Source organism: Microbacterium sp. NPDC087665 (genome assembly GCF_044743285.1).
In the GTDB taxonomy this organism is placed as follows: domain Bacteria; phylum Actinomycetota; class Actinomycetes; order Actinomycetales; family Microbacteriaceae; genus Microbacterium.
Genome location: NZ_JBIUWD010000002.1, coordinates 1 through 55,949, shown reverse-complemented (window position 1 = coordinate 55,949; position 55,949 = coordinate 1). Strand labels below are relative to the sequence as shown.

General features: G+C 67.6%; 54 protein-coding genes, 2 tRNA genes and 1 other RNA gene (1 of these 57 running past the window's edge). 41 read left to right on the top strand and 16 right to left on the bottom strand.

Translation table 11 applies throughout. From position 1 onward, the window contains the following. The 13 genes from ACIOSY_RS03800 to dapF form a co-directional block, all read left to right on the top strand. On the top strand, window positions 1-416 hold the final stretch of the coding sequence (locus ACIOSY_RS03800; protein ID WP_400849268.1) for a ribonuclease J. The gene continues 1,261 nt to the left of window position 1, outside the view; only the last 416 of its 1,677 coding nucleotides appear in the window; its start codon lies off the left edge, out of view; its stop codon occupies window positions 414-416. A 66-nt stretch (window positions 417-482) separates the two neighbouring features. Continuing rightward, entirely contained in the window at window positions 483-3,215 is a 2,733-nt protein-coding gene (locus ACIOSY_RS03795) for a DNA translocase FtsK (protein ID WP_400849265.1), read from the top strand. Then, window positions 3,215-3,790, top strand: a complete 576-nt coding sequence (gene pgsA / locus ACIOSY_RS03790; protein ID WP_400849262.1) for a CDP-diacylglycerol--glycerol-3-phosphate 3-phosphatidyltransferase — start codon at window positions 3,215-3,217, stop codon at window positions 3,788-3,790. Before ACIOSY_RS03795 ends, pgsA begins: the two co-directional genes overlap by 1 nt. Beyond that, window positions 3,787-4,272, top strand: a complete 486-nt coding sequence (locus tag ACIOSY_RS03785) for a CinA family protein (RefSeq protein WP_400849259.1) — start codon at window positions 3,787-3,789, stop codon at window positions 4,270-4,272. Before pgsA ends, ACIOSY_RS03785 begins: the two co-directional genes overlap by 4 nt. Before the next feature lie 141 nt (window positions 4,273-4,413). Further along, entirely contained in the window at window positions 4,414-4,722 is a 309-nt protein-coding gene (locus ACIOSY_RS03780; RefSeq protein ID WP_400849256.1) for a helix-turn-helix domain-containing protein, read from the top strand. Window positions 4,723-4,746: 24 nt separating this feature from the next. Then, window positions 4,747-4,971 carry a DUF3046 domain-containing protein gene (locus tag ACIOSY_RS03775; RefSeq protein ID WP_400849253.1) on the top strand — a complete coding sequence of 75 codons (225 nt, stop codon included), beginning with the start codon at window positions 4,747-4,749 and terminating at the stop codon, window positions 4,969-4,971. Window positions 4,972-5,238: 267 nt separating this feature from the next. Then, the gene (recA, locus tag ACIOSY_RS03770) at window positions 5,239-6,288 is read left to right on the top strand and encodes a recombinase RecA (RefSeq protein WP_400849251.1); all 1,050 of its coding nucleotides are present in this window, start codon (window positions 5,239-5,241) and stop codon (window positions 6,286-6,288) included. 377 nt (window positions 6,289-6,665) lie between these two features. Continuing rightward, window positions 6,666-7,109 carry a regulatory protein RecX gene (locus tag ACIOSY_RS03765; protein ID WP_400849248.1) on the top strand — a complete coding sequence of 148 codons (444 nt, stop codon included), beginning with the start codon at window positions 6,666-6,668 and terminating at the stop codon, window positions 7,107-7,109. A gap of 47 nt (window positions 7,110-7,156) precedes the next feature. Further along, a complete protein-coding gene (miaB, locus tag ACIOSY_RS03760; RefSeq protein ID WP_400849245.1) occupies window positions 7,157-8,704 on the top strand; it encodes a tRNA (N6-isopentenyl adenosine(37)-C2)-methylthiotransferase MiaB in 1,548 nt (515 codons plus the stop codon). Continuing rightward, window positions 8,701-9,633 carry a tRNA (adenosine(37)-N6)-dimethylallyltransferase MiaA gene (miaA, locus tag ACIOSY_RS03755; RefSeq protein WP_400849242.1) on the top strand — a complete coding sequence of 311 codons (933 nt, stop codon included), beginning with the start codon at window positions 8,701-8,703 and terminating at the stop codon, window positions 9,631-9,633. The genes miaB and miaA overlap by 4 nt, the downstream gene beginning before the upstream one ends. A gap of 39 nt (window positions 9,634-9,672) precedes the next feature. Further along, window positions 9,673-10,203 (top strand): dihydrofolate reductase family protein, encoded by a 531-nt coding sequence (locus ACIOSY_RS03750; protein ID WP_400849239.1) that lies wholly within the window; start codon window positions 9,673-9,675, stop codon window positions 10,201-10,203. A gap of 50 nt (window positions 10,204-10,253) precedes the next feature. Continuing rightward, window positions 10,254-10,727, top strand: a complete 474-nt coding sequence (locus tag ACIOSY_RS03745; protein WP_400849236.1) for a GNAT family acetyltransferase — start codon at window positions 10,254-10,256, stop codon at window positions 10,725-10,727. 16 nt (window positions 10,728-10,743) lie between these two features. Further along, window positions 10,744-11,616 carry a diaminopimelate epimerase gene (dapF, locus tag ACIOSY_RS03740; RefSeq protein ID WP_400849233.1) on the top strand — a complete coding sequence of 291 codons (873 nt, stop codon included), beginning with the start codon at window positions 10,744-10,746 and terminating at the stop codon, window positions 11,614-11,616. Between the two features lie 20 nt (window positions 11,617-11,636). On the opposite strand, the gene ACIOSY_RS03735 is transcribed toward dapF, so the two are convergent. Further along, window positions 11,637-12,278: a class I SAM-dependent methyltransferase gene (locus tag ACIOSY_RS03735; RefSeq protein ID WP_400849230.1), complete on the bottom strand. Its 642-nt coding sequence runs from the start codon at window positions 12,276-12,278 to the stop codon at window positions 11,637-11,639. A gap of 68 nt (window positions 12,279-12,346) precedes the next feature. Here ACIOSY_RS03735 and hflX point away from each other — a divergent pair, with 68 nt between their 5' ends. Beyond that, window positions 12,347-13,852, top strand: a complete 1,506-nt coding sequence (gene hflX / locus ACIOSY_RS03730; RefSeq protein WP_400849227.1) for a GTPase HflX — start codon at window positions 12,347-12,349, stop codon at window positions 13,850-13,852. Window positions 13,853-13,870: 18 nt separating this feature from the next. Here the strand turns inward: hflX and ACIOSY_RS03725 are convergent, their stop codons facing one another. Continuing rightward, complete coding sequence (locus tag ACIOSY_RS03725) at window positions 13,871-14,536, bottom strand: SIMPL domain-containing protein (protein WP_400849224.1); 666 nt, start codon at window positions 14,534-14,536, stop codon at window positions 13,871-13,873. A 139-nt stretch (window positions 14,537-14,675) separates the two neighbouring features. Between ACIOSY_RS03725 and ssrA the strand changes: the two genes are divergently transcribed. Beyond that, window positions 14,676-15,045, top strand: a transfer-messenger RNA (tmRNA) gene (gene ssrA, locus ACIOSY_RS03720). A gap of 98 nt (window positions 15,046-15,143) precedes the next feature. Here the strand turns inward: ssrA and ACIOSY_RS03715 are convergent. Then, window positions 15,144-15,419 carry a hypothetical protein gene (locus tag ACIOSY_RS03715; protein WP_400849221.1) on the bottom strand — a complete coding sequence of 92 codons (276 nt, stop codon included), beginning with the start codon at window positions 15,417-15,419 and terminating at the stop codon, window positions 15,144-15,146. 86 nt (window positions 15,420-15,505) lie between these two features. On the opposite strand from ACIOSY_RS03715, the gene ACIOSY_RS03710 reads away from it, so the two are divergent. Next, complete coding sequence (locus ACIOSY_RS03710) at window positions 15,506-16,588, top strand: ATP-binding protein (protein WP_400849218.1); 1,083 nt, start codon at window positions 15,506-15,508, stop codon at window positions 16,586-16,588. Window positions 16,589-16,591: 3 nt separating this feature from the next. Here the strand turns inward: ACIOSY_RS03710 and ACIOSY_RS03705 are convergent, their stop codons facing one another. The 6 genes from ACIOSY_RS03705 to ACIOSY_RS03680 all read right to left on the bottom strand — a co-directional run bounded on the left by ACIOSY_RS03705 (window position 16,592) and on the right by ACIOSY_RS03680 (window position 20,825). After that, window positions 16,592-17,158: a hypothetical protein gene (locus tag ACIOSY_RS03705; protein WP_400849215.1), complete on the bottom strand. Its 567-nt coding sequence runs from the start codon at window positions 17,156-17,158 to the stop codon at window positions 16,592-16,594. 19 nt (window positions 17,159-17,177) lie between these two features. Further along, a complete protein-coding gene (locus ACIOSY_RS03700) occupies window positions 17,178-17,975 on the bottom strand; it encodes an inositol monophosphatase family protein (protein ID WP_400849212.1) in 798 nt (265 codons plus the stop codon). Between the two features lie 156 nt (window positions 17,976-18,131). After that, window positions 18,132-18,204: transfer RNA gene (locus tag ACIOSY_RS03695), tRNA-Lys, on the bottom strand. 122 nt (window positions 18,205-18,326) lie between these two features. Then, window positions 18,327-19,556, bottom strand: a complete 1,230-nt coding sequence (locus ACIOSY_RS03690; RefSeq protein ID WP_400849209.1) for an MFS transporter — start codon at window positions 19,554-19,556, stop codon at window positions 18,327-18,329. After that, window positions 19,553-19,993 carry a MarR family winged helix-turn-helix transcriptional regulator gene (locus ACIOSY_RS03685; RefSeq protein WP_400849206.1) on the bottom strand — a complete coding sequence of 147 codons (441 nt, stop codon included), beginning with the start codon at window positions 19,991-19,993 and terminating at the stop codon, window positions 19,553-19,555. Before ACIOSY_RS03685 ends, ACIOSY_RS03690 begins: the two co-directional genes overlap by 4 nt. A gap of 43 nt (window positions 19,994-20,036) precedes the next feature. Then, window positions 20,037-20,825 carry an IclR family transcriptional regulator gene (locus ACIOSY_RS03680; protein WP_400849203.1) on the bottom strand — a complete coding sequence of 263 codons (789 nt, stop codon included), beginning with the start codon at window positions 20,823-20,825 and terminating at the stop codon, window positions 20,037-20,039. 102 nt (window positions 20,826-20,927) lie between these two features. Between ACIOSY_RS03680 and ACIOSY_RS03675 the strand changes: the two genes are divergently transcribed. From ACIOSY_RS03675 to ACIOSY_RS03665, 3 genes are read left to right on the top strand one after another with little or no spacing between them, the layout of a single operon-like run. Continuing rightward, a complete protein-coding gene (locus tag ACIOSY_RS03675) occupies window positions 20,928-21,701 on the top strand; it encodes a CoA transferase subunit A (protein ID WP_400849200.1) in 774 nt (257 codons plus the stop codon). Between the two features lies 1 nt (window position 21,702). Further along, window positions 21,703-22,350: a 3-oxoacid CoA-transferase subunit B gene (locus ACIOSY_RS03670; protein WP_400849197.1), complete on the top strand. Its 648-nt coding sequence runs from the start codon at window positions 21,703-21,705 to the stop codon at window positions 22,348-22,350. 13 nt (window positions 22,351-22,363) lie between these two features. Further along, window positions 22,364-23,548 (top strand): acetyl-CoA C-acetyltransferase, encoded by a 1,185-nt coding sequence (locus tag ACIOSY_RS03665; protein ID WP_400849194.1) that lies wholly within the window; start codon window positions 22,364-22,366, stop codon window positions 23,546-23,548. On the opposite strand, the gene ACIOSY_RS03660 is transcribed toward ACIOSY_RS03665, so the two are convergent. Next, a complete protein-coding gene (locus ACIOSY_RS03660) occupies window positions 23,549-23,836 on the bottom strand; it encodes a hypothetical protein (RefSeq protein WP_400849191.1) in 288 nt (95 codons plus the stop codon). Window positions 23,837-24,058: 222 nt separating this feature from the next. On the opposite strand from ACIOSY_RS03660, the gene ACIOSY_RS03655 reads away from it, so the two are divergent. From ACIOSY_RS03655 to ilvC, 7 genes are all read left to right on the top strand, one after another. Continuing rightward, complete coding sequence (locus tag ACIOSY_RS03655) at window positions 24,059-25,306, top strand: MFS transporter (RefSeq protein WP_400849188.1); 1,248 nt, start codon at window positions 24,059-24,061, stop codon at window positions 25,304-25,306. A gap of 63 nt (window positions 25,307-25,369) precedes the next feature. Further along, the gene (locus ACIOSY_RS03650; RefSeq protein ID WP_400849185.1) at window positions 25,370-26,779 is read left to right on the top strand and encodes a trehalose-6-phosphate synthase; all 1,410 of its coding nucleotides are present in this window, start codon (window positions 25,370-25,372) and stop codon (window positions 26,777-26,779) included. Window positions 26,780-26,826: 47 nt separating this feature from the next. Next, window positions 26,827-27,624, top strand: a complete 798-nt coding sequence (gene otsB / locus ACIOSY_RS03645; RefSeq protein WP_400849182.1) for a trehalose-phosphatase — start codon at window positions 26,827-26,829, stop codon at window positions 27,622-27,624. A gap of 9 nt (window positions 27,625-27,633) precedes the next feature. Continuing rightward, window positions 27,634-29,352 carry a dihydroxy-acid dehydratase gene (ilvD, locus tag ACIOSY_RS03640; protein ID WP_400849179.1) on the top strand — a complete coding sequence of 573 codons (1,719 nt, stop codon included), beginning with the start codon at window positions 27,634-27,636 and terminating at the stop codon, window positions 29,350-29,352. A gap of 72 nt (window positions 29,353-29,424) precedes the next feature. Then, a complete protein-coding gene (locus ACIOSY_RS03635; RefSeq protein WP_400849176.1) occupies window positions 29,425-31,227 on the top strand; it encodes an acetolactate synthase large subunit in 1,803 nt (600 codons plus the stop codon). A 4-nt stretch (window positions 31,228-31,231) separates the two neighbouring features. Next, window positions 31,232-31,741, top strand: a complete 510-nt coding sequence (gene ilvN, locus ACIOSY_RS03630) for an acetolactate synthase small subunit (RefSeq protein ID WP_400849173.1) — start codon at window positions 31,232-31,234, stop codon at window positions 31,739-31,741. A 54-nt stretch (window positions 31,742-31,795) separates the two neighbouring features. Next, window positions 31,796-32,854, top strand: a complete 1,059-nt coding sequence (gene ilvC, locus ACIOSY_RS03625) for a ketol-acid reductoisomerase (RefSeq protein ID WP_400849170.1) — start codon at window positions 31,796-31,798, stop codon at window positions 32,852-32,854. Window positions 32,855-32,918: 64 nt separating this feature from the next. Here ilvC and ACIOSY_RS03620 read toward each other — a convergent pair whose 3' ends face one another. Then, window positions 32,919-35,753: an FAD-binding and (Fe-S)-binding domain-containing protein gene (locus ACIOSY_RS03620; protein ID WP_400849167.1), complete on the bottom strand. Its 2,835-nt coding sequence runs from the start codon at window positions 35,751-35,753 to the stop codon at window positions 32,919-32,921. A 75-nt stretch (window positions 35,754-35,828) separates the two neighbouring features. Between ACIOSY_RS03620 and ACIOSY_RS03615 the strand changes: the two genes are divergently transcribed. Then, window positions 35,829-36,500: a GntR family transcriptional regulator gene (locus ACIOSY_RS03615; RefSeq protein ID WP_400849164.1), complete on the top strand. Its 672-nt coding sequence runs from the start codon at window positions 35,829-35,831 to the stop codon at window positions 36,498-36,500. 9 nt (window positions 36,501-36,509) lie between these two features. Here ACIOSY_RS03615 and ACIOSY_RS03610 read toward each other — a convergent pair whose 3' ends face one another. After that, on the bottom strand, window positions 36,510-37,424 hold the full coding sequence (locus tag ACIOSY_RS03610) for a hypothetical protein (RefSeq protein WP_400849161.1): 915 nt from the start codon (window positions 37,422-37,424) through the stop codon (window positions 36,510-36,512). Window positions 37,425-37,486: 62 nt separating this feature from the next. Between ACIOSY_RS03610 and ACIOSY_RS03605 the strand changes: the two genes are divergently transcribed. The 3 genes from ACIOSY_RS03605 to serA all read left to right on the top strand — a co-directional run bounded on the left by ACIOSY_RS03605 (window position 37,487) and on the right by serA (window position 40,025). Further along, window positions 37,487-37,963, top strand: a complete 477-nt coding sequence (locus ACIOSY_RS03605; RefSeq protein ID WP_400849158.1) for a hypothetical protein — start codon at window positions 37,487-37,489, stop codon at window positions 37,961-37,963. Further along, on the top strand, window positions 37,960-38,292 hold the full coding sequence (locus tag ACIOSY_RS03600; protein WP_400849154.1) for a hypothetical protein: 333 nt from the start codon (window positions 37,960-37,962) through the stop codon (window positions 38,290-38,292). The genes ACIOSY_RS03605 and ACIOSY_RS03600 overlap by 4 nt, the downstream gene beginning before the upstream one ends. A 128-nt stretch (window positions 38,293-38,420) precedes the next feature. Next, on the top strand, window positions 38,421-40,025 hold the full coding sequence (serA, locus tag ACIOSY_RS03595; RefSeq protein ID WP_400849151.1) for a phosphoglycerate dehydrogenase: 1,605 nt from the start codon (window positions 38,421-38,423) through the stop codon (window positions 40,023-40,025). Between the two features lie 73 nt (window positions 40,026-40,098). On the opposite strand, the gene ACIOSY_RS03590 is transcribed toward serA, so the two are convergent. Further along, on the bottom strand, window positions 40,099-40,644 hold the full coding sequence (locus ACIOSY_RS03590) for a TetR/AcrR family transcriptional regulator (protein ID WP_400849148.1): 546 nt from the start codon (window positions 40,642-40,644) through the stop codon (window positions 40,099-40,101). Between the two features lie 96 nt (window positions 40,645-40,740). Here ACIOSY_RS03590 and ACIOSY_RS03585 point away from each other — a divergent pair, with 96 nt between their 5' ends. From ACIOSY_RS03585 to ACIOSY_RS03550, 8 genes are all read left to right on the top strand, one after another. Beyond that, on the top strand, window positions 40,741-42,276 hold the full coding sequence (locus ACIOSY_RS03585) for an MFS transporter (RefSeq protein WP_400849145.1): 1,536 nt from the start codon (window positions 40,741-40,743) through the stop codon (window positions 42,274-42,276). A 65-nt stretch (window positions 42,277-42,341) separates the two neighbouring features. Next, window positions 42,342-43,385, top strand: coding sequence for a 3-isopropylmalate dehydrogenase (locus tag ACIOSY_RS03580; RefSeq protein WP_400849142.1), 1,044 nt, complete (start codon window positions 42,342-42,344; stop codon window positions 43,383-43,385). A 61-nt stretch (window positions 43,386-43,446) separates the two neighbouring features. Next, window positions 43,447-44,547: a branched-chain amino acid aminotransferase gene (locus ACIOSY_RS03575; RefSeq protein ID WP_400849139.1), complete on the top strand. Its 1,101-nt coding sequence runs from the start codon at window positions 43,447-43,449 to the stop codon at window positions 44,545-44,547. An 81-nt stretch (window positions 44,548-44,628) separates the two neighbouring features. Further along, window positions 44,629-45,405 carry a fumarylacetoacetate hydrolase family protein gene (locus ACIOSY_RS03570; RefSeq protein WP_400849136.1) on the top strand — a complete coding sequence of 259 codons (777 nt, stop codon included), beginning with the start codon at window positions 44,629-44,631 and terminating at the stop codon, window positions 45,403-45,405. Continuing rightward, window positions 45,402-46,661, top strand: coding sequence for an MFS transporter (locus ACIOSY_RS03565; protein WP_400849133.1), 1,260 nt, complete (start codon window positions 45,402-45,404; stop codon window positions 46,659-46,661). Before ACIOSY_RS03570 ends, ACIOSY_RS03565 begins: the two co-directional genes overlap by 4 nt. Further along, window positions 46,658-47,428 carry a class I SAM-dependent methyltransferase gene (locus tag ACIOSY_RS03560; protein WP_400849130.1) on the top strand — a complete coding sequence of 257 codons (771 nt, stop codon included), beginning with the start codon at window positions 46,658-46,660 and terminating at the stop codon, window positions 47,426-47,428. Before ACIOSY_RS03565 ends, ACIOSY_RS03560 begins: the two co-directional genes overlap by 4 nt. A gap of 12 nt (window positions 47,429-47,440) precedes the next feature. Continuing rightward, window positions 47,441-48,946, top strand: coding sequence for a glutamate--tRNA ligase (gene gltX / locus ACIOSY_RS03555; RefSeq protein WP_400849127.1), 1,506 nt, complete (start codon window positions 47,441-47,443; stop codon window positions 48,944-48,946). Between the two features lie 172 nt (window positions 48,947-49,118). Then, a tRNA-Gln gene (locus ACIOSY_RS03550) sits at window positions 49,119-49,190 on the top strand. 83 nt (window positions 49,191-49,273) lie between these two features. Here the strand turns inward: ACIOSY_RS03550 and ACIOSY_RS03545 are convergent. Beyond that, entirely contained in the window at window positions 49,274-50,167 is an 894-nt protein-coding gene (locus ACIOSY_RS03545; protein ID WP_400849124.1) for a hypothetical protein, read from the bottom strand. A gap of 165 nt (window positions 50,168-50,332) precedes the next feature. Between ACIOSY_RS03545 and ACIOSY_RS03540 the strand changes: the two genes are divergently transcribed. Then, window positions 50,333-51,310, top strand: a complete 978-nt coding sequence (locus tag ACIOSY_RS03540) for a DNA topoisomerase IB (RefSeq protein ID WP_400849121.1) — start codon at window positions 50,333-50,335, stop codon at window positions 51,308-51,310. A 60-nt stretch (window positions 51,311-51,370) separates the two neighbouring features. Here ACIOSY_RS03540 and ACIOSY_RS03535 read toward each other — a convergent pair whose 3' ends face one another. After that, complete coding sequence (locus tag ACIOSY_RS03535) at window positions 51,371-52,228, bottom strand: 3-hydroxyacyl-CoA dehydrogenase (protein ID WP_400849118.1); 858 nt, start codon at window positions 52,226-52,228, stop codon at window positions 51,371-51,373. A gap of 56 nt (window positions 52,229-52,284) precedes the next feature. Further along, window positions 52,285-52,722: a MarR family winged helix-turn-helix transcriptional regulator gene (locus tag ACIOSY_RS03530; protein WP_400849115.1), complete on the bottom strand. Its 438-nt coding sequence runs from the start codon at window positions 52,720-52,722 to the stop codon at window positions 52,285-52,287. A 101-nt stretch (window positions 52,723-52,823) separates the two neighbouring features. Between ACIOSY_RS03530 and pepN the strand changes: the two genes are divergently transcribed. Next, window positions 52,824-55,307, top strand: coding sequence for an aminopeptidase N (gene pepN / locus ACIOSY_RS03525; protein ID WP_400849112.1), 2,484 nt, complete (start codon window positions 52,824-52,826; stop codon window positions 55,305-55,307). 83 nt (window positions 55,308-55,390) lie between these two features. Beyond that, window positions 55,391-55,843 (top strand): hypothetical protein, encoded by a 453-nt coding sequence (locus tag ACIOSY_RS03520; RefSeq protein ID WP_400849109.1) that lies wholly within the window; start codon window positions 55,391-55,393, stop codon window positions 55,841-55,843. Window positions 55,844-55,949 lie beyond the last annotated feature (106 nt).

Sequence of the window (55,949 nt, the reverse complement as noted above, 5' to 3'; positions counted from 1 at the left end):
TCGGTTCGAACGGCACCGTGATCGACCTGAAGGACGGCATCGCGAAGGTCGTCGGTCAACTCGACCTCGGTTTCGTCTACGTCGACGGCTCGACCGTCGGCGAGATCACCGATGCGGATCTCAAGGACCGTCGGATCCTCGGCGAAGAGGGGTTCATCTCCGTCATCGTCGTGGTGGATGCCGCGACGGGACGGATCATCTCCGGACCGGAGATCCACGCCCGTGGTGTGGCCGAGGACGACTCCGTCTTCGACGACGTCACGCCGAAGATCGTCGCGGCCCTCAAGGAGGCCGCCGGCAACGGCGTGCGCGACACGCACGCGCTGTCCCAGGTCGTCCGCCGCACGATCGGCCGGTGGGTGAACCAGCGGCTCCGTCGTCGTCCGATGATCGTGCCGCTGGTGATCGAGGCCTGACCACCAGATCGGCGGATTGCCGCGTCATTACGGGGCGATGTCTGTTCCTGCCCGTAACGTGAGGGCATGGCCAGGAGTACCACGAAATCTGCGCGCGCTTCGGAGAGCGCACCGTCACGCCCCAAGCGGCAGACGGCCCCCAAAGCCACGCCTGCGCCCAAGAAGTACATCGATGAGCTCGACAAGCCGCCGGTGATCGTCCGGGCATGGGTGGGCCTCGCCCACGGCGTCGGGGGGATCTTCCGCGCCTTCGGGCCGGAGACTCTCGAGAAGGATGACCGCCGCGACGGTTTCCCGTTCCTGCTGGTGCTGCTGGCGGTTCTCGGCGCGGTCAACGAGTGGTTCTTCATCGGCAACGAGGTCGCCTCGAACATCAGCGCCTACTCGGTGGGGCTGCTCGTCGGGCGCATCGCGTTCTTCATGCCGGTGCTCTTCCTCCTGCTCGCGGGATGGCTCTTCCGCCACCCTTCTTCGGTGCACGACAACGGTCGCATCGGCATCGGCTTCGGCCTGTTCGTGATCGCCCTCGCCGGCATCAGCCATGTCGCTGCCGGTACCTCTGACCGCGCCGGCGTCCTGTCTCGCCCGCACCCGAGCCAGGGTCCTCCCGCAGTGAGCGAAGCCGGAGGGCTGGCCGGCTGGCTGGTGGGGGAGCCGTTGGCTCTCCTGCACCCGCTCGTCGCCTACGTCGTGCTCGGTCTGATCGCCGCGCTCAGCATCCTGATCCTGACCAAGACGCCGCCGAATCGCATCGGCGCCCGTCTCGGCGATCTCTACGCCTGGATGTTCGACGCCGAACGACCGGCCCCGAAGACGGCAGACCCCGTCGTCGACGAGTCCGACAAGACCGACGACGAGAACGTGCTGCCCTGGTGGCGCCGCAACAAGACGGGCCGGGAGGAAGACCCCGACGAGGGGACCCTCGGCTCCGACGACATCACCGCTCTGCTGTCTACCACCGAGGCCACGCCCGCCTACGACCAGGCCGTCGTCGTCGAGAACCCCTACGACGCGGCCACAGAGGTCCTCTCGGAGGTCCGCTCGGTCGCGGATTCGCTCGCCGAGCAGCAGACGACCGCGCTGCTCGACGACGCATCCGACACGGGAGAGATGCCGGAGCTGCCCGGGCTCGACGGATTCGGCACGGAAGGCCCCGGAGACGGCGGCCCTCAGGCTCCGGTCACTCCGTACATCCTTCCGGCCCCCACCCTGCTCGTGGAGGGCCCGCCTCCCGTCATGCGGTCCGAGGCGACCGACAAGGTGATCGAGCAGATCACGAATGTGCTGACGCAGTTCAAGGTCGACGCCAAGGTCACCGGGTTCTCGCGCGGACCGACAGTGACGCAGTACGAGGTCGAGGTCGGCCACGGCGTCAAGGTCGAGAAGATCCTGCAGCTGAGCAACAACTTCGCCTATGCCGTCGCATCGAACGATGTGCGCATCCTCTCGCCCATCCCGGGCAAGAGCGCGATCGGCATCGAGATCCCCAACGCCGACAAGGAGATGGTCGCTCTCGGTGACGTGCTGCGCTCTCCGGCCGCGCAGAAGAGCACGCACCCGATGACCATCGGTGTGGGAAAAGACGTCGGTGGAAACATCGTCATCGCGAACCTCGCGAAGATGCCCCACCTGTTGGTCGCCGGTTCCACGGGTTCGGGAAAGTCCAGCTTCGTCAACTCGATGATCACCAGCCTGCTGATGCGTGCCAAGCCGACGGACGTGCGCATGGTGCTCATCGACCCCAAGCGCGTCGAGCTCACGAGCTACGCGGGTGTTCCTCACCTCATCACCCCCATCATCACGAACCCGAAGAAGGCAGCAGAAGCGCTGCAGTGGGTCGTGAAGGAGATGGACATGCGGTACGACGACCTCGCATCGTTCGGCTACCGTCACATCGACGACTTCAACCGCGCCGTCCGTGCCGGTGAGATCGTTCTGCCGGTCGGCAGCGAACGTGTGCTCAAGCCGTATCCGTACCTGCTGGTCGTCGTCGACGAGCTCGCGGACCTCATGATGGTCGCCCCGCGCGACGTCGAGGATTCGATCGTGCGCATCACCCAGCTCGCGCGAGCATCCGGTATCCACCTCGTGCTCGCGACCCAGCGTCCCAGCGTCGACGTGGTCACCGGCCTCATCAAGGCGAACGTGCCCTCGCGGCTCGCCTTCGCGGTGACCAGCGTCACCGACAGCCGTGTCATCCTCGACAGCCCCGGAGCCGACAAGCTCATCGGTCAGGGCGACGCGCTGTTCTCGCCCATGGGCAGTTCCAAGCCGTTCCGTCTTCAGGGTGCGTGGGTCGATGAGAAAGAGATCGACGCCGTCGTCAAGCACGTCACCCGCCAGGCGCGACCGGAGTACCGCTCCGACGTGCAGGAATCGCTCGAACCGCGCAAGAAAGAGGTCGACGAAGACATCGGCGACGACCTCGAGCTGCTCCTCGCGGCAGCGGAGCTCGTCGTCTCGACGCAGTTCGGTTCGACGTCGATGCTGCAGCGCAAGCTCCGCGTCGGTTTCGCGAAGGCCGGACGACTCATGGATCTGCTGGAATCGCGCGAGATCGTCGGCCCGTCCGAGGGATCGAAGGCCCGTGACGTGCTCGTCACGGCCGAGCAGCTCGCGGGCGTGATGTCGAGGCTCCGCGGCGACGATGCTCCTGCTGCGGCTGCTCCCGCCGCGCCCGCCGCGGCCGCGCCGATGTCGGGCATGGCGTCGGATGCCGTCGAGGCGCAGTTCGACGGGCTGCCCGTCGTCGAGGCGGAGGGCGACGAAGACGCCTGGGGCCTGACGGGACGCGACTGATGGCCATTCCTCGGCAGCTGCCCAACGCGATCACCGTCGCACGCATCCCGCTGGCGGTGGTGTTCTTCGTGCTCCTCTTGATGGGAGGAACATTCGGAATCCCTGATCTCGGTTTGCGCTGGGCCGCGGGGATCCTGTTCATCGTGGCGATCTCGACGGACTGGGTCGATGGCTATCTCGCCCGCCGTTACGACATCGTCAGCGACTTCGGCAAGCTCTGGGATCCGATCGCCGACAAGCTTCTCACCGGCGCCGGGTTCATCGGCCTCGCGATTCTCGGGGAGGTCAACTGGTGGATCGTCGTCATCATCCTCGTGCGCGAGTGGGGCATCACGATCCACCGTCTGATGGTCGTGAAAGAGCATGTGGTCGCCGCGGCATGGATGGGCAAGATCAAGACCGCGGTGCAGGGTGTCGCACTCGGATGGGCGCTCCTCCCGCTGCACGTGGTGATCGGGCTCGAGCCGTGGACGCTGGTGACGGCGATCCTCATGATCATCGTCCTCATCCTCACCGTGGTCAGCGGGATCGATTACATCGTCGCCCAAGTGCGAGGGTCTCGGACTCCGCGGTGAGCGCTTCGGCTCGGGCGGCGATCGAGGCGCTTCGCGAGCGAGGTTGGACGGTCGGTGTGGCCGAGTCGCTCACGGGGGGCGCGGTGAGTTCCGCGCTCGTCTCCGTCGCCGGTGCCTCGTCCGTGTTCGTGGGAGGGGTCGTGGCGTACGCGACGCCGATCAAACACACGCTGCTGGGTGTCGACGCGCGACTTCTCGAGGAGTACGGCCCGGTTCATCCCGAGGTCGCGCTGCAGATGGCCGAGGGAGTGCGTCGGGCACTGGCGGTCGACGGGGCGGATGCGGCCGTGGGCATGTCGACGACGGGAATCGCCGGCCCCGAGTCCACGGACGGGCAACCGGTCGGGACGGTGCACATCGGCGTCGTCACGCCGGAGCGCGCGGAGACGCAGGCGTTTCTGTTCGATGGGGACCGGGCGCGGATCAGAGAGCAGGCCGTCGATGCCGCTCTCTCCATGCTGGTGAGTGCATTGAGGGAATAGCGGAGTGAGGACGGCTGTTGTGACCATCGTGCTCACATCGAAACCACAGCGTGCGAAGGTAGATTGTGTGAACGTCGATACGACTAGACTGGCTGTCCCGTCGGGGGATACCCCGGGACACCGATTGGGGAGGAGGTTCCGATGATTCTTGTACGACAGGAAATCGGCGATGTGCTGAGGGACTTCCGCCTGCAGAAGGGCCGCACCCTTCGACAGGTCGCAAGCAAGGCTTCCGTTGCTCTCGGTTACCTCAGTGAGGTCGAGCGCGGTCAGAAAGAGGCATCGAGCGAGATCCTCGCCTCGGTGGCCGATGCGCTCGACGTTCCCATCTCGACCATCATGCGCGAGGTCGGCGATCGTATCTCGGTGCTCGAAGGCATCCAGGTGTTCCCGGACGTCGTTCCTGACGACCTGGTCGCTTCGATCGAGCCCGAACTCACTCTGCACTGAGTTCCGCACCACCGTTCTTTCGCAATGCGACGCAGTGAATTTCTTCGTGCCGTCGAGGACGAGTTCCCGGGGCGGTCGTCGTCGCTGTTGAACGACCTCGTTCTGAGTCCTCTGTCCGGCCGCACCGCCAAGGAGGCGCTGGCGGCCGGACTGCCTCCGCGCGATATCTGGCTCGCTCTGTGCACGGAGATGGAAGTGCCGGAGTCGCGACGGTACGGCGTGGGAAGGCTGGAACCCCGCAAGCGGTGACGCGCGCCATGTTCGAGTGATCCGGGATAACGATCGCCTCTGACGGCGTGTCGTCGAATATCTGTTCGAAGCGAGCGTAGTCTTCTGCACAGTGGCTCGCAGAAGCTTGTTGTCCACCGATGCAGAAGGACCGTCGACGGAATGTCGGAGGCCCCTCGTACGGTGATGACATGGCCGATGAGCCATACGCCTTGTCGGAGAGTTGTTCCCAACCGGGAACGCCGCGACAGCCTACAGGCGGCACCACGCGAGCAGTAGGAGCATGACATGCCATCACCCGCAGACCGCGAGAAGTCCCTCGAGACCGCACTCGCCCAGATCGACCGCCAGTTCGGAAAGGGCTCGGTCATGCGGCTGGGCAGTGATGATCGGGCTCCTGTCGCCGTCATCCCGACAGGATCCATCGCACTCGATGTCGCTCTCGGAGTGGGTGGTCTGCCGCGCGGCCGCATCGTCGAGATCTACGGACCGGAGTCCTCGGGTAAGACGACCCTGACGCTCCACGCGATCGCCAACGCGCAGCGTGCCGGTGGCATCGCAGCGTTCATCGATGCCGAGCACGCACTCGACCCCGACTACGCCGCCAAGCTCGGTGTCGATATCGACGCCCTCCTGGTGTCCCAGCCCGACACGGGTGAGCAGGCGCTCGAGATCGCCGACATGCTCGTTCGTTCCGGTGCCATCGACCTGATCGTTATCGACTCGGTCGCCGCACTCGTGCCTCGCGCCGAGATCGAAGGCGAGATGGGCGACTCCCACGTGGGTCTCCAGGCTCGTCTCATGTCGCAGGCACTGCGCAAGCTCACCGGTGGGCTGAACCAGACCAACACGACGATGATCTTCATCAACCAGTTGCGCGAGAAGATCGGTGTCTTCTTCGGCTCGCCCGAGACGACCGCCGGCGGTAAGGCACTGAAGTTCTACGCCTCCGTCCGCCTCGACATCCGTCGTATCGAGACGCTGAAAGATGGCACCGACGCAGTGGGTAACCGCACGCGCGTCAAGGTGGTCAAGAACAAGATGGCTCCGCCGTTCAAGCAGGCAGAGTTCGACATCCTCTACGGTGTGGGGATCTCGCGAGAGGGCAGCCTGATCGATTTCGGCGTCGAGCACGCCATCGTGAAGAAGTCGGGCTCTTGGTACACCTATGACGGTGACCAGCTCGGCCAGGGTAAGGAGAACGCGCGCACGTTCCTCCTCAACAACCCCGACGTCGCACTGGCGATCGAGACGCAGATCAAGCAGAAGCTCGGTATCGGAGGCGCAGTCGCCGCTGCGGAGCCGGCTGATGAGCTCGCCGAGCGTCGCCCGGCCTGATCATGAACAGTGACAATGGGGGCGGGCCGGACGGATCCTCCGAGCGGCTCGCCCCCGTCATCCCGCTTTTCGATCGCGGTGCGAGCGCGCGTGGTGTCGAAAAAGCAGATTCGATGCCAGCGACCGTGGTCGCAGCCGATTTGCGGTCGGACGTGCCTGCGCGGCCGACCCCGTCCGCGAGTCGTGAGGGAACGCCGAGCGATCGTCCCCCGGCTCATGGTGGGCGTGATCGTGTGGTCGCACCCCAGCTCCGCGGACTCCAGTCTCAGAATGACGGCCCGTCTGACGAGGCCGATGACCAGGCACCCGATCCTGAGCAGGTGCGCGTGGCGGCGGAAGAGGCCCTCGTCCGGAAGCTGCGATCACGATCGCTCTCCGTGTCGGAAGCTCGCCAGGTGCTGCGCGGACACGGCCTCGATGCAGCACAGATCGACGATGTGATCGACGACTTCTTGCGCCGCAACTATCTCGATGACGCGACTCTCGCGCAGTCGCTCGTCACCTCGGGCGCGGAGCGAAAGGGTCAGGGACGCGTCGCACTGTCGCGGTCTTTGGCTCAGCGGGGCATTCCTCGTGATGTGATCGCCGTGGCTCTCGACGAGCTCCCCGACGATGACGCAGAACGTGCGCTCGACTTCGCCCGCACCAAAGCGCGGTCCCTCTCCCGCCTCGACAACGACACCGCACTCCGCCGCCTGGTGGGGCAGCTCTCCCGCCGCGGGTACAACGGAGCAGTGGCGATGCGTGCGGCGAAGACCGCGCTCGGTGAAGCCTCGTTCGGCGGTCGTCCCTCCGGGGTGCACTTCGTCGAATCCGACTAGGGGGCAGCGGTGGTGAGGCGAGTTCTCGCTCGTACAATGGATCCATCATGACTATCCCGCGCAGTGAACCGACGATCATCTCCTCGTCGTCAGCAGCATTCGATGCCGACGGTCGCCAGCGATCGTACGAAGTGCGCACCTTCGGGTGCCAGATGAACGTGCATGACTCCGAGAGGCTCTCCGGATCGCTGGAGAGCGCCGGCTACGTACGCGCCGTCGAGGGCACGGAAGCCGATGTCGTGATCATCAACACGTGCGCGGTGCGCGACAACGCGGCAGGAAAGCTGTACGGAACACTCGGCCAGCTCGCCGGTGTGAAGCGCCGGAAAGACGGCATGCAGATCGCAGTGGGCGGATGCCTCGCGCAGATGGACAAGCAGACCGTGATCGACAAGGCTCCCTGGGTCGACGTCGTGTTCGGCACGCACAACATGGGATCGCTTCCCGGTCTGCTCGAGCGTGCTCGTCACAACGGCGACGCCGAGCTCGAGATCCTCGAGTCGCTCGAAGTGTTCCCCTCCACGCTTCCGACGAAGCGCGACGCGGCGCACAGCGGATGGGTGTCGATCTCCGTCGGTTGCAACAACACCTGCACCTTCTGCATCGTGCCCAGCCTCCGCGGCAAGGAGAAGGACCGCCGTCCCGGAGACATCCTCAACGAGATCCGGCTGCTCGTCGACGACGGCGCGATCGAGGTCACCCTGCTCGGACAGAACGTCAACTCGTACGGTGTGGAGTTCGGTGATCGGCATGCCTTCGGCAAGTTGCTTCGTGCCGCCGGTGAGATCGATGGGCTGGAGCGCATCCGATTCACCAGCCCGCATCCCGCGGCCTTCACCGACGACGTCATCGATGCGATGGCCGAGACGACGAGCGTGATGCCCCAGTTGCACATGCCGCTCCAGTCCGGTAGCGACCGCATCCTCAAGGCGATGCGCCGGTCGTACCGCAGCGAGAAGTTCCTCGGCATTCTCGACCGGGTGCGCGAACGCATGCCGAACGCGTCGATCACGACCGACATCATCGTCGGCTTCCCCGGAGAGACCGAGGAGGACTTCGAAGACACGATGCGCGTGGTGGAAGCCTCGCGGTTCTCCGGAGCGTTCACCTTCCAATACTCGATTCGCGAAGGTACACCTGCGGCGACCATGGAGGACCAGATCCCCAAGGCGGTCGTTCAGGAACGGTACAACCGTCTCATCGCCCTCCAGGAGCGCATCTCCCTCGAAGAGAACCAGAAACAGGTGGGGCGCGAAGTCGAAGTCCTCGTATCGATGGGCGAGGGCAAGAAAGACGCCGAGACGCATCGCCTCACAGGGCGAGCAGAAGACAATCGCCTGGTCCACTTCGAGGTCACGCCGGGCTCGGAGCTGCCGCGCCCGGGCGATATGGTCACCGTCACGATCACGCGCGCGGCGCCCTTCCATCTGCTCGCCGACGACCCGACGGGGCAGCCGCTCCGCATTCGCCGCACGCGCGGCGGTGACGCCTGGGATCGTTCGCAGTCCGAGTCGTGCGCCGTGCCCGCTCCGGTGGGCGACGGCGGGCCCCGTGCCGTCTCGCTCGGTCTGCCCACGCTCCGCGTCGGCGTGTGAGTACGATCTCCCTCCACGAGCACGCTGCGCCGCGCCTCTGGGCCATCGTCGGAGCGACGGGAACAGGCAAGAGCGACCTCGCTCTCGACCTCGCGGAGTTGCTGCGATCGGGCGGTAACGCCGCCGAGGTCGTCAATGCCGACGCGATGCAGCTCTACCGGGGAATGGACATCGGCACCGCGAAGCTTCCGGTCGCCGAGCGCCGCGGCATCCCGCACCACCTGTTCGACGTGCGCGACGTCGATCAAGAGGCCGCGGTGGCTTGGTATCAGCCGCACGCGCGCGCAGTCGTCGCAGACATCCAGGAACGCGGCGGCGACGCGATCCTCGTCGGCGGTTCGGGGCTCTACGTCTCGAGCGTCGTCTTCGACTTCCAGTTCCCTCCGCGCGACCCCGCTATTCGCGAGAGGATCGAGCAGGAGCTGGCCGAACGAGGAGCAGCGCATCTGCTGACGCGGCTGAAGGATGCTGATCCGGGGGCCGCCGCGCGCATCGACCCCCATAACACCCGGCGCGTTGTCCGCGCTCTGGAGGTGCTCGAGCAGGGGAGCGCGACACATGGCGCAGCGCTTCCCGACGCTCCGACGCTCTGGCAGCCGCGCACACGGCTCATCGGTCTCCACGTCGAGCGATCCGAACTGGTCGCCCGGTTGGACGCGCGCGTCGAACGCATGTGGGATGCGGGATTGGTCGGCGAGGTCGAGGCGCTGCGCGACGGGCTCGAACGCGGCGTCACCGCGGGGCGTGCGATCGGCTACGCGCAGGCGCTCGGACAACTCGAAGGTCGCCTCAGTGAACATGACGCCATCGCCGAGACGCAGGCTCTGACCCGACGTTATGCACGGCGTCAGGTGTCGTGGTTCAAACGCTACCCGGGTCTCGAATGGCACGATGCGCCGGTGATTGCGAGCACGCTGCTCTCGCCGTGAGCTGAACTCGATGTCGGTGGCCGGTGCCAGACTCCTCAGATGACCACGCACTTCTACACGGCGTCGAGCCTCGACGGGTTCATCGCGACGAACGAGCACTCTCTCGACTGGCTCCTCAAGCAGGACATCGATCAAGACGGACCGATGGCGTATTCGGCCTTCGAGAAGCGCATCGGTGCTCTCGCGATGGGCGCGTCGACGTACGAATGGCTGCTCCGGAATCAGGGCGACGATCCGTGGCCCTATGAACAGCCGACCTGGGTCTTCACCCACCGTGACCTCCCCGGTCCGGTGGGTGCCGATATCCGTTTCGCATCCGGTGATGTCGCCCGGGTTCACGACGAGATGCGCGCCGCGGCGGGGGAGAAAGACCTCTGGATCGTCGGAGGGGGGGAACTCGCCGGGCAGTTCGCCGACCTCAGGCTGCTCGATGAGGTCTGGATCCAGTACGCGCCCGTCACCCTCGGATCCGGTGCTCCGTTGTTGCCGCGGGAGCTCGACCTCGAACTGCTCGAGGTCGCGCAAAACCGCAGCTTCCTCTGCGGGCGCTACCGCGTCGTCACGTCATGATCCTGGCCCGATAAGCTCGTCACCTCTGTCGTCGTAAGAGAGGTGAATCGGTGACCTGGAACGTGCGTGCATTCGATCGGAGCGACACCGACGAGGTGATCGCGTTGTGGACCGAGGCGGGCCTGACACGCCCCTGGAACGACCCGCGGCTCGACATCGAACGCAAGCTCGGCGTGCAACCGGAAATGTTCCTCGTGGCGGTGGAATCCCCGAGTGATGCGCAGTCGCTGCAGGAAGAGCAGCACGGAGACGTGTCAGCTCGGGTCGTCGGCTCGGTGATGGCCGGGTACGACGGCCACCGCGGGTGGCTGTATTACCTGGCCACCGCAGCGTCGCACCGTGGGCAGGGCATCGCTCGCGCGCTCGTCGGCGAGGCGGAACGGATGCTCCGAGATAGAGGATGCCCGAAGGTGCAGCTCATGGTGCGCGAGGGCAACGACGAAGTGCTCGGCTTCTACGACGCTCTGGGATATGAGCGGTTCTCGGTGGCGAACACCGGCAAGCGCCTGATCGCCGATGTCTGATCTCTAGACTGGTGTGATGGTCGCATTCACCAAGGGGCATGGCACGGGCAACGATTTCGTCATCATCGCCGACCCGGAGGGAGCACTCGATCTCACGGATCAGCAGGTGGCGGCCCTCTGCGATCGACACTTCGGCATCGGTGCAGACGGTGTGCTCCGGGTCGTCCGTTCGTCGGCTCTCGATGCCGGGGCGGCCTCACTCGCCGAAGAGCCCGACGCCGAGTGGTTCATGGACTACCGCAACGCCGACGGCTCGATCGCCGAGATGTGCGGCAACGGCATCCGCGTCTTCGCGCACTACCTCGTGTGGTCGGGACTGGCGTCGATCGAGCCGGGAACGACGCTTCCCATCGGCACACGCGCCGGAGTGCGCGACGTCACTCGCAGCGAGAACGGGTACCAGGTCGATCTGGGGCGTTGGCGGCTGTCCGGCGACGACCCGCTCGTGACCGCCAGCGGACTCTCGGTCACCCGCCCCGGCCTCGGTATCGACGTCGGCAATCCTCACGTGGTCGTCGCCGTGGCATCGGAAGCGGAACTCGCGTCATTGGATCTTCATCGCATTCCACTGCTCGAGCCGGCTCTTCCGGCCGGAGCGAACGTGGAGTTCGTCGTTCCCAGTGAGCCCCTCGTGCGCGATGGCATCGGACATGTGACGATGCGAGTCTTCGAGCGCGGAGTGGGCGAGACCCTCAGCTGCGGTACCGGCGTGGCCGCCACGGCTCTCGCGGTTCGATATTGGGCGGGGGAGCAGGCTCCGCACAACTGGCGCGTAGAAGTGCCCGGTGGCACGCTCGGAGTTCGCATGTTCCCGGCGGAAGACGGCGAGCATGTCGCACTCGCCGGTCCCGCACAGCTGTCGTTCCACGGCGAGGTGGAACTCGCCTGACCTGCGGTGAACCGGATCGTTCAGGCGATCTGGATCGGCTGCGTCGGCGGGGTGCCATGTTTGCGCACCTTGAGCACGCGATAGCCCTTGCTCGTCGTGGTGCGGAAGACGCTGAATCCCGGGTGGAACGTCGATCCGATCCAGCGCTGGAGCGAGTCCGCGCCGAGGTTGCGCTGCACGACGAGCCACGCATCGCTGCGCTCATCCAGCCGGGGAATCCACCGCTCCAGGAGATCGTGGAGCACGTCCTTGCCGACGCGGATCGGAGGGTTCGAGCGGATGGTGCGGAACGTCACGTCGGCGGGAACATCCTCGGGCAACGATGCGTTGACATTGGTGAGGCCGAGGGACGCGGCGTTGCGGCGGACCAGATCGAGCGCACGTTCATTCACGTCGACTGCCCAGACGGTCGCGTGCGGAGAGGCGAGCGCCATCGACAACGAGATGGGCCCCCATCCGCTGCCGAGGTCGAGAAGATGGCCTCCCGGCGGCACCGGGGGCATGTTGGCGAGAAGCACTGACGTACCGGCATCCAGGCGATCCGGGCTGAAGACACCACCAGCGGTGGTCAACTCCAACTCCCGGCCTGCGAGCGTCACACGGATGGTACGCAGGTTTTCAGGACTTGCCGGGGCCGCAGTGAAGTAGTGGTCTGACCCCATACGGTGAGCGTACCGGAGACCCGGGGCTAAGGTTAAGACTCGAAACGAAAGCAAGAGATCAGGGACGGATGACGGAGACCACCACACAGCACGACGAAGGCGACGCGCTCGATCGCGTGCTCGCGACGGCGGAGAGCCACTCGGAAGTCCGCGTCTTCGGCGCCGCACAGGCTCTGCAGGATCGTTCGACAGCCGCGCATGGCGCGTCGGACGGCGATCAGTGGGATCTGGAGGATCGTCACGCCCTGCGTCGTGTCGCCGGGCTCTCGACCGAACTCGAAGACGTCACCGAGGTCGAATATCGACAGCTTCGGCTCGAGAACGTCGTCTTGGCCGGGGTCTACCCGCAGGGTGCGCAGACGGATGCCGAGAACTCGCTGCGCGAGCTCGCCGCACTGGCCGAAACAGCCGGAGCGGTCGTGCTCGACGGTGTGCTGCAGCGTCGACCTCACCCGGACGCTGCGACCTACCTCGGCCGCGGCAAGGCCCAGGAGCTCAAGGACATCGTCGCGGCCGTCGGTGCCGACACCGTGATCGCCGACACCGAACTCGCCCCGAGCCAGCGACGCGCGCTCGAAGACGTCGTCAAGGTGAAGGTGATCGATCGGACGACCGTCATCCTCGACATCTTCAGCCAGCACGCCAAGAGCCGCGAGGGCAAGGCGCAGGTCGAACTCGCCCAGCTGGAGTATCTGCTTCCCCGCCTTCGCGGCTGGGGTGACTCCATGAGCCGTCAGGCCGGTGGACAGGTCGGTGCCGGTGGCGCGGGCATGGGCTCGCGTGGTCCTGGTGAGACGAAGATCGAACTCGACCGCCGTCGCATCCGCACGAAGATGGCGCTGCTGCGCCGCCAGATCCGCGACTTCGGTCCGGCACGCGAAGCCAAGCGCGCGGAGCGGAAGCGCAACACCATTCCCTCCGTCGCGATCGCCGGATACACCAACGCCGGCAAGTCGAGTCTGCTCAACGCTCTGACCAGCGCCGGGGTTCTCGTCGAGAACGCCCTGTTCGCGACACTCGACGCCACGGTGCGCCGGTCGGAGACGGCCGACGGACGCGTGTACACGATCACGGACACCGTCGGATTCGTCCGCAATCTGCCGCCCCAGCTCGTGGAGGCTTTCCGTTCGACACTCGAAGAGGTCGGCGAGGCCGATGTCGTGCTCCACGTCGTCGACGGCTCTCACCCCGACCCTGCGGGTCAGCTGCAGACCGTTCGTGATGTGCTCGGCGATGTGGGTGTGCGTGACATGCCCGAGATCGTGGTGTTCAACAAGGCCGATCTGATCGATGACGACGAGCGCCTGATTCTTCGAGGGCTACAGCCTCACGCGCACTTCGTCTCGTCGCGTTCGGGTGAGGGCATCGCGGAGCTGCGTGCCGTCATCGAAGACGCCTTGCCGAAGCCCGCAGTCGAGGTTCACGCGGTCGTTCCGTACGATCGCGGAGACCTCGTGGCGGCCATCCACGAGACGGGGATGCTCCTGTCGGTCGAGCACCAGGAAGACGGCACCGCCGTGCATGCCCGCGTGTCGGAACGCCTGGCGGCGGACCTCGCGCCGTTCTTGCGCTGAACCTCTCGCCCGCTCCGCTCAGCGTGCGATGAAGCGGCCCTCCACGGTCGCTGAGACGACGATCTCCTCCGGCTCGTACTCCATGCCGGGGGAGGAATCGGCGGACGCGAACGCCGCTCCCCGTGCCTTCAGCATCGGTGCGGCGCCGGCGGAGTCGTGGCTGGAGATCAGTCCGACGTCGGCGATCTCGACGGGGGTGACGGAAGACCGACCGAGAGCCTCCGCATACGTCTCGGCGCGGGTCACCGCGACGCCCACTGCGGCGGCCGCGACCTCCCTCTCGACGCGTGCGCGCGTCGCGGGCGTGAGGTGCCAGTCGACCCATCCCACCTCGACGCCGTCCCAGGCGGAGATGTCGGAGACCCAGATCGAGAGCTCGGATGCCTCCGTGAACGTCGCGGTGACGTCGATGCTCGCGTAGTACACGGGTGCCAGGCGCTTGCCCTCGTTGTTCCAGGGGCGTTCCGCACGCACGGAGAGGCGCTTGCTCGACCATTCGACGACCGTGCCCGCGTCTTTGCGGTCGGTGATGCTCGTCCGCAACGGTTCCGCGAGACGCATCGCCATGTCGACGACTGCGGCTCGCTCGGGGCCCTCTGCGCGCACGGTGGCACGGATGGTGGCACGCTCGGGCGCGACCCGCGCTTCGGACTCGCCGCGGACGGTGACGGTGACATCGCTCATGCGCCGACTCTACGCCAGCGGACGCGGCGGGGAATGGCGCGGCGCCCGCGATCGTTGTATCCTGTGATGCTGGGGTGCTTTCGCACCCGAGGATGAAAACTACACAGTGCGACAGCGGCTCCTTCGCAAGAAGGACCACGGGGCTGATCGGTTTCGACAGCGCCTGTGAATCCACGAGAAGCGGGCCGAGGATGCAGAGTTATCTCGTAAACGCTCTCTGCAAAAACATAGTTGCCGAAACCAAGCGCAACGACTTCGCCCTCGCTGCATAAGCGAGCCCGATAGTCCGTCAGGCCGTGTGTGATTCCGACACGGATCCTGGCGTCATTTAGGAATCTTGCTGTGTGATGGCGTTTGGACGTCACACGGGACTCTTCCCAGGCTGGGCTTGTCGACTTAGGTGTCTGTGACAAAGGTCGGAGCCGAGTAGAACGTCTTCACAGACTGCGCCCGGAGAAGGCGTGGAGACTCAGCGTTGGACGGGGGTTCGATTCCCCCCAGCTCCACCAGGTCGCTGTCGCGAACAATGAGGCCTGCCTCCCTAGTTACCACTAGGGAGGCGGGCCTTTTTGCGTGTGCTGACCGAGCGCCGGCTCGTGGGACGGCGCTATTTCTTCCATACGGAGAGCATCTGCCATCCGTCGGGCACCATCTGCTCGAGCGCTGACATGTCGTCTGCTTCGATCTCGCGCACGTCGTCTCGGCGATCGAACCTCGCGGTGGCCTTGATGCCCTGCGCCCCTGCGAGCATCCGCACCGGCGCGGATACGAGGTCGAATCCCTCGGGGGCGTGCTCGGCGAGCTGTGCGTACACGTCGTGCAGGGAGTCTCCGACGAGTTCGACCGAGTGGGATTCGACGGGACGGATGAGGGCGGCGAGCATCAGTCCAGCTTAGGGCGGCTTCGCCGGAGCCTCTTCCGTCGGGGGCGCGGACGGTGCACTCTGGAGACGATCAGGAAGAGGTGCGCATGACCGAACTGATGATCGGGACGGCGATCGATGACGACGCGCCGGTCCTGCTGGATCCTCGCCGATTCAATCGCCACACCTTCTGGTGCGGTCAAAGCGGGAGCGGCAAGACCTACGCGCTCGGCGTGGTTCTGGAGCAACTGCTTCTGCACACCGAGCTTCCCCTTCTCATCCTCGATCCGAACGCCGACTTCGTCCGGCTGGGTGATGTGCGACCGACCACGGGAACCACGGATTCCGTGCACCTGGCCGGGCTCGACATCCGAGTGTTCCGTTCGGGGCGCGCCGACGGGGAGCGGCTTCGTGTGCGCTACGTCGACCTCTCGCCGGCGGCGAAGGCGGCGGTGCTGCAGATCGATCCCATCGCGGATGCCGAGGAGTACAACGTCCTTCTGCATCTGGAGGTCTCGGCCGCACCGTTCGACTCGGTCGAGATGGTGCGTGGCCTACGCGCGAGCGGTGAGCCGGTACGCGCACGACTGGCGAACCGCATGGAGAACCTGCAGGTGCTCGAATGGGAGCTCTGGTCGAGGGGCGCAGCATCCGTCGTCGATACGATCCACGAACGCCCGCGAGCCACCGTTCTGGACCTGGGCGGGTTCGAGAACCCCGCGGAGCCGCGGGTGGCCGCCCTCGCCGTGCTGGAGCACCTCTGGGCGCACCGAGAAGAGCGTCGTCCTGTCTTGATCGTGATCGACGAGGCGCACAACCTCTGCTCGCCCGACCCGGTGACGGCGGTCGAAAGGGCCCTCACGGCGAAGCTGGTGCAGATCGCCGCGGAGGGGCGCAAGTTCGGCCTGTGGCTTTTCCTTTCGACGCAGCGGCCGACGAAGATCCACCCGAACGTGCTCTCGCAGTGCGACAACCTCGGTCTCATGCGGGTGAACGCGCCACGAGATCTGGCCGAGCTGGGAGAGGTGTTCGGTTTCGCTTCGGAAGACGCCATCCGCCGGGCGCAATCGTTCGTGCAGGGTCAGGCGCTGTTCGCGGGCGGCTTCATCGCGGAACCGACGTTCGTGCAGATGGGGGAGCGGCTCACCCAGGAGGCGGGCGGGGACGTGCGCGTGCCGCTGACGAAGTGACGGTCAGCCGGCCCATTCGATCAGGATCAGTCCCTGTTTGGTGTCGGCGAACTTCACCCAGCCGTCGCCGAACAGGTACGTCATTCCATAGCCCGCGTCATCGGTGCCCATCGAGTATTGGGGATCTTCGGTGATGTAGATTCCCTCCTCGGAGTCCTCGCGGGTCCACCCGCTGGCGAGCAGCGAGATCTGCGCGTCCGCCGCGTCGGCGGCACTCATCGCCGACCATCCGTAGAGCTGCCCATGGTCGGATGCGACGTCGTAGTCCGCCCAGAAGCACAGCAGCCCCTCGGTCATCGCGATGTCGCCGATGACGAAATCCTTCGGCTGCGCGGTCCACCCGGCATCGGTGAGAGCGTCGACGGTGCCCGGCGAGATCATGGAGTCGCACGTGAGCTCGGTCGCGGCCGCGGTCGGCTCGGGCGTCGCAGCCGGCTCGACGCTCGCCTGCGGGTCGGGGCCTGTCGCCGGGGGCGACGCGGAAGGCCCCGGCGTGGAGGGGCCCGCGCATGCGGTGAGGGCGACGAGCAGAAGCAGTGTCGCTGCGGCGGAAGTGATGCGGGGGATCATCGCTGTCCTCGGGATCGGTTCAGGGGTGCAGGAAGGTGAGGAAGGCGTCGTGGAGGATGCCGTTGGTGGCGAGTGTCGAGCGCGCGGAGATCGTCTCGGCGCCGTCGAACGCGGTCATCCGTCCACCCGCCTCGCGCACGATGGGCACAGCGGCGGCGATGTCGTACTCCTTGACGTCGAACTCGGCGACCATGTCGAGGCGGCCTTCCGCGAGCAGCATGTACGAGTACACGTCGCCGTACGCGCGGTCGCGCCAGACCCGTTCGGACAACGCGAGGAGCTGATCGGTGCGTCCGGCGCCCGCCCACTGCCCGATGCTCTGGAAGCTGATGCTCGCATCGTCCAGCGAAGTCACCGACGACACCTGCAACGGCCGGGGCGCGGCATCCGTCGCCGACCACGCGCCTTCGCCGCGAGCGGCCCACCAGCGGCGTCCGAGGGCCGGCATGCTGACCACCCCCACCTGGGGGTCGCCGTCGATCGCGAGCGAGATCATGGTGCCCCAGAGCGGAACGCCGCGGAGGAAATTGGCCGTTCCGTCGATCGGGTCGATGATCCACTGGCGATGCGTGTCGCCCTGCGCACCGTACTCTTCGCCGAAGATGCCGTCGTCGGGGCGTTCGACCGCGAGCATCTCGCGGATCGCACGCTCGGTCGCGAGGTCCGCGTCGGTGACGTGCGTGCGGTCGGCCTTGGTCGAGATCTCGAGATCGGTGGCATCGAATCGCGGAAGCGACTGCAGATCCGCCGCATCGGCGAGGCGCAGGGCGAGTTCGAGATCGCTGCGGAAGTCGGTAGCGCGGGGGGAGGCGGTCACCCGTTCAGCGTAGTCGGCGTTGCTCGTCGACTCTCGGTTAAGAAGCTGCGAGTCAGAACCGTTTAAGAAGCTGCGAGTCAGAACCGTTCGAAGCCGCCCGGACCCCGGAAAGCGAAAAAGCCCCGAAGACTGGCGAGAGTCTTCGAGGCTAATCCGTGCACCCCCTCGGACTTGAACCGAGAACCCACTGATTAAGAGTCAGTTGCTCTGCCGATTGAGCTAGAGGTGCGTGATCCGGGATGACCCCGACCGAGGAATTACATTACCAGTCGCGCGGCGCTGTGTGAAATCGAGCCGGACGCGCGGGAGTGTCGCGCCGTCGCGACACTCCCACGCGGGTCTCCGGCATGCTCAGGCGGCGTCTCCGACGAGGATCGCCTGCGCGTCCTCGACCGCAGGGTCGGCGGCGTGGTCGTCGATGTGCGCCAGCACCCGACGGCCCAGGAAGATCGTCAGGGCGGCGATCAACACGGATGCTGCGGCGAAGAGATACGGCACGGTCGCCGAGAACGCGTGCCAGAGCAGTGCGGCGATGGGCGGGGCCATGGCGCCGCCGAGGAAGCGCACGGCTGAGTACGCCGACGATGCGACGGAGCGCGGCAGATCGGTCGCCTCCATCACGGCCTCCGTCAGAACCGTGTTCATGATGCCGAGCAGCAGCCCGCCGATCACGATGCACGCGACGAGGCCTGCGGGATTCGCGACGACGAGCCCCGCAGCGACGAGGTCGAGAGCGAGCAGGGGCAGCACGATCAGAATGATCCGCGTGCGGGGCATGCGGCGCATCAGGAAGGGCGCGACCCACACGCTCGTGACGGCGAGTGCGACGCCCCATCCGAAGAACGTGAAGCCGATGCCGAGCGCGCCGAACCCGAGGGGGAACGGAGAGAAGGCGAGGAGCACGAAGAACCCGATGTTGTAGAACAGCGCGGCGGTCGCGAGAACCGCGAGGGCGGGGCGACGCAGCGCCCGGAACGGTGCCGAGAACGGGATCGGCACGCGCTTCTCGCGGGGTCCGCGGAGCAGCACCACGATGGCGACGAAGGCGATGGCCATCAGGGCGACGACGCCGAAGAAAGGACCGCGCCAGCTCACCTCTCCCAGCAGGCCGCCAAGCAAGGGGCCGACGGCGATCCCGAGACCGAGGGCCGCCTCGTAGAGGATGATCGCGGCGCTGCTTCCGCCGGACGCGGCGCCGACGATCGTCGCCAGCGCGGTGGAGATGAACAGGGCGTTGCCCAGTCCCCACCCTGCGCGGAACCCGATGACGGCGTCCACGCTGCCGCTCAGGGCGCACAGCAGGGAGAACACGATGATCAGGGCGAGGCCGATGAGGAGCGTCGCCTTCGCGCCGATGCGGCTCGAGATCCAGCTCGTCACGAGCATCGCCAGCCCGGTGACGAGAAGATAGCTCGTGAAAAGCAGCTCGGTCTCGACGGGCGAGGCCTGGAGGGACTCGGCGATCGCGGGAAGGATCGGGTCGACGAGCCCGATCCCCATGAATGCGACCACGCAGGCGAAGGCGACGGCCCAGACCTGCGCGGGCTGCTTCCACACCGAGGGGGTGGTGGAGGGGTTCACTGTTGTGCGTCCTTTCGGTCGGCGATGGCGGTGTGCGCGGCGAGGATCTCTGCGGTGCGGGTGATCGCCGCCCAATCCTCGTCATCGAGCGAGGTGAATCGTGGCGCGAGAACCGATCGGAACTCGGCGCGCCAGTCTGCGAGTGCGGCGGAACCCGCCGGCGTGATGTCCACGACCACGGCGCGCGAATCCGAGGGGTCGGGGGAGCGCCCGATGAGACCGTCGCGCTCGAGCACTCCGAGTAGGCGCGTCATCCCGGGTTGCGTGGTGCGGGAGGCGGTCGCGAGTTCTCCGACGCGGGCGGTACCGCTCTGATCGAGCAGACTCAGGACTCGCCACTGCGCGGCGGGGGCATCGTTTCCGGCGTCCTGCGCCGCGATGCGGCCGAGCGCGTACGCCGAGAGCACGATCGAGGGAATGACATCTTCGCGTTGCATACCAGAAAGTATGCACCTGTTGGTATGTATTGCGGAGCGGGGCTCAGTGGCGTGCGCCGCCGATGCGGCTGGATAGCTGGTGGGCGTGCGCGAGCAGGGTGCGCCCGAGATGCGCCATACGGTCGGGACCGAAGCGGAATTCGACGCCGGTGAGGCTCAGCGCCCACTCGGGCCTTCCGTGTCGATCGAAGACCGCCGCGCCGATTCCCCAGCTCCCCTCGACGATCAATCCGGGGTTGATCGCGTACCCGCGCTCCTTCGTCTCGAGGATTCGCGTCCGGAGCGGCTGTGCGGAGTGCGGGCGGCCCCAGCTCGACTCCAGCTCGGGATGGCGGTCGAGATACGCGTCCACATCGTGGTCGGGCAGGAAGGAGAGGATGGCCAAGCCGGCGCTCGCGACACCGAGGGGGAAGCGCACGCCCTCGCTCAGCACGAAGGAGCGGATGGGGAACGACCCCTCCTCGCGCAGCAGGCAGACCGTCTCGTCTGCGCGACGCACGGAGAAGAATGCGCTCTCCTCCGTCTTGACCGCGAGGGACCGCACGATGTCACGGGCCTGGGCTGTCACGTCGTACCGTGCTGCGGCAATGGTGCCCATCAGATACAGCTCGGGCCCCGGCATCCACCGCGTGCTCTCGTCGTCCCGGTCGACGAGCCCCTCGGCCTTCAGTGCGCTGAGGAGTCGGTGCGCCGTGGAGCGGGTGAGGTCCGCAGTGCGGGCGAGTTCCTGCAGAGAGGCGCCGTGCGCGCCGCTGGCCGTGACGAGACGCAGGAGGTGCGCCGCGCGGGCGATGGCCTGCGCCCCGGGGATGCTACGCGCCGACTGTTCCATAATGTGGACGCTATCCCTCCATCTGGCCACATCGCAAGCACTGGCTGTCGCTTCGCCGCGCGAAGCGCGAAGCTGGAAGTACGCCGTTTCGAAGGAGTACGCGTGATCGATAAAGAATGGCCGTCCGCTGCGGAGGCCGTCGCAGACATCGCCGATGGAGCTTCGCTCGCCGTCGGCGGGTTCGGCCTCTCCGGCAACCCGATCGCCCTGATCGACGCACTGCTCGCACAGGGCACGACGGATCTGAGCGTCGTCAGCAACAACTGCGGGGTCGACGACTGGGGCCTGGGTGTGCTTCTGCGCGCGCAGCGCATCCGCAAGATGACATCGTCGTACGTCGGAGAGAACAAGGAGTTCGAACGGCAGTTCCTCAGCGGCGAACTCGAACTCGAACTCACTCCCCAGGGCACGCTCGCCGAGAAGCTCCGCGCCGGGGGATCGGGGATCGCCGCCTTCTTCACGCAGACCGGCGTGGGAACGCAGGTCGCCGAGGGAGGCTTGCCTCGGCGTTACGCGCCCGACGGCACCATCGCTGTCGCCTCGCCGCGCAAAGACGTCCGGACTTTCGGGTCGGGGGAATCAGCGCGCGAATACGTTCTCGAAGAGGCCATCGCCACCGACTTCTCCCTCGTGCACGCCGCGGTGGGGGATCGTCACGGGAACCTCATCTTCAACAAGGCGGCCCGCAACTTCAACCCGCTCGCCGCGATGGCGGGGCGGGTGTGCATCGCGCAGGTCGAGAGACTCGTGGACCCCGGCGAACTCGACGCCGACAGCATCCACCTTCCCGGGGTCTTCGTGCACCGCATCGTCGAGGTCGGTCCCGACATCGAGAAACGCATCGAGCGACGGACCGTCGCCACGGAAGGAGCCTGAGATGGCGCTCACCCGCGACCAGATGGCGGCGCGCGCCGCAGCCGAACTGCAGGACGGCTCCTACGTGAACCTCGGAATCGGGCTGCCCACGCTGGTGCCCAATCATGTGCCGGCCGCCGTCACCGTCGTGCTGCAGTCGGAGAATGGCATCCTCGGCGTGGGCCCCTATCCTCGAGAAGACGCCGTCGACCCCGACCTGATCAACGCGGGTAAGGAGACCGTCACCGTTCTGCCCGGGGCGGCCTTCTTCGACTCGGCGACGAGCTTCGGAATGATCCGCGGGGGCAAGATCGACGCCGCGATCCTCGGAGCCATGCAGGTGTCGGCGTCCGGAGATCTGGCGAACTGGATGATTCCCGGAAAGATGGTCAAAGGTCCCGGAGGGGCGATGGATCTCGTGCACGGCGCGGGACGGGTGATCGTGCTGATGGAGCACGTCGCCAGGGACGGGTCCGCGAAGATCGTGAACACGTGCTCGCTGCCGCTCACGGGTCGAGGCGTCGTCGACCGCATCATCACCGATCTCGCGGTGATCGACGTGACCCCCGACGGCCTGGTCCTGATCGAGACCGCTCCCGGCGTCTCGATCGATGACGTCATCGCCGCCACGGAACCCGTCCTCGACGTCACGCACGTCACGAACAGCTGAAAGGCACAGTGAGATGCAAGATACCGACATCGTCATCGTCGCGGCCGCACGCACCCCGCAGGGACGTCTGAAGGGGCAGCTCGCCTCGTTCACCGCCCCGCAGTTGGGTTCCTTCGCCATTCGCGGCGCGTTGAAGCAGGCATCCGTCGATCCGACCGAGGTCGACGCCGTGATCGTCGGACAGGTGCTCGCGGCAGGATCCGGGCAGAATGCCGCCCGCCAGGCGTCGATCGGCGCCGGCATCGGCTGGGACGTACCCGCGCACTCGGTGAACAAGGTGTGCCTCTCGGGCCTCACCGCGATCATCGACGCCGCGCGCATGATCCGCACCGGCGACGCGGACGTCGTCGTCGCGGCGGGCATGGAATCGATGACGCGCGCCCCGCACCTGCTGATGGGATCGCGCGACGGATGGACCTACGGCAGCGTCGAAGTGCTCGACCACATGGCATTCGATGGGCTGACCGACGCCTACGATCACGAGAGCATGGGGGCGTCGACCGAGCGCCACAACGCGCGATTCGAGCTGACGCGTGAAGCGCAGGATGCCGTCGCCGCGCTGTCGCACCAGCGTGCGGCCGCCGCGCAGAGCGCCGGCGTCTTCGCGGACGAGATCGTGCCGGTATCGGTGCCGCAGCGCCGCGGCGAGGACGTCGTCGTCTCAGTCGATGAGGGCGTGCGCCCGGACACGACCGTCGAGTCGCTCGCCGGGTTGAGAGCAGCATTCGCCGAGGGTGGATCGATCACGGCGGGCAACTCCTCGCAGATCTCCGATGGCGCGTCCGCCGTCATCGTCACCCATCGCGCCCATGCCGAGGCGAAGGGGTGGCCGGTGCTGGTCACGGTCGGTGCGAGCGGCCAGACCGCCGGGCCGGACAACTCGCTGCAGGCTCAGCCGGCACGGGCGATCGAGCGCGCCTGCGCGAAGCAGGGGATCGAGCCCTCGGACCTCGACCTCGTCGAGATCAACGAGGCCTTCGGTGCCGTCGTCGCCCGTTCCCAGACCGAACTGGCACTGGACCCGAGCCTCGTGAACATCCATGGCGGCGGAATCGCCATCGGACACCCCATCGGGGTATCGGGCAATCGGCTCGTCGTCCACATCGCGCACGAACTCGCTCGCCGGGGGAGCGGCACCGCCGCTGTCGGCCTCTGCGGGGGCGGCGGTCAGGGCGAGGCACTCATCCTGACGCGGTAGTCAGCGCGTGCGGGCGCGCTTGGAAGCGGCGGCCTTGGCCGCTTCCTTCTCGTCGCGGCGGGCGCGCTTGGCCTGCGTCGGTGCGAGCGGGGAATCCAGTGCGACCTCGATGCCACGGTCGTAGCGGCGGGTGTCGATCACCGCGCCGATCGCGAGCGAGAAGGTGATCGCCCAGCTCACCCAGGCGAGCACGGCACGCCACGTGACGGGCGACTCGCGGGTGCCGCGGATGAGCGAGACACCGGTGGTGATCGCTCCGAACAGGCCGGTGCTGAACAGATAGCGCATGCCCCTACGCTACCCCGCACCGCGACACGAGCGCGGGGGATTGACATCGTGGCGATGTCTCCGGCAAGAGCGGGGAAATCCCACAGGCGCTTTCGATGTGCGATCGGTATCATGGGGGAGTCGCGGCAGGTCCGCGGCCGCACACCGTGTATCTACCGGCCGCCGGCATTCCGGCGGACAGCGGCGGCACCCGACAACCGCGTCCGCGGGCGCGCGAGAGCCATGACCCAGACACACACCTCTGCCGAGCCGAGCCTTTTCCGCCTCGCCGGCTTCCCCTACTTCCTCATCGCCTTCGTCGCGCGCCTCCCGTTCGCGATGATGGTCGTCGGCGTCCTCACGGTCGTCGTCTCCGCCCGCGGCTCCCTGTCGCTCGGCGGGCTGACCTCCGCCGCCGTCGGCCTCGGGACCGCCTGTTTCGGACCGCTCCTCGGCGCAGCCGCCGATCGATTCGGGCAGCGGACCGTGCTGCTGCTGCTGGCCATCGCCAACGGCGCGATGATGATCGTGTTCACGGTCGTCGTCTACGGCGCTGCCGCCGACGGATTCGTCCTCCTCGCGGCCGTGGGCATCGGCGCGACGGCTCCCCAGGTGGCCCCGCTCTCGCGTGCACGCCTGGTGACGATGATCACCGAACGCATGCCGGCCGGGCGCCATGCGCGCACCGTCTCCGGAACGATGGCCTACGAATCCGCAGCGGATGAGACCGTCTTCGTGTTCGGACCGTTCATCGTGGGCATCCTGGCCTCGGTCATCGCACCGTGGGCACCGCTCGTCGGCGCCGCCGTGCTCACCGTCGTGTTCGTCGGTGCCTTCGCCCTCCACCCGAGCGGTCGATACGTCTCCATCACGCGCGGCGCCGACGGCAAGGCGCCGTCGGCCGTCTCGGAGCTGTTCCGGCCCAGGCTCCTGATCGTGATCGTGGGCATTCTCGGCATCGGCATGTTCTTCGGCACCATGCTCACCTCGCTCACCTCGTTCATGGCCGATCGCGGCGCTCCCGAGCAGGCCGGCCTCCTGTACGGCGTGATGGGTGTCGGATCCGCGGTGCTCGCACTGGGCGTCGCCTGGCTGCCCCCGGCGTTCTCGCTCCGCGCGCGGTGGTTGCTCTTCTCCGGGATCCTGCTGCTGGGAACGCTGCTGCTCGGCTTCGTCGACTCCCCGGCGATGATGATGCTCGCGCTCGCGATCATGGGTATCGGGATCGGCCCGACGCTGGTCACGCAGTACAGCTTCGGCGCGGCCCGGAGCCCGCTCGGGCGATCGGCGACCGTGATGACCATGCTGGGCTCGGGCATCGTCGTCGGACAGTCGATCGGGGCCGCGGTGGCGGGCGAGATCGCCGAGAACGTCGGCACCTCCGCGGCGCTCGCCCTTCCCCTGGTCGCTGCGGCGGTCGCCTTCTCCGCCGCGGTCGTGAACTGGATCCTGAGCCGTCCGCAGCGGCCGGCGGTGGCCGTTCCCGCCTGACCGCGGCATCGGGCACGGCCCATCCTCGATAGCCTGGAGTCAACCCTGGCGTGAGGAGTCATCTTGGCTGTTGCAGATTTCGTCGTCGTCGCCAACCGTCTTCCGGTCGATCGGGTCGAGGGACCCGACGGCGAGGAAGTCTGGCGCACGTCACCCGGAGGGCTCGTCGCAGCTCTCGAACCGATGATGCGCAGCGCCAACGGCGCGTGGGTGGGGTGGGCAGGCCAAGCGGATGTGCACCTCGATCCGTTCGACGCCGTCGGCATCCACCTCATCCCGGTCTCGCTCAGCGCCGACGAGGTGGCCGAGTACTACGAAGGCTTCGCGAACGACACGATCTGGCCGCTCTATCACGACGTGATCGCGCCGCCGCAGTTCCACCGCGAGTGGTGGGATGCCTACGTCATCGTCAATCGCCGGTTCGCCGAGGCCGCGGCATCGGCGGTGTCCGAGAACGGCACGGTCTGGGTGCACGACTACCAGCTGCAGTTGGTTCCGCAGATGGTGCGCGAGCTGCGACCTGACGTCACGATCGGCTATTTCCACCACATCCCGTTCCCGGCCCACGGCCTTTACGCGCAGCTGCCCTGGCGGGATCAGGTGCTGCAGGGACTTCTCGGAGCCGACGTGATCGGCTTCCAGCGCGCACAGGACGCCACGTACTTCCTGACGGCGGTGCGTCGCCGCCTGCGGTACGAGGTCAAGGGGGCGAACGTCGCCGTGCCGGAGAGCGACGGCACCACCCGCACCGCTGTGGCCCGCGCCTTCCCGATCTCGATCGACACCGAGCCCTATCTCGAGCTCGCGGCCCGACCGGACATCCAGGCGCGAGCCGCCGAGATCAGGGCGAGCCTCGGAAATCCCAAGCGTATCCTGCTGGGGGTCGATCGACTCGACTACACCAAGGGGATCCGCCATCGCATCAAGGCCTACGGCGAGCTGCTCGCCGAAGGGCGGTTGAACGTCGAAGACGTCACCCTCGTGCAGGTCGCGAGCCCGAGCCGTGAGCGCGTCGACGCCTATGTGCATCTGCGCGACGAGATCGAACTCGCGGTCAGTCGCATCAACGGCGACACCGACACGATGGGGCACACCGCGATCCGCTACCTGCACCAGGGGTATCCCCGTGAGGAGATGGTCGCGCTGTACCTCGCCGCCGATGTCATGCTCGTCACCGCCCTGCGCGACGGCATGAACCTCGTGGCGAAGGAGTATGTGGCCACGCGCATCGACAACCGCGGCGTGCTCGTGCTCAGCGAGTTCACCGGGGCGGCGGACGAACTGCGACAGGCGGTTCGCGTGAACCCCCACGACATCGAAGGCGTCAAGGCCGCGATCATGACGGCGGTCGAGATGACGCCGGCGGAGCAGGGCAAGCGCATGCGCTCTCTGCGCCGTCGGGTGCTCGAGAACGATGTGGCCGCGTGGTCATCGTCGTTCCTCGCCGCTCTCGCCGACGTCCGCGGCCGCTGAACACCTCTTCGACTACATTCCCCGATCCCACACCGACTGGAGACATCATGACGCGCCCCTGGACCCCGGGAACCCCCTCCGCCGAGCTCAGCGCCATCGCCCGCACGGCGCGCCTCGTCGTCGCCCTCGACTTCGACGGCGTGGCCTCACCGCTCGTGCCCCAGCCCATGGAGGCGCGCGCGCTTCCGGAGACCGTCGCGCAGATCGCGCGCCTCGCCGCTCTTCCCGACACGGTCGTCTCGTTCGTGTCGGGGCGCAGCCTGCACGACCTCCGCATCATCACGGAGCACACCGACGACTCACCCGTCGCGCTGGCGGGCTCGCACGGCGCCCAGTACTGGTTCCCGGGCGAGGGCGAGATCGTGCCGTCGGCCGAGGCGACCGCCGAGGGCGACCGCGAAGAGCTCTGGGCCGCTGCCCGTCCGATCATCGACCGCTACGAGGGCGCGGAGTTCGAGCCCAAGGCGTTCGGCATGGGAGTGCACACGCGTCGCACCGACCGCGAGACCGAGAAGCAGCTGTTCGCCGAGATCGATGCCCTCGCCGCCGAGCGGTTCCCGCACTGGCGGCGTCGGTCGGGCCACCGGGTGCTGGAATTCTCGTCGCGCAACGAAGGCAAGGATGCGGCGATGACGGCCCTGCGCGAGAAGTTCGACGCGACCGGCATCCTCTTCGCAGGCGATGACGTCACCGACGAAGACGCGATGAAGGTGCTGCTGCCGACCGATCTCGGCGTGCGAGTCGGACCGGGCGAGAGCGCCGCTGCGCTGCGTGTCGAGAACCCACAAGAGATCGCGATGCTTCTGGAGGCGCTGGCGGACGAGCGCAGCGCTCTGCAGGAATAGACTTCCTGCATGTCTCCGCACGATCCTGCAGCCAGCGCGTCCATCGACATCAAGCCACGCAGTCGAGTCGTCACCGACGGCATCGAAGCGACGACCTCGCGCGGCATGCTCCGTGCCGTCGGAATGGGGGACGCCGACTGGGACAAGCCCCAGATCGGCATCGCCTCGAGCTGGAACGAGATCACCCCCTGCAACCTGAGCCTGGACCGCCTCGCTCAGGGTGCGAAGGAGGGCGTCCATTCGGGCGGCGGATACCCGCTGCAGTTCGGAACCATCTCGGTGTCCGACGGCATCTCGATGGGGCATGAGGGCATGCACTTCTCGCTCGTGTCGCGCGAGGTCATCGCCGACTCGGTCGAGACGGTCATCATGGCGGAGCGCCTCGACGGCACGGTCCTCCTCGCCGGCTGCGACAAGTCCATCCCTGGCATGCTCATGGCGAGCGCGCGCCTCGGCCTCTCGAGCGTCTTCCTCTACGCCGGGTCGATCGCGCCGGGGTGGGTGAAGCTCTCCGACGGCACCGAGAAGGACATCACGATCATCGATTCGTTCGAGGGCGTCGGCGCCTGTCGCGCGGGCCGGATGAGCGAAGAAGACCTCAAGCGCATCGAGTGCGCCTTCGCTCCGGGAGAGGGGGCCTGCGGCGGCATGTACACGGCCAACACCATGGCCTCCGTCGCCGAGGCGCTCGGCCTGAGCCTTCCCGGCTCGGCGGCACCGCCGTCGGCCGATCGCCGCCGCGACTACTTCGCGCACCGCTCGGGAGAGGCCGTGGTCAACCTGCTCCGCCAGGGCATCACCACGAAGGACATCCTCACGAAGGAGTCGTTCGAGAACGCGATCGCGCTGGCCATGGCCCTCGGCGGTTCGACGAACGTCGTTCTGCATCTGCTGGCGATCGCGCGCGAAGCCGAGATCGACCTGACCCTGCACGACTTCAACCGGATCGGCAGCAAGACCCCGCACGTCGCCGACATGAAGCCGTTCGGCAAGTACGTGATGAACGATGTCGACCGACACGGTGGCATCCCGGTCATCATGAAGGCGATGCTCGACGAGGGACTCATCCACGGCGACGCGCTCACCGTCACGGGCAAGACGGTCGCCGAGAACCTCCGCGACCTCGACCCCGCCCCGGTCGACGGCGACGTCATCCACACCTTCGACAACCCGATCCATGCCTCCGGTGGCATCACGATCCTGCATGGATCGTTCGCTCCCGAGGGCGCCGTCGTGAAGTCCGCAGGGTTCGACGCCGACGTGTTCGAGGGGCCGGCGCGCGTGTTCGAGCGCGAGCGTGGAGCGATGGATGCCCTCGCCAACGGCGAGATCAACGCCGGAGACGTGGTCGTCATCCGGTACGAGGGCCCCAAGGGCGGACCGGGCATGCGGGAGATGCTCGCCATCACGGCGGCCATCAAGGGCGCGGGGCTCGGAAAAGATGTACTACTCTTGACGGACGGACGATTCTCAGGCGGCACAACCGGCCTGTGCATCGGCCACATAGCACCCGAAGCGGTGGACGCAGGTCCCATCGCCTTCGTGCGCGATGGTGATCTGATACGGGTCGATATCGCAGCTCGCTCTCTCGACTTACTCGTCGATGAGGCGGAGCTCGCCTCCCGCCGTTCTGGCTGGGAGCCGCTTCCCCCGCGCTATACCCGTGGCGTTCTTGCCAAATACTCTCGTCTCGTGCGGTCCGCCGCAGAAGGCGCGACGACCGGCTGATCCTCGATTCGTTCAGGACCGGAAGAGTTGTCACCGGCATCCGATGCCCTACAGATCACCAGAAGGAAAGTCATGACTGCTGACTCCGTCTCGGCCGTGCCGAGGCCGCCCGCCCGTCAATCCAACGCCCCGGAGATCACCGGCGCCGAAGCCGTCGTCCGTTCGCTCGAGCTGCTCGGTGTCACCGACGTGTTCGGTCTTCCCGGCGGCGCGATCCTTCCGGTCTACGACCCGCTGATGGATGCCGAGCACCTGCGTCACATCCTCGTGCGTCACGAGCAGGGTGCGGGGCACGCCGCCGAAGGCTACGCGTCCGCGTCCGGCAAGGTCGGCGTGTGCATCGCGACCTCCGGTCCCGGCGCGACGAACCTGGTCACCGCCATCGCCGATGCGTACATGGATTCGGTGCCGCTGCTCGCCATCACCGGTCAGGTCTTCTCGACGCTGATGGGCACCGACGCCTTCCAGGAGGCCGACATCGTGGGCATCACGATGCCCATCACGAAGCACTCCTTCCTGGTGAAGGATCCCGCCGACATCCCCGGCGCGATCGCCGCGGCCTACGAAGTCGCGTCGACGGGTCGCCCGGGCCCCGTGCTGGTCGACATCACGAAGGACGCGCAGCAGGCGACGGCGCCGTTCATCTGGCCGCCCAAGATCGACCTTCCCGGCTACCGGCCGGTGACCAAGGCGCACGGCAAGCAGATCCAGGCCGCAGCGGCGCTGCTCGCCGAGGCGAAGAAGCCGGTGCTCTACGTCGGTGGCGGCGTCATCCGCGGCCGCGCGGCCGCCGAGCTCCTCGCACTCGCGGAGTCGACCGGCGCTCCCGTCGTGACGACCCTGATGGCACGCGGCGCTTTCCCCGACTCGCACCCCCAGCACCTGGGCATGCCCGGCATGCACGGCACCGTTCCCGCTGTGCTCGCGCTGCAGGAGGCCGACCTGCTGGTGTCGCTCGGGGCGCGCTTCGATGACCGGGTGACCGGCAAGGCGGCGCTCTTCGCCCCCCACGCCAAGGTCGTGCACGTCGACATCGACCCCGCCGAGATCTCCAAGATCCGTACGGCGGACGTGCCGATCGTCGGCGACGTGCGTGACGTTCTCGTCGACCTCGACGCGGCGTTCCGCGGTGCGACTGCCGCCGCCAAGCCCGACATCGAGGAATGGTGGTCGTACCTCGACGGGCTGCGCAACGAGTTCCCCCTCGGGTACGCCCCGACGACCGATGGTCTGCTGGCGCCGCAGTACGTGATCCAGCGCATCGGCGAGCTCACCGGCCCCGAGGGCATCTACGCCTCCGGAGTGGGACAGCACCAGATGTGGGCCGCCCAGTTCATCAAGTACGAGCGCCCGAACGCCTGGCTGAACTCCGGCGGCGCAGGAACCATGGGCTACTCCGTGCCCGCCGCCATGGGCGCCAAGGTCGCAGAGCCCGACCGCGACGTCTGGGCGATCGACGGCGACGGATGCTTCCAGATGACCAATCAGGAGCTCGCCACCTGCGCGATCAACAACATCCCGATCAAGGTCGCGATCATCAACAACTCGTCCCTCGGCATGGTCCGCCAGTGGCAGACGCTGTTCTACGACGGCCGTCACTCCAACACCGACCTGAACACGGGACACGGCACCGTCCGCATCCCCGACTTCGTGAAGCTCGCAGAGGCTTACGGATGCCTCGCGATTCGCGTCGAGAAGGAGGAGGAGGTGGATGCGGCGATCAAGCTCGCACTCGAGACGAACGATCGTCCCGTCGTGATCGACTTCGTCGTCAGCGCCGACTCCATGGTGTGGCCGATGGTCCCGCAGGGCGTGAGCAACAGCTACGTCCAGTACGCGCGCGAGCACGCGCCCGAATTCGATGAGGAGGTCTGAGAACATGTCGACCCACGTGCTGAGCCTGCTGGTGGAGAACACCCCCGGACTTCTCACCCGCGTCGCCGGGCTCTTCGCCCGCCGCGGCTTCAACATCGATTCCCTCGCCGTCGGCGTCACCGAGGTTCCCGGGATCTCTCGGATCACCGTGGTCGTCGATGTCGAGGAGCTCCCGCTCGAGCAGGTGACCAAGCAACTGAACAAGCTGATCAACGTCATCAAGATCGTCGAGCTCGATTTCCCCACGTCGGTGCAGCGCGAGCACATGCTCGTGAAGGTGCGCACCGACAACGCGACGCGGTCGAACGTGATCGAGGTCGCGAATCTGTTCCGGGCATCCGTCGTCGACTACGCATCCGACGCACTCGTCATCGAGGTGACCGGCGACAAGGGCAAGATCGACGCGCTGCTGCGTGCGCTCGAGCCGTTCGGCATCAAGGAGATCGCCCAGTCGGGTCTGCTCGCCATCGGGCGCGGCGGGAAGAGCATCACCGAGCGCGTGCTCCGCGGCTGAACCAAGACCATCCCAACCGACCCGCTCCGGGCGTTCCCGAACGAACGGAGCGAGATGAACCGCCACGAACAAGGAGAAACACAAGTGAGCACCGAGATCTTCTACGACGCTGACGCAGACCTGTCCCTGATCCAGGGCAAGAAGGTCGCGATCGTCGGCTACGGCTCGCAGGGCCACGCCCACGCGCAGAACCTGCGCGACTCGGGCGTCGAGGTCGCCATCGCCCTCAAGGAGGGCTCGAAGTCCGCCCCGAAGGCCGAGGAAGCCGGCTTCGCCGTCAAGACCGTCGCCGAGGCCACCGAGTGGGCCGACGTCATCATGATCCTCGCGCCGGACCAGCACCAGCGCACGATCTACAGCGAGTCGATCGCCCCGAACCTGACGGCGGGCAAGACCCTCGCCTTCGCGCACGGCTTCAACATCCGGTTCGGCTACATCGATGCACCCGAAGGCGTCGACGTGATCCTCGTCGCCCCGAAGGCGCCGGGCCACACGGTTCGCCGCGAGTTCGTCGCCGGTCGCGGCATCCCCGACATCATCGCCGTCGAGCGCGACGCGTCGGGCAAGGCCTGGGATCTCGCCCTCTCGTACGCCAAGGCCATCGGCGGCACCCGCGCCGGCGTCATCAAGACGACCTTCACCGAAGAGACCGAGACCGACCTGTTCGGCGAGCAGGCCGTGCTCTGCGGTGGCGTCAGCCACCTCGTGCAGGCCGGCTTCGAGACGCTCACCGAGGCGGGCTACCAGCCGCAGATCGCCTACTTCGAGGTGCTGCACGAGCTCAAGCTCATCGTCGACCTGATGTGGGAGGGCGGCATCGCCAAGCAGCGCTGGTCGATCTCCGACACCGCCGAGTTCGGCGACTACGTTTCGGGCCCGCGCGTCATCGACTCGCGCGTCAAGGAGAGCATGCAGGGTGTGCTCGCCGACATCCAGTCCGGTGCGTTCGCGAAGCGCTTCATCGACGACCAGGACAACGGTGCCGAGGAGTTCCTCGCCCTCCGGGCCAAGGAAGAGCAGCACCCGATCGAGGTCACCGGCAAGGAGCTGCGTTCGCTCTTCGCATGGAAGCAGCAGGACGAGGACTACATCGACGGCAGCGCCGCACGCTGATCCGATCAACCGAAAGAACGGGCGTCCCCTCGGGGGCGCCCGTTCTTTCGCGTTCACGACACCGTCAGGGACGGGTGAGTTCCTCGAGCACTTCGACGACATGACGGTACGGCCGGCCGGTCGCGCGGCTCATGCCGATCTCGCACGTGCGATTCGCCGAGACGAACGCATCGAACCCGCCCTGCTCCGTCTCCGCCGCTCGGATCTCGGCGGACTCGACGGCCGTCGCGCTGGCGGTGAGCTCGGGGTGCAGCATTCCGCGGTCGCCGGCGAACGCGCAGCATCCCCATCCCTCGGGCACGTAGACGTCGTCGGCCACCGCGCGCGCGATGTCGGTGAGTGCGCCCGTCGCGCCCAGCGCGGTCGTCGAGCATGTCGGGTGCACGGCGATGCGGTCGAGCTTGGACGAGACGCTGATGCGGGGGAGTACCTCGCGGGCGATGAACGTGGTGGCGTCCTCGATGACCAGTCCGGCGTACTCGGGGTACTCCGCCACGGACTTCTCGAGCATGGTGTGCAGGCCCTCCGTGCACGAAGCGGCGTCGCACACCACCGGGAGCGCGCCGTACCGGCTCGCCTCCCACAACGACGAGAGCACGCGCCGCGTCATGCGGTCGTAGCCGGCGAGATGTCCCTTCGACTTCCATGGGGTGCCGCAGCACATCCCGCCCGTGTCCTCGGGGATCACGACGGGGATGCCGACGCGATCGAGCAACGCCCGCACGGCGTCGCGGGAACCCTCCCCGTGCTCTTCGGCGCCGAACATGGTGCCGATGCAGGCGCCGAAGAAGACCGCCTGGGCATCGACCGGGTCCTGCGGTGCCGGGGGTTTCGTTCCCCCGCGGGGGAGTCCGCCGTCGTAGAGCGGAACGGTGTCGGCGCCGAGGATCGCGCGCCCGACGACGGTCGCGGCCTTGACGAGAGGCGCAGGCATCGCCGACGCGAAGGTCAGCGCCGTACCGCCGACGCGGGTGACCGCGCCCCACTTGTTCGCCGCGCCATCCCACAGCGCATCTTCGACCTTGGACGACTCCTCCGCCCGGAGCCGTCGAACGAGATCGCCGGTGTTGATGTCGACCGGGCAGGCCACGGCGCACATCCCGTCGACGGCGCAGGTCTGCACGCCGTCGTAGTCGTAATCGGCTCGCAGATCGGCGAGCAGAGCGGTGTCACCCTGTTCCTCGGCCCAGGCCATGTCGCGGCGCAGCACGATGCGCTGACGCGGCGTGAGCGTGATGCTCTTGCTCGGGCAGGTCGGCTCGCAGTACCCGCACTCGACGCAGCGATCCACTTCGCTCTCCACAGTCGGAACCCGTTTGAGGTCGTGCAGGTAGGAGTCGGGATCGTCCGAGAGCACGACGCCGGGGTTGAGGATGCCGGCCGGGTCGATGAGCTTCTTGATCGCCCACATGACCTCGGTCAGTTCGTCGCCGTACTGTCGACGCACGAACGGCGCCATGATGCGACCGGTCCCGTGCTCCGCCTTCAGCGAGCCGCCGTGCCCGAGGACGAGCTCGACGAGATCGTCGGTGAAGCGTCGATAGCGCGCCAGGCTCTCCGGGTCGTCGAAGCGCTCGTTGAGCAGGAAGTGCACGTTGCCGTCCTTCGCGTGACCGAAGATCACCGATCCCTCGTAGCCATGACGCTCGAAGAGGACGATCAGCTGTTCGCACGTGGCGAGCAGGCGATCGACGGGGACGACGATGTCTTCGAGCAGCGCGGTGGTGCCGGACGGTCGTGCTCCGGCGACCGCGGTGTACAGCCCCTTCCGCACGTGCCACAGTGCCGCGCGTTCGCGGGTGTCGGTGGTGAGGCTCGCCGCGATCGCGAGGGGGAGCGAGCCGAAGTGGGCGAGCGCGCGGTCGCTGTGCGCCGCGAGGGTGTCGGCGTCCTGTGCATGCACCTCGACGAGCAGTGCGGCGTGGCCGTCGACCTCGATCTCGGCGATGGCCGCGGGCACGTCGCCGAGCCCCTGAGCGACCCGCAGGGATGCGGCATCGAGCAGCTCGATCGTCGCGAGCCCCAGGGCGGCGAGATCGGGGAGAGCGGCCATGGCGTCCGACAGCGTCTCGAAGACCAGGAGGCCGGTGGCGATCGCCGGACGGATCTCGATCGTGCGGAAGCGGGCTTCGGCGACGAACGCCAGGGTGCCTTCCGAGCCGATCACGAGATGCTCCAGGATGCGCACCGGATCATCGAAGTCGAGCAGCGCGTTGATGCCGTATCCCATGGTGTTCTTCATCGAGAACTGGCGGCGCAGGAAGGCGACGTTCTCGGGGGAGGAGAGCACGCGTTCGCGGAGTGCGAGCAGACCGGCCGCGAGCTGCGGCTCGGCTGCGCGCAGGCGTTCGTTCGCGTCGGGGAGAGCTGTGTCGAGGATCGTCCCGCTCGGCAGCACCAGCAGCAGGGACTCGATGGTCTGATACGAGTTCTCGGTGATGCCGCAGGCCATACCGCTGGAATTGTTCGCGACGACGCCGCCGATCGTGCACGCGATCTCACTCGCCGGGTCGGGGCCGAGCTTGCGTCCGTATCGCGCCAGTCGCGTGTTCACCTGCCGCACCGTGGCGCCCGGTCCGACCCGCACCGAGGCTCCGTCGTTCTCGACCGCGATGCCGCGGAAGTGACTGCGCGTGTCGACGAGGATGTCGTCGCTCACTCCCTGGCCCGAGAGGCTGGTGCCGCCGGAGCGGAAGGTCAGCGTCCGCCCGGCGGCGCGCACGGCATCGAAGACCCGTGCGACGCCGTCTGCGTCGGAGGGCGAGACGACGGCATCCGGGATCAGCAGGTAGTGCGAGGCATCGTGTGCCCGGGCGAGGCGATCGATCGACCGGGAATGCACCTCGGTCGTGGGGCCGAGGATGGTCGGGTCGAGCGGTTCTACGAGAGTGGTCGGCACGATGCTCCTCGGCGCTGATGGGCGGATTGTCTGACAAGTGTACCGAGTGTGGGAGGAGATCGATATGCTGTGCGCATGACTTCGATGACGGATGCCCCGCTCGGAATCGTCGGCGTCGTCGACGCGGTGACGGCTCGGTTGCGCGAACGCATCCTCAGCGGAGACCTCCGATCCTCGACGCCCGTGACCGAAGCATCCGTCTCGGACACGTATTCCGTCGCGCGTCCGAGCGCGAAGGCGGCGATCGAACAGCTGGTCGCTGCGGGTCTGCTGGTGCGCACGGCGCACCGGAGCGCCCGCGTCGTCGCGATCGACCCCGCGACCGTCCGAGACGTCTACCGCACGCGCGCACGCCTGGAGAGCGCTGCCCTCCGCGAGTTGGCTGCCGCGCACATCGTGCCCTCGGGCGCACTCGACGCCAATGCCGAGATCCTCGCGATGGCACCGGGTCCGGATCCGGCGACCGTCGACCCCGATCTGCGGTTCCACACGGCACTCATCGACGCCCTCGAGAGCGAGCGGACCGGTCGCATGTACCGCAGCGTGATCGACGAGGCGCGCATGTGCATGGCGCAGGTGCAGGGCAGACGGCTGCTCGACGCGGCGACGATCGCCGCGCAGCACGCCGAGATCCTCGAAGCGACCGCCGCCGGCGAGGGAGAGCGAGCCGTGCGGATGCTCGGCGTGCACCTCTCCTCGGCGGAGGAGCGGCTGGTCGAGGCGCTGGGCGCTGACACCGGCGCCTGAGGCCGGGGGTCAGCTCGCCGGAGCCTCCTCGACCTGGATGGGCGCGTCCGCCGGGTCGGCCCAGACCGGCGCGGGAAGAAGGGTGCCGACCTGGCCGGCCTGGATCGCGCGGAGCGCCTCGGTGATCTCGTCGGCGTTCTCGGGCACTGCCAGATCGCAGGTGCGCAGTTCGGAGGCGAACTGGAGGGTGAGGCGGATCTTGCCGGCCTCGACGGCCTGCGCGGTCGTGCCCGTGCGGATCTCGCTACCCGTCTGGATCGCCGAGACCTGATCGCACACGTGGTAGACCTCGCCGCCGTCGACCCACACGACCTCGTCCTGCCCCAGGAGCTGGATCACGGCCGACTGATCGGCGGTGTACTGCTCGACCGACGGCGGGTTGAAGTCGATACCGAAGAACACGGCGAGTGCGGCCAGGGCGATGCCGACGATGCCGGCGGTGGTCTTCTGCCCCTTGTCCATGTCCTTGTTGAGGAAGACCAGGACGATGAGGGGGAGGAACGCGACGATCGCGATGATCGCGCCGAGCTGGTTCTGCACGAAGAACCGCGTGGTCTCAGACTTGCGTGCGGGGTCCAGGCGGTTCGCCTTCTTCCACAGGAACGAGCCGGTGATTGACAGTGCGGCGATCACGACCAACAGCACCAAGAGTGCGATGAACGCCCACTGCGGGAACTGTGCGGTGACGCCCTGCTCTTCGAGAAGCCCGGTGTCGGGGTCACGAACGAGCGTGCCGTCTTCTCCGACGAAGACGCGCTGACGCAGCAGCCAGAAGATCCCCACGGCCTCGCCCACGATCGCGACGGCCCAGAGGATGCCGGCGATCCAGCGGAAACGCGTCGCGGTGGACTTCGCTGCGGGAGTGGGAGTCCAGTTCGCGGGCGGCTCGGCGCCGTCGGCGATCTTCTTGTTCTGCTCAGCCACGATGGCCCTTTCCCTCGGTTTCACGCCCGAGCCTAGTGGACGGCGTGTCCTACGCTGGGGACATGACTTCCAATTCCGACGACGCCCTGAGCTGGGACGGCGACGAGGATGCTTCCTCGCGAAACTCCGCGCTGCCGAAGGGCTGGAATGCGGTGGGTAAGGGCAGCGACGAGATTTCGGCCGCAGACGCCGAGACCCACGTCGACGGCGACGCCGCAGACATCGCCGCGGAGGAGCGCCCGCCGTTGAGCACGGCGATGCTGCTGGTCACCGGTGTGGTCGGCGGCATCTACCTGCTGTACGCCGCGGGTTGGATCGTCGGCGGCCTGCGGCTGAAGCCGCTCGCGAACTTCTTCGTGGCCGACGCGATGTTCCTGCCGTGGTTCGTGCTGGCCGTCGCCGCACCCGCACTCTGGTTCCTCGCAACCTGGGTGCTGACGCGGGGCAGGGCCGCATGGATCCGGATCGCCCTCCTTCTGCTCGGGGTCGTTCTGCTCGTGCCCTGGCCGTTCGTGACCGTGGGGGTGATCGGCGCATGAGCGTCATCGACGAGACGACGAAGGTCGGCGGATCGCCGCGGTGGCTGGCGGCGCTGGTGCTCGGACTCGCGGGCCTCTTCTACGCCTATGCCGTCTGGAACGCGGTCGCGCACCTGATCTCCATGGCGCAGGGCGGGCTGACGACGGCGGGCTGGGTGAGTCTCGCGTTCGGGGTCGTCTTCCCGGCTCTGGTGTTCGTCTTCGCGTATCTGATCGGTCGACGTCGCCGCGTGGGCGAGCTCGCCCTGGTGCTCCTCGCCGGGCTCGGGCTCGTCGCCGTGTTCTGGATGAGCCTGCTCGCCTACAGCCTCACTCTCGTCGGGCCGTAGACCCCGACCCGGGCCGTCACACGGCAAGGCGTCGCGATCTGCTCGGGTACAGTGGAGGAGATCGCGCCCCCGACGGTGTGCGGCGCATCGGCCCATCTCGCCTATTGCGCTGCCCCGAAGGATCCACTGTGCCGAAGCCCGTTGTGCTCATCGCCGAAGTTCTCTCTCCCGCCACGATCGAGGCCCTGGGCCCGGACTTCGACGTCCGCAACGTCGACGGAACCGATCGTGAAGCGCTCTTCTCGGCGCTCTCCGACGCGGACGCGGTGCTGGTCCGTTCGGCCACGCAGATCGACGAGGAGGCGCTGACCCACGCGCCCAAGCTCAAGGTCGTCGCCCGGGCCGGCGTCGGACTCGACAACGTCGACATCAAGGCGGCGACGGCCGCGGGTGTCATGGTCGTCAACGCTCCGACCTCCAACATCGTCTCTGCCGCAGAGCTCACGGTCGGCCACATCCTCAGCCTCGCCCGCCGCATCCCCGCCGCGCACGCGTCGCTCTCCGCCGGCGCCTGGAAGCGCAGCTCGTTCACCGGCGCCGAGCTGTTCGAGAAGACGGTCGGCATCGTTGGCCTCGGTCGCATCGGCGCCCTCGTCGCCGCGCGCCTCGCTGCTTTCGACATGCGCGTCGTCGCCTACGACCCCTACGTCACCTCGGCGCGCGCCCAGCAGCTCGGCGTGCAGCTGCTCTCGCTCGACGAGCTCGTTGCCGAGTCGGACTTCCTTACGATCCACATGCCGAAGACGCCCGAGACCACGGGCATGATCGGTGCGGACCAGTTCAAGGCGATGAAGCCCACGGCGTTCGTCGTGAACGTCGCGCGCGGCGGGCTGATCGACGAGGAGGCTCTGCGCGAGGCCCTCGTCGCGGGCGAGATCGCCGGAGCCGGTCTTGACGTCTTCACGTCGGAGCCGCCGGCCGAGGGCGGCACAGCGCGCGCTCTGCTCGACCTGCCGAACGTGGTCGTCACCCCGCACCTCGGTGCGAGCACCGAAGAGGCGCAGGAGAAGGCGGGCGTCTCGGTGGCACGTTCCGTGCGCCTGGCGCTCGGCGGCGACCTCGTGCCCGACGCGGTCAACGTCGCAGGCGGAGTCATCGACCCGTACGTGCGTCCCGGCATCTCGCTGGTCGAGAAGCTCGGCCAGATCTTCGCTGCTCTCGCGACGTCGCCGCTCACGAGCCTCGATGTCGAGGTGCACGGCGAACTGAACGATTACGACGTGAGTGTGCTCAAGCTCGCAGCCCTCAAGGGTGTCTTCACCAACATCGTCAGCGAGACGGTGTCGTACGTGAACGCGCCGCTGCTCGCCGAGCAGCGTGGCGTCGCGGTGCGTCTCCTCAAGGACGACGTCAGCGACGAGTACCGCAACGTGATCACGCTGAGCGGTGCGCTGTCCGACGGCTCGCAGCTCTCGGTCTCCGGCACCCTCACCGGGCCGAAGCAGGCCGAGAAGCTGATCGGTATCAACGGCCACGCGCTGGAGCTGCCGATCGAGAAGCACCACGTCGTGATGCTGTACACCGACCGCCCCGGAATCGTCGCGGTCTACGGGCAGAAGTTCGGCGAGGCGGGCATCAACATCGCCGGGATGCAGATCGCACGCGAGGCGGCGGGCGCGCAGGCGCTCAGCGTGCTGACGCTCGACTCGCCCCTCTCGGACGAGCTGCTCGAAGACGTGAGCGACTCGATCGACGCCGACCTCTTCCGCCAGATCGAGATCACCGAGGTCTGACATCGGATCAGAAGAGGGCGGGGCGCGTGAGCGCTTCGCCCTCTTCTCGTCGGTGGCTGTCTGAGCGCCGCGATCAGGGAGCGGTGGTGCGCAGTACCAGGGCGATGAGTGCGGTCAGGGCCTCGCGCTGGGGGACCAGGTGCTCCTTGCCGTTCACGTCGAGCGAGTTGTTGAAGTACAGTCCGTCGCTGAGCAGCATGACGAGGTCGAGTGCTGCCTGGTCTCTGACCTGCGGCCGGATGGCGTCTTCCCATCGGCGGCGCGAGTCGCGCAGCGCTTCGGATGCCGGCACCGAGCCGCCCTGCGCGAGTCGCGAGGCGACGACCAATGCGCGGTCGAGCGCATCGTCTTCCATGACCGACGTGCGGATGTAGTAGGCGACGGGGCCCTCTTCGGCGGCGGTCATCCGCTCGAGGTCGGCGATGGTGAGCGCATGCAATCGCTCGAGTGCGCCGGCCACCAGTTCCTCTTTCGAGCTGAAGTGGTAGAGCAGTCCACCCTTGGAGACACCTGCGGCCTTGGCGGTGGCGTCGAGGGTGGCGGCGCGCTCGCCCTCGGTCAGGACGAGCTCTTCGAATGCGTCGAGGACGCGCTCGCGGGCGAGGGGCGGTCGGGGCATCGGGTCCTCTGCGGGTCGGACGATCAGGCGGGATTCTGTTACTATACCATCCGGACGGTTTAGTAACGATTCGTCCCAGAATGTGAGAGGTGCTTCATGACCCGGACCGCGTCGATCCCGACGGCAGGAACGGATGCTCCCCGCGTCGGGGCCCGAGGATGGGCGGCGCTCGTCGTGCTCATGCTGCCGGTGCTGCTGGTGTCGGTGGACAACACGGTGCTGAGCTTCGCGCTGCCCGAGATCTCCATCGCGCTCGCCCCTTCGGGGGCCGAGCAGCTGTGGATCATCGACGTCTACCCCCTCGTGCTCGCAGGCCTCCTGGTGACGATGGGAACGCTCGGCGATCGATTCGGGCGTCGTCGGATGCTGTTGATCGGCGCCAGCGGTTTCGCCGCCGTGTCCGTTCTCGCGGCGTTCGCACCGACCGCCGGTCTGCTCATCGCCGCGCGCGCCCTGCTGGGCTTCTTCGGCGCCATGCTGATGCCCTCGACCCTCTCGCTCCTGCGCTCGATCTTCCAGAACCGCGACCAGCGTCGTCTCGCGATCGCGGTCTGGGCCTCGGCCTTCTCGGCGGGCTCCGCTCTCGGACCGATCGTCGGCGGCATCCTGCTCGAGCATTTCGCCTGGGGATCCGTGTTCCTCATCGCGGTCCCGGTACTCATCCCGCTGCTCATCGCCGCGCCGCTGCTGGTGCCCGAGAGTCGTGATCCGGACCCGGGCCGCATCGACCCGATCAGCATCGCGCTCTCGATGGGGGCGATGATCCCGGTCGTCTACGCGATCAAGTCGTTCGCGACCGACGGTCCGTCGGTGACGGCCGGCGCGTGGGCGCTGCTCGGCGTCGTGATGGGCGTGCTGTTCGTGCGTCGTCAGCAGCGCGCGGAGATCCCGATGCTCGATATGGCGCTGTTCCGGCGCGGAACGTTCTCGGGAGCGATCCTCGTCAACCTGCTGAGCGTCGTGGCGCTCGTCGGCTTCCTCTACTTCGTCTCGCAGCACCTCCAGCTCGTGCTCGGACTGTCGCCGATGTTCGCCGGGCTCGCGCTCGTACCCGGAATGGCCGTCATGATCATCTCGGGCCTCGCGGTCGTCCCGATCTCGCGCCGGGTGCCGCCGCACATCGTGGTGCCCGCCGGGCTCGCGTTCTCCGTCGCCGGCTACCTGATCGTGGCATTCACCACCCACGCGCACGGCGTCGTGCCGCTCATCATCGCGTTCGTCGTGCTCGGCATCGGCATCGGCGCTGCCGAGACCATCTCGAACGAGCTGATCCTCTCGAGCGCGCCCGCGGAGAAGGCCGGTGCGGCCAGTGCCGTCTCCGAGACGGCATACGAACTCGGCGCCGTGCTGGGCACCGCCGTGCTGGGCGGCATCATCACCGCGTTCTACCGCTCCGCGATCGTTCTTCCCGAAGGGCTCCCGGCCGAGACGGCGGATGCTGCGCGGGAAACCCTCGCCGGTGCCTACACGGCGTCTCACGAACTGCCCGCGAACCTCGGAGATGCCCTCTGGGCTGCGGCAGCGGACGCCTTCGGCTCCGGTGTCTTCATCACGTCGCTGATCGGTGCCGGGTTGGTGGTCGTCGCGGCGGTCATCGCCGCCGTCACACTGCGCACGCGCGTCCCGCGCTGACCAGTACGCTGGGGGAACCGGATCACCGCAGTCCGCGTGGTCCGGTTCCCGAAGCAAGGAGTGCCATGTCGCGTGTCGTGAAACTGGCCGTCATCCCGGGTGACGGCATCGGTCCTGAGGTCGTCGCCGAGGCGGAGAAGGTGCTCGACGCCGTCACCGCCGGGTCGGATGTGACCTTCGACAAGACACGCTTCTCGCTGGGCGCCGCGCGCTATCTTGAAACAGGCGACACGCTCACCGACGACGACCTGGCCGCCATCTCCGCGCACGATGCGATCCTGCTCGGCGCGGTCGGCGGAACGCCCGGCGACCCCCGTCTCAAGGACGCGAACATCGAGCGGGGGCTGCTCCTCAAGCTGCGCTTCACGCTCGACCACTACGTCAACCTGCGCCCGTCGAAGCTGTTCGTCGGAGCATCCGGTCCGCTCGCGAACCCCGGCGAGATCGATTTCGTCGTGGTGCGCGAGGGCACGGAAGGCCCCTACGTCGGCAATGGGGGAGCGATCCGCCAGGGCACGCCGCACGAGGTCGCCAACGAGACCTCCGTGAACACCGCGTTCGGCGTCGAGCGAGTCGTCCGCCACGCCTTCGACCTCGCCGAGCGTCGTCGCAAGAAGCTCACCCTCGTGCACAAGACCAACGTGCTCGTGCACGCCGGCGCCATCTGGCAGCGGATCGTGAACGAGGCCGCAGCCGAACACCCCGACGTCGCGGTCGACTACCTGCACGTCGACGCCGCCACGATCTTCCTCGTGACGGATCCGTCGCGCTTCGACGTCATCGTCACCGACAATCTCTTCGGCGACATCCTCACCGACCTCGCCGGTGCCGTCACCGGTGGGATCGGACTCGCCGCCTCCGGGAACATCAACCCGTCCGGCGCCTTCCCGTCGATGTTCGAGCCGGTGCACGGTTCGGCTCCCGACATCGCGGGGCAGCAGAAGGCCGACCCGACCGCGGCGATCCTCTCGGTCGCCCTGCTGCTCGACCACCTCGGCCTCACGGCCGAATCCGCACGCGTCAGCGCAGCGGTCGAGGCGGACATCGCGAGCCGCGACGGCGCGCGCACGACCTCGGACATCGGCTCCGCGATCGCCGCACGCCTCTGATCGACAGGCGTAGGCTGACATCGCGCGAGGACGCGCCCACCCCTCAGAACGGATGATGAACATGACGACCATCGACGCACAGGCAGCCGTGGCGCCGCTCGATTTCGCTGTGACCAAGAACCTTGCGGCGGCGTCGCCCGCGCGCATCGCCGAGGTCCTCGAGGACCCGGGCTTCGGCGTCACCTTCACCGACCACATGGTCGACATCTGCTGGTCGATCAAGGGCGGTTGGCACCGACCCCGCGTGCAGCCCTACGGCCCGATTCCGCTCGACCCCGCGGCATCCGTGCTGCACTACGGGCAGGAGATCTTCGAAGGCATCAAGGCCTATCGGCACGCCGACGGGTCGATCCACACGTTCCGCCCCGACCGCAACGCCGCGCGCCTGCAGTCCAGCGCGCGACGTCTCGCGCTCCCCGAGCTGCCGACCGAGTGCTTCATCGAGTCGCTGCGCCAGCTGATCGCGGTCGACGGGCGCTGGGTGCCGTCCGGCGCCGACCAGAGCCTGTACATCCGTCCGTTCATGTTCGCCAAGGAGGCTTTCCTGGGTGTTCGAGCGGCCCAGAAGGTGGCCTACTACGTCATCGCGAGCCCGGCGGGCGCGTACTTCACCGGTGGCGTGAAGCCCGTGCGCATCTGGCTCTCCGAAGACCACTCGCGTGCGGGACGCGGCGGCACGGGCAAGGCCAAGACCGGTGGCAACTACGCGTCGAGCCTGCTTCCGCAGGCACTGGCGAGTGCCAAGGGCTGCGACCAGGTCGTCTTCCTCAACGAGAAGAACGACGTCGAAGAGCTCGGCGGAATGAACGTGGTGTTCGTCTTCAAGGACGGCCGCATCGTGACGCCCGAGTCCGACAGCATCCTCGACGGGATCACCCGCGACTCGCTGCTGCAGCTGGCGGAAGACCGCGGCCACACCGTCGAGCGCCGGGCGATCTCGATCGACGAATGGCGTGAAGGTGTCGCCTCGGGCGACATCCTCGAAGTGTTCGCGTGCGGCACCGCCGCGGTCGTCACCCCGATCGGCGCGCTCGTCGGTGAGGGCTTCGAGGAGCCGCAGCCGATCGGCGAGCTCGCCCTCTCGCTGCGCGAAGAACTGACGGACATCCAGTACGGCCGTCGCGAAGACCGTCACGGCTGGCTCGTCCGCCTCGACGCCTGACGTCGTCGCCACTCCGGGACCCCGCCTCGCATCCCTCGCCAAGCGGGGTCTCGGTCTGCGCGGGCTGGCTAGGCTGGTGGCATGAAGATCGCCCGATTCAGCCATGACGACGCCATCCTCTTCGGGATCGTCGACGAAGCCGACCTCGTCGTCCTCTCGGGCGACCCGTTGTTCGCCGGGTACGAGCCCACGGGCGCGCGTGTGCCGATCGCCGATGCCGTCATCCTCGCCCCGGTGATCCCGCGCTCGAAGATCGTGTGCGTCGGCAAGAACTACCACGATCACGCCGCGGAGATGGGGGGAGTGGCGCCGGAAGAGCCGCTGCTGTTCCTCAAGCCGAACACTGCGGTGATCGGCCCCGGCGACACGATCGTTCGCCCCTCGCTGTCGCAGCAGACGGAGTACGAGGGTGAACTCGCCGTCGTCATCGGCAAGGTCGCGAAGAACGTCTCCGCGGCCGATGCCCTCGACTACGTGCTCGGGTACACGATCGGCAACGATGTGACCGCGCGCGATCTGCAGCGCAAGGACGGCCAGTGGGCGCGCGCGAAGGGGTTCGACACCTTCTGCCCGCTCGGCCCGACGATCCAGACGGACTTCGATCCGGCCGAGGCGACGATCGAGACGAGGGTCAACGGCGAGGTGCGGCAGAAGGCGCCGCTCACCGACATGATCCACTCCGTCGAGGCCATCATCGAGTACGCCTCCGCCGTCTTCACCCTCCTGCCCGGCGACGTCATCCTCACCGGCACCCCCGCGGGCGTCGGCACGTTCAACGCCGGCGACACCGTCGAGGTCGAGATCACCGGGCTGGGCATCCTCCGCAACGCCGTGCGCGACGCCGCTCCCGTCGCATGACGTCGCCGGCGCTCACCGCGCAGCAGCAGGCGTCGGTGCAGCGCCGCACCGTCATGGTGCTCTCGCTCGGGCAGGTCCTCGGCGGGATCGCCTTCGGAGCGACGGTCTCTCTCGGTGCTCTTCTGGCCGCCGACATCTCGGGCGACGACTCCCTGTCGGGGTTGGCGACGGCATCCGTCACTCTCGGCGCGGCCCTCTGCGCGATTCCTCTCGCACGCATGGCGGCGCGACTCGGCCGGCGTCGCGCACTCACGCTCGGCAACATGTTCGCCCTGGCGGGCATCGCCGTCGTGATCCTCGCGGCGGGACTCCGCGTGTTCCCTCTTCTGCTCGTCGGCATCCTGATGATCGGCGCGGGCAACGCGGGCAATCTGCAGTCCCGCTTCGCCGCGACCGATCTCGCGGCTCCGGCGCACCGCGGACGCGATCTGTCGATCGTGGTCTGGGCGACGACGATCGGTGGTGTCGCGGGGCCCCTCCTGCTCGGTCCCGGAGAGATCGTGGGCGCGGCGATCGGCATGCCGCCCCTCACCGGCTCGTACGTCTTCTCGTTCGTCGCGCAGGTCGCGGCTCTCATCCTGTACCTCGTGGCCCTGCGCCCCGACCCTCTGCTGACGGCGCAGAAGATCGCGACCGTCGCGGCCGCGACCACGGGTGTGCACGCACCGGATCGTCCGGTCGCGGCGCGCTACGCGATGTTCGCGATCGCCGGATCGCATGTCGTGATGGCGTCGGTCATGGCGATGACGCCGATCCACCTGTCGCACATGGCCCACGGCGCGCACGGGATGGCGGCGACGCCGGCCGACGTCTCCCAACTCGTCGGCATCACGATCGCCCTGCACGTCGCGGGCATGTACGCACTCTCTCCCGTCTTCGGCATCCTGTCGGACCGGTGGGGGCGGCTGCAGGTCGTGTTGTTCGGGCAGGTGCTGCTGGCGGCCTCGCTCGGATTCGCGATCTTCGCCAGCGATCAGCCCTGGGGCGTGATGGTCGCGTTGATCCTGCTCGGACTGGGGTGGAGCGCGGCCACGGTCGCGGGCGCCGCCCTGCTCACGGAGTCGAGCGCGCCGGAACTGCGCACCCGCAGGCAGGGGCGCAGCGATTCGCTGATGAGCCTGTCCGCGGCCGCGGGAGCGGTGCTCGCCGGCGTCGTCCTGTCGAACTTCCAGTACCCGGGGCTCGGCATCGCGGCATCCGTCCTGGTCGTCGCGATCGTCGCTCTGTCGCCGCTCGCCCGGCGTTCCCGGCGATGAAGTCCTGGGACGGCGTGGGGGAGGCGTACGCGGCCTCCTACGCCTCTCTCTGCGCGGGTACGATCGCGCCGTTGCTCGCGATGTTCGGTCCGGCGGAAGGACGCCGTGCGCTCGACGTGGGCTCGGGCACGGGAGAGCTGGCTGCGCGCTTTCGAGACGCCGGCTGGGATGCCGTCGGGTGCGAGCCGGAGGCCACGATGCGCGCCGTCGCGGAGCGCGAGCATCCGGGCATCCGATTCGTGGATGCCGGCTTCCCGTCGCTGCCGTACGCGAGCGGGTCCTTCGATGCCGTGACGGCGAACTTCGTGCTCAATCACGTGACGGATCCGCGGCGGTCCGCCAGCGAGATGGCTCGCGTCGCCGCCGCGGGCGCCGTTCTGGGCGCAACGATCTGGGTGCTCTCGCCGTCGTGGTTCTGGCGGGATGTCTGCGAGTCGGCGGGCCTTCAACCCGCTGCCGGCGAACGACTGCCATCCGAGAAGGACTTCGAGCGCACGTCCGCCGGGTTCGCGACGATGCTGGAGGATGCCGGGTGGCGTGAGGTCGTGACCGAGGACATGAGCTGGACGTGGGAGGCGTCGCCCACGGCGCTGTGGGCGTCTGCGGAGGGCGGCGTGGCATCGGCCGGCCTGTTCTATCAGGGACTGGACTCCGCCGAGCGCGCGCGATTCCGGTCGGCCTTCGACCGTGTGTGCGCACGGCACGCGATCGACGACGTGATCCCGCTCGCGCACACGGCGGCGGTCGCCGTGGGGCGCGCGCTCTAGAATCGAAGGGATATGGCTACTCCTCACCCCCTCACCACGACCGCCAGCGGCGCCGACGTGCGCGTCCGCTTCTGCCCGTCGCCCACCGGCCTGCCGCACGTCGGCATGGTTCGCACCGCGCTCTATAACTGGGCATACGCCCGCCACAACGGCGGCAAGCTCGTGTTCCGCATCGAAGACACCGATGCGGCGCGTGACAGCGAGGAGAGCTTCCGACAGCTCGTCGATGCGCTCACCTGGCTCAAGATCGATTGGGACGAGGGGGTCGAGGTCGGTGGACCGCACGAGCCGTATCGCCAGTCGCAGCGTCACGACATCTATCGCGGCGTGATCGACAAGCTCCTCGCCTCGGGCGCCCTGTACGAGAGCTACTCCAACGCGGATGAAATCGACGCACGCAACGAGGCGAACGGCCGCGCCAAGCAGCTCGGCTACGACAACTTCGACCGCACGCTCACCGACGAGCAGAAGGCCGCTTTCCGCGCGGAGGGCCGCCAGCCCGCCCTGCGCCTGCAGGTGCCGGATGAAGACCTCACCTATGTCGACCTGATCCGCGGCGAGGTGACCTTCCCCGCCGGTTCCTTCCCCGACTTCGTCGTGGTCCGGCCCAACGGCATCCCGCTCTACACGTTCGTCAACCCGGTCGATGACGCCCTCATGGGCATCACGCACGTGCTGCGCGGCGAAGACCTCATGCCGTCGACCGCGCGTCAGCTCGCGCTGTATGCCGCGCTGATCGACGCGGGCGTCACGACCTTCGTGCCGCGCTTCGCCCACATGCCCCTGGTGCTGGGGGAGACCGGCAACAAGAAGCTTTCGAAGCGCGACCCGCAGGCCGACCTGTTCCTGCACCGGGAACGCGGCTTCATCCCCGAGGGGCTGCTCAACTACCTGGCGCTGCTGGGGTGGTCGATCGGGCACGACCGCGACATCTTCTCGCTCGACGAGTTCATCGCCGCCTTCGACATCGAGAACGTCAACCCGAACCCGGCGCGCTTCGACCAGAAGAAGGCCGAGTCGATCAACGGCGACCACATCCGCATGCTCGACGTGAAGGACTTCGCCGAGCGCACGATCCCGTACCTCGCCGCCGCGGGTCTCTTCGACGAGCCCACGCACGAGCAGCTCGTGCTGGCATTCCGTGCTGCTCCTCTCGTGCAGGAGCGCGTGCAGCTGCTGGGCGAGGTGCCGGGCATGCTCGGCTTCCTGTTCACCGATGAGATCGCCTACGAGGCCGATGCGCTCAAGGGGTTGCCGGCGAACGCCGGTGAGGTGCTCGATGCGTGCGTCGCCGCGCTCGAGCCCGTGACAGAGTTCACGCCGGAGAAGATCCAGGATGCTCTGGCGACGGCTCTCGTCGAGAACCTCGAGCTCAAGCCGCGTGTCGCCTATGGCCCGCCCCGCGTCGCCATCACCGGCCGCCGCATCTCTCCGCCGCTCTTCGAGTCGATGGAACTCATCGGCAAGGATGAGACGCTGCGTCGACTGCGTCTGCTGTCGGAGACGTTGGCACGCTGATGCCTGGCCGAGACGAGCAGGGAGGGCGCACCGGGTCGGTGCCCCTCCCTTTCTCGTGCCCGGCCTCAGTGCGCATCGCGACACGCGCGACGCGCGGAGAAGCCGCTCCATTTGGCGCACGTCGCGGAGTCGGGTAGGCTTGACTCTCGGTGCGAGGCTTCGGTTTCGCCCTTGGGGTATGGTGTAATTGGCAACACGGCGGTTTCTGGTTCCGTTGTTCTTGGTTCGAGTCCAGGTACCCCAGCAAGACGAAGAGGCCCGGAATTCCGCGAGATGCGGAAGATCCGGGCCTCTTGCTTTGTGCCTGGGGGAGAACCCCGGAGGGTGCTACTCGCACTCTCCGAGGAACTCGAAGTAGCAGACCGCCTCATGCGTGACGGCCGGCTCGTAGTCTTCGTTCGACACCTCGCGGGTCGATGTCTCGGCCGTGCGGGTCAGGTGCCCGAACGAGCCGAGAGCGGCGACGATGTAGCCCTCCTGGTCGAGAGACCTCATGCGGTCGATCTCCGTGCGGTGCTGGGCGCAGAGCACGGTCGCCGGCACCGTCAGCTCGACACCGGCACAGGCACCGGCGTACTGGGCCTCCATCGCGTCGGCGCATTCGGTCCAGTCCTGATCGATGGCGCAGACGCTCACTCCGTCATCGGCCACGTTGTAGAGGCCGGTCTCGTAGGTCTCGGTGTAGAAGGTCTCGGGCTTCTCGGCGACGTCGGTCTTGGTCCAGTGCCGTGCGGTCGTGAAGGCCAGGATGACGACGATGCCGATGATGAGGATCAGCGCGCCCAGGATCGAGAGCGTGATCCAGAGGCCGGTGCGCTTCTTCTTCGCCGGCGCATCGGACGACGGCGCGCCCGCGAAGCCGACAGCAGGGGCGTAGCCGGCGGGCGCCTGACCATGACCGGTGGGGGCCTGGCCGTAGCCGGCGGGAGCCTGGCCGTAGTCCGCAGGAGCAGCTCCGTAGGCGGCGGTCGCCGTGTGGTCGGCAGCCTGGGGCAGTTCGTGCCCGCCGAGTGCAACGGTCTCGGCAGCCGGGGGTGCTGTCGGGGCCGCGGTCGCTGCGGGAGGCTGATTGGTCGACTGCCAGTAGTCGAACCAGCTCTGCGTGGCCTGCGGGTCGGCGTAGACCTGGTGGGCCTCGGCATCCGTCAGGTGGATACCCAGCGCCTGGCGGCCCTCCGCGTTCAGGAGGGACGTGCGGAACTCTTCGAATGACAGGGCCATGCTCGTGATGATGGCAGAAACCACGCCCTCACGACAATCCGACCCTCGGCATACCAGACCCGTTCGACCGCTCGCCAGCCCCTTCTCCTGCCCGGTTGCACGCGGAAGGATGCTGTCGGAGACGAGGGCCAGACCGTCCGGTCCGCTCAGAAGGAGGAGGCGACGATGGCCGCACTCGTGCGTGTGATCCCGGGGCAGGACCTGGGGTTCGTCCGGAAGCGATCGGGTTCGGGCTTCCGCTATCTCGACCAGGCCGGGACTCCGGTGGAAGAGGCCGATCGTGAGCGCATCCTCGACCTGGTGATCCCGCCGGCCTGGACGGATGTCTGGATCGCCGCGGATCCGCTTGCCCACATCCAGGCTGTGGGAGTCGATGCCGCCGGACGCAAGCAGTATCTCTACCACCCGCTCTGGAGAGTCAAACGGGATCGACGCAAGTTCGGCCGCGCGCTCGCACTCGCCGAGGCGCTTCCGCACGCGCGGGGCCGCGTCACGCGTGCGCTGCAGGAGGAGACCCTCTCGCGCAGCAAGGTGCTCGCGACGGCCTTCCGGCTGCTCGACGACGGGGCCCTCCGGATCGGCTCCGAACGCTACCTCGTGCGGCACGGCAGCCGCGGTCTCACGACGCTGAGGCGTCGTGATGTGACGGTCGACGGGAACGATGTCTCGCTCTCGTTCCCGGCGAAGAGCGGGCAGACCGCCTCGATCGAGATCACGGACGACGTGCTCGCTGCGGTGCTCGACGATCTCGCCGCAGGGCCGGGCCGCGCCCCTCTGCTCGCGTACCGCCGTGGACGCCGTCGCGTGCGCATCACACCCACCGAGGTGAACACGTACCTCCGCGACGTCACCGGCGATGCATTCACCGCGAAGGACTTCCGCACTCTGCACGGCACGATCCTCGCGGCAGACGCGCTGGCGCGCATCGGCCCGCTCGATTCCCGCAAGGAGCGCGATCAGGCCGAGCGCCTGGCCGTGCAGGCGACCGCATCGGCGCTCGGCAACACGATCGCCGTGGCCCGGGGGAGCTACATCGACCCGCGCGTCTTCCGTCTCTATGCGCGCGGCAAGACACTCGACCTGACGGTTGCACCCGAGACGGCGATCCGTCGACTCCTCGACGACGGTAAACGATCGAAGTGAGGCCCGTGCGCGACGAAACGGCCGCCACGATGTCGTGACGGCCGCTTCGGATGCGCAAGGTCAGTTCGTGCGCGGGTAGGTGTAGAAGCCCTCGCCGGTGGCGACGCCCAGCTTGCCCTGGTCGATGTAGCGCTCCTTGATGAGGTCGGCGAAAGCCTGCTGCTTCTCGTCGCCCATGCGCGAGATGTTGTAGGCGGTGGTGAGTCCGACGATGTCGTAGATCTCGAAGGGGCCGGCGGGTGCTCCGGTTCCGATGCGCCAGGTGGCGTCGATCGCCTCGGGCTCGGCGATGCCGTCGACGAGCAGTTCGCCGGCAGCCTGCAGGAACGGCACGAGCAGCGAGTTGAGCAGGTAGCCGGCCTTCTCCTTCTTGATCTCGATCGGCACCATGCCGATCTGACGGGCGAACTCGACAACGTCGCCGTACACGGCGGGATCGGTGGCGGGTGTGCCCATGACCTCGGCGGTGTTGTGCGCCCAGATCTCGTTGGCGAAATGCAGGGCGAGGAACCGGTCGGGGCGACCGGTCGAGTCGGCGAGAGCACTGGGCAGCAGCGTCGAGGAGTTGGTCGCGAAGATCGTCGCGGCGGGGGCGGCCACCGCCATGCGGCGGTAGATGTCCTGCTTCAGCTCGAGGTTCTCGGGAACGGCCTCGATCACGAGGTCGGCGGCGGACACGGCGTCGGCGAGGTCGTGGCTCAGGCGGATGCGCTCGATGGCGGCTGCGGCACCGCCGTCTGCCCCACCTGCGACGCCGTCTCGCGTGTAGCGGTCGGCGAGGGCGCGGAAGCGGTCCGCCGCGCGGTCGAGGGCCGGCTGGTCGATGTCGTACGCGACGACGTCGAATCCGTGGAAGGCGGTCTGGAACGCGATCTGCGATCCGAGAACGCCGGTGCCGAGAACGGTGATGCTCTTCATTTCTCTTCCTTCTATTTCTGACCTCGAGGGTCTGGTCGTGCGGACGATCTGCTCGGTCAGCGCGGGTCGGCGCTGCGATCGAAGCGGTCGAGATCGTGGGCGAAGCGCGCGACCTCGTCGTTCGTCCATGACGTGAGATGCGCGTCGATGATCTTCTGCAGTGCGTCGAGGGTTCCTCGATACGCGGTCGTTCCGGCTTCGGTGAGCTCGAGCGGCCGACCGCGGCCGCCGTCGGAGGGCGTTTCGCGCACGATGTCGAGGGCGATGAGGGCCGCGAGCTGGCGTGAGACGGTCGAGCGGTTGAGGCGGAACATCCGTGCGATGTCGATGGAGCGGATGCCCGGTTGTTCGGCGATCGCCATGACGATCGACTGCTCGGTCACCGACAGGGGCGTCTCGCCGAACCGCGCATCGGCGAGACCGCGGCGGGAGATCGCGACGAGCGACCTCAGCACCGTGGTCGTGTGCTGGTGACGATCATTCCGAGTCGACATGATTCCTCCTGTTGCTTTATGCAACGCTACGCCTGTCTGTTGCATAAAGCAACACCGCGAAGAGGCCCACGCCGACACGGGGCGAGTGGAAGGATGGAGGCATGGATACCGCCAATCTCACCCGTGACGAGACCGCCGCGAGATCCGCTGCGATCACCGCGCGCAGCATCCGGGTCGAACTCGATCTGACCGGCGCGCCGGAACGCGCCCGCACCGGATTCCCGACGGTCACCACCCTCGAGTTCGATGCCACGACCACGACGACGTGGGTGGACTTCATCGGCGAGTCCGTGCAGCGGGTGGTGCTCAACGGCGAAGAGCAGGAGGTGGTCTACGACGGCGCACGAATCGCTCTGACCGGCCTGGCCGCATCGAACGTCGCGGTCGTGCACGCCGTGGGCACCTACAGCCGCTCGGGCGAGGGGCTGCACCGCTTCCACGACCCCGCAGACGACGAGACCTATCTCTACACGCAGTACGAGCCCGCCGATTCCCGTCGCGTCATGGCCTGTTTCGAGCAGCCCGACATGAAGTCGCCCTTCACCTTCGTGATCGATGCGCCGGCCGGGTGGGAAGTGCTCTCCAACCAGGTGCAGACCCGCGTCGTGCCCGGTGTGGGAGTGCAGCACGTCGAGTTCGCCCCGACCCTGCCGATCTCGAGCTACATCACCGCGGTCGCCGCCGGCCCGTACACCCGCGTCGATGGCGAGTGGGAGCGCGGCGATAAGAAGATCGCGCTCGGCGTCTTGGCCCGTCGATCGCTGGCCCCATACCTCGAGGCCGGCGAGATCCTCGAAGTCACCCGTCAGGGCCTCGACTTCTTCTCCGATGCCTTCGCCTATCCCTATCCGTGGGGCAAGTACGATCAGATCTTCGTGCCGGAGTACAACCTCGGCGCCATGGAGAATCCGGGACTCGTCACGTTCACCGAGGCGTATCTCGCCCGGGGCGCGGCCACCGACTCGCAGCGCGCTGCGCGGGCGAATACGATCCTGCACGAGATGGCCCACATGTGGTTCGGAGACCTCGTGACGATGCGCTGGTGGGACGACCTGTGGCTCAAGGAATCGTTCGCCGACTACATGGGCGCACACGCCTCGGCCGCGGCGACGCGGTTCACCGATGCCTGGGTGAAGTTCGCGGCGAGTCGCAAGGCCTGGGCGTACCAGCAGGATCAGCTGCCGACGACGCACCCCATCGTGGCGGACATCGCCGATCTCGAGGCGGCGAAGCTCAACTTCGACGGCATCACCTATGCCAAGGGCGCCGCCGTGCTCAAGCAGCTCGTGGCCTTCGTGGGCGAGGACGCGTTCTTCGAGGGGGCTCGGCGTTACTTCGCCGCTCATGCCTTCGGCAACACGACGCTCGACGACCTGCTCTCGCAGCTCAATGCCGTGTCCGGGCGCGACATGGACGAGTGGTCGCGTGCGTGGCTGCAGACCACGGGCATGTCGACGCTGTGGCTCGAAGCGGAGCCGGACGGCGCGCAGGTCTTGGTGCAGTCCGATCCGAGGCCGCACCGACTGCGCATCGGCACCTACGGGTTCGATGGCGACCGGATCGTTCGGCGCGAACAGGTCGCGCTCGACATCGCCGATGAGCGCACCGGTGTCGACCTGCCGGAGGCGGAGCTCATCCTGCTCAACGACGACGACCTCACCTATGCGAAGGCGCGACTCGACGCTCGCTCGCTCGAAACCGTCGAGGAATCGCTGTCGCTGATCGATGACTCGCTGGCGCGGGCCCAGGTCTGGGCATCGCTGTGGAACGCGACGCGCGATGGCGAGCTCGACCCGTCACGCTACCTCGCCATCGTTCGTCGGCACGCGCCCGACGAGCCCAACAGCGGACTCCTCGTCGGAGTCGTCGCCAACGCGGCGTTCGCGGTGCGGCACTTCGTGACGGAGCGGCTTCGGGAGACGGAGCAGCGCGCGTGGGTGGAGACGGCCTTCGAGAGTCTTCTTCGCGCAGACGCCGGCAGCGACGCACAGCTCACGTGGGCACGGGCATTCGCCGCGGCATCCGCATACGACGACGTGCACGCGGTCGAATTGACGGCGATGCTCGAGGGCCAGGTCCCGGAGGGGCTGCCGGTCGACCCCGACCTGCGCTGGCAGCTGCTCACCGCGCTTGCGACGACCGGGCACGCATCCGCGTCCGATATCGCGGCCGAGCTCGAGCGGGATGACACCGGAGACGGCCGCACGGCCGCCCGCCGCGCGCTCGCCTCTCGCCCGGACGCTGCGATCCGTGCAGCGGCCTGGGAGGCGGCGTGGAACGACACGTCGCTGAGCAATGATCACCTCGACGCTGAGATCGCCGGGTTCCGAGCCGGCGGACGCCGAGACCTCGTCGAGCGATACGACGGCGAGTACTTCCGGCGCATCGCCGAGGTGTGGAGAACGCGCAGCATCGAGCTCGCGAGACGTCTCGTCATCGGACTCTTCCCCGCGTCGCCGACGGTGGATGCCGTCGACGCCTGGTTGGCGCAGAACGAGTCCGCACCTGCCGCGCTCCGCCGGCTCGTGATCGAGCAGCGTGATCATCTCGCGCGGGAGATCCGGGTGCGCGCGCTGCGACGGTGACGGGGAATGACCGTGCCGTACGATCGCGATGGATGCGAAGCGTCGGACTGAGAGTCCGGGACTGGGATGAGGGAGGGGGCGAGATGTTCGGCTCGAAGAAGAAGAAGGTGACGCTCGACGATGTGATGGCGCAGCTCAGGCCCGATCTGAGTCGCGAATCACTCGGCGTCGGGCCGGCGTTCCCGGGCATCGCCCCGAATCCGCTCCTGAGCCGCGCAGCACGGACGCGCACCGCGGAACTCCGTGCGGGGGTGCTCGCGCTCGGCGTGCTCGTCGACTGGCGGGAGGTCAGCAGCGACGGCAGTCCGCGCGTGGTTCTGATGCTCGACGTGGAGACTGTCGAGGGCGTCTCGTTCCGCGGCGTCGCAGATGAGGACTTCACGATCACCGAACTCGTCCGTCTCGCCCCCGGACAGACGCTGCCCGTGCGCTACCGGCCGGCTGTCATGGACCACTACGTCGCCCTCGCCCGCGACGCGGACCCCACCGACGTGCAGCGGCTCGCCGACGAGATCGCACGGCGCACGCAGGCGTGACCCGATGCGCTCTAGCTGTACTGACCTCGACCGTTGTTGATTCGGTCGATGGGGGTCTTGCCTCTGATGCCGAGGTGGGCTCGTTCTAGGTTGTAGTAGTCGAGCC

Bases quoted from the DNA above. Each gene is read 5' to 3' on its own strand.
- ACIOSY_RS03795 (WP_400849265.1), top strand. From the start codon at position 483: ATGGCCAGGAGTACCACGAAATCTGCGCGCGCTTCGGAGAGCGCACCG.
- pgsA (WP_400849262.1), top strand. From the start codon at position 3,215: ATGGCCATTCCTCGGCAGCTGCCCAACGCGATCACCGTCGCACGCATC.
- ACIOSY_RS03780 (WP_400849256.1), top strand. From the start codon at position 4,414: ATGATTCTTGTACGACAGGAAATCGGCGATGTGCTGAGGGACTTCCGC.
- ACIOSY_RS03775 (WP_400849253.1), top strand. From the start codon at position 4,747: ATGCGACGCAGTGAATTTCTTCGTGCCGTCGAGGACGAGTTCCCGGGG.
- recA (WP_400849251.1), top strand. From the start codon at position 5,239: ATGCCATCACCCGCAGACCGCGAGAAGTCCCTCGAGACCGCACTCGCC.
- miaB (WP_400849245.1), top strand. From the start codon at position 7,157: ATGACTATCCCGCGCAGTGAACCGACGATCATCTCCTCGTCGTCAGCA.
- ACIOSY_RS03750 (WP_400849239.1), top strand. From the start codon at position 9,673: ATGACCACGCACTTCTACACGGCGTCGAGCCTCGACGGGTTCATCGCG.
- dapF (WP_400849233.1), top strand. From the start codon at position 10,744: ATGGTCGCATTCACCAAGGGGCATGGCACGGGCAACGATTTCGTCATC.
- ACIOSY_RS03735 (WP_400849230.1), bottom strand. From the start codon at position 12,278: ATGGGGTCAGACCACTACTTCACTGCGGCCCCGGCAAGTCCTGAAAAC.
- hflX (WP_400849227.1), top strand. From the start codon at position 12,347: ATGACGGAGACCACCACACAGCACGACGAAGGCGACGCGCTCGATCGC.
- ACIOSY_RS03725 (WP_400849224.1), bottom strand. From the start codon at position 14,536: ATGAGCGATGTCACCGTCACCGTCCGCGGCGAGTCCGAAGCGCGGGTC.
- ACIOSY_RS03715 (WP_400849221.1), bottom strand. From the start codon at position 15,419: ATGCTCGCCGCCCTCATCCGTCCCGTCGAATCCCACTCGGTCGAACTC.
- ACIOSY_RS03710 (WP_400849218.1), top strand. From the start codon at position 15,506: ATGACCGAACTGATGATCGGGACGGCGATCGATGACGACGCGCCGGTC.
- ACIOSY_RS03705 (WP_400849215.1), bottom strand. From the start codon at position 17,158: ATGATCCCCCGCATCACTTCCGCCGCAGCGACACTGCTTCTGCTCGTC.
- ACIOSY_RS03685 (WP_400849206.1), bottom strand. From the start codon at position 19,993: ATGCAACGCGAAGATGTCATTCCCTCGATCGTGCTCTCGGCGTACGCG.
- ACIOSY_RS03680 (WP_400849203.1), bottom strand. From the start codon at position 20,825: ATGGAACAGTCGGCGCGTAGCATCCCCGGGGCGCAGGCCATCGCCCGC.
- ACIOSY_RS03670 (WP_400849197.1), top strand. From the start codon at position 21,703: ATGGCGCTCACCCGCGACCAGATGGCGGCGCGCGCCGCAGCCGAACTG.
- ACIOSY_RS03665 (WP_400849194.1), top strand. From the start codon at position 22,364: ATGCAAGATACCGACATCGTCATCGTCGCGGCCGCACGCACCCCGCAG.
- ACIOSY_RS03660 (WP_400849191.1), bottom strand. From the start codon at position 23,836: ATGCGCTATCTGTTCAGCACCGGCCTGTTCGGAGCGATCACCACCGGT.
- ACIOSY_RS03655 (WP_400849188.1), top strand. From the start codon at position 24,059: ATGACCCAGACACACACCTCTGCCGAGCCGAGCCTTTTCCGCCTCGCC.
- otsB (WP_400849182.1), top strand. From the start codon at position 26,827: ATGACGCGCCCCTGGACCCCGGGAACCCCCTCCGCCGAGCTCAGCGCC.
- ilvD (WP_400849179.1), top strand. From the start codon at position 27,634: ATGTCTCCGCACGATCCTGCAGCCAGCGCGTCCATCGACATCAAGCCA.
- ACIOSY_RS03635 (WP_400849176.1), top strand. From the start codon at position 29,425: ATGACTGCTGACTCCGTCTCGGCCGTGCCGAGGCCGCCCGCCCGTCAA.
- ilvN (WP_400849173.1), top strand. From the start codon at position 31,232: ATGTCGACCCACGTGCTGAGCCTGCTGGTGGAGAACACCCCCGGACTT.
- ilvC (WP_400849170.1), top strand. From the start codon at position 31,796: ATGAACCGCCACGAACAAGGAGAAACACAAGTGAGCACCGAGATCTTC.
- ACIOSY_RS03615 (WP_400849164.1), top strand. From the start codon at position 35,829: ATGACTTCGATGACGGATGCCCCGCTCGGAATCGTCGGCGTCGTCGAC.
- ACIOSY_RS03605 (WP_400849158.1), top strand. From the start codon at position 37,487: ATGACTTCCAATTCCGACGACGCCCTGAGCTGGGACGGCGACGAGGAT.
- ACIOSY_RS03600 (WP_400849154.1), top strand. From the start codon at position 37,960: ATGAGCGTCATCGACGAGACGACGAAGGTCGGCGGATCGCCGCGGTGG.
- ACIOSY_RS03590 (WP_400849148.1), bottom strand. From the start codon at position 40,644: ATGCCCCGACCGCCCCTCGCCCGCGAGCGCGTCCTCGACGCATTCGAA.
- ACIOSY_RS03585 (WP_400849145.1), top strand. From the start codon at position 40,741: ATGACCCGGACCGCGTCGATCCCGACGGCAGGAACGGATGCTCCCCGC.
- ACIOSY_RS03580 (WP_400849142.1), top strand. From the start codon at position 42,342: ATGTCGCGTGTCGTGAAACTGGCCGTCATCCCGGGTGACGGCATCGGT.
- ACIOSY_RS03575 (WP_400849139.1), top strand. From the start codon at position 43,447: ATGACGACCATCGACGCACAGGCAGCCGTGGCGCCGCTCGATTTCGCT.
- ACIOSY_RS03570 (WP_400849136.1), top strand. From the start codon at position 44,629: ATGAAGATCGCCCGATTCAGCCATGACGACGCCATCCTCTTCGGGATC.
- ACIOSY_RS03565 (WP_400849133.1), top strand. From the start codon at position 45,402: ATGACGTCGCCGGCGCTCACCGCGCAGCAGCAGGCGTCGGTGCAGCGC.
- ACIOSY_RS03560 (WP_400849130.1), top strand. From the start codon at position 46,658: ATGAAGTCCTGGGACGGCGTGGGGGAGGCGTACGCGGCCTCCTACGCC.
- gltX (WP_400849127.1), top strand. From the start codon at position 47,441: ATGGCTACTCCTCACCCCCTCACCACGACCGCCAGCGGCGCCGACGTG.
- ACIOSY_RS03545 (WP_400849124.1), bottom strand. From the start codon at position 50,167: ATGGCCCTGTCATTCGAAGAGTTCCGCACGTCCCTCCTGAACGCGGAG.
- ACIOSY_RS03540 (WP_400849121.1), top strand. From the start codon at position 50,333: ATGGCCGCACTCGTGCGTGTGATCCCGGGGCAGGACCTGGGGTTCGTC.
- ACIOSY_RS03535 (WP_400849118.1), bottom strand. From the start codon at position 52,228: ATGAAGAGCATCACCGTTCTCGGCACCGGCGTTCTCGGATCGCAGATC.
- ACIOSY_RS03530 (WP_400849115.1), bottom strand. From the start codon at position 52,722: ATGTCGACTCGGAATGATCGTCACCAGCACACGACCACGGTGCTGAGG.
- pepN (WP_400849112.1), top strand. From the start codon at position 52,824: ATGGATACCGCCAATCTCACCCGTGACGAGACCGCCGCGAGATCCGCT.
- ACIOSY_RS03520 (WP_400849109.1), top strand. From the start codon at position 55,391: ATGTTCGGCTCGAAGAAGAAGAAGGTGACGCTCGACGATGTGATGGCG.